The sequence below is a fragment of the Azoarcus indigens genome (assembly GCF_004361735.1).
GTDB classification, from domain to species: Bacteria; Pseudomonadota; Gammaproteobacteria; order Burkholderiales; family Rhodocyclaceae; genus Azoarcus; species Azoarcus indigens.
The window spans coordinates 54185-100091 of record NZ_SNVV01000020.1 but is presented as its reverse complement, the minus strand read 5'-3'; the positions used below and the strand labels follow the sequence as shown (position 1 = coordinate 100091).

The following is a 45907-nucleotide window of genomic DNA, read 5'->3' as shown; positions in this document are numbered from 1 at the left end:
GGGTGACGCCGGAGCGGGTGCTGCCGGTGGCCGAAGCGAAGGCGGCGCTGGCGCTGGCGGCCGATACCTTGTCGGCCTGCGGGGTGGGCGCGCGGGGGCAGTGAGGCGGGCGATGCTCCGGCACGTCTGGGTGCCGCCGATAGCCGTGTGCGCCGGCCGCGGAATCTGCTCCTGCGGCATGGAACCGGCCCGGAGAGGGGATTTCCCGGTCCAGCTGGCGTGATATCCATGGACCGTGCCGTGCGCCCGGCGCTGGCGTCCGCGCCTTCCCGCACCCACAATCCAGCCTACATACAGGCCCAGGGAGGCACCCATGTATCCGGCTCTTACCGCGTTCTACGGCGCGCTGCTCGGCATCCTCTTCGTCGCGCTCTCCCTGTGGGTGTCCATGGCGCGGGCCAGGCACCGGGTGCATCACGGCGACGGCGGCCATGACGACTTGCAGCGTCGCATCCGCAGCCAGGCCAACTTCGCCGAGTACGTGCCGCTGGCCCTGTTGTTGATCGGTATGGCCGAAGTCGGCGGCATCCCGCCTGCCTGGATCAACGCCCTGTTGCTGGCGCTGCTGCTCGCCCGCATCGCCCACCCCTTCGGCATGACGGCTCGCGAAGGCTCGCCCCGCCAGTACGGACTGCGCGGGCTGGGCATGCTGGTGACCTGGGCGGTGATCCTCATCGCCGCGGTGCTGCTGCTGTTGCGTTGAACCGTTCAACGAGCGCGACCATGAACAGCGCGGCCATGAACCCCTTCCCCCTGCGCGGCATCCTGCTCGCGGCCGGTTACGGCCGGCGTTTCGACCCCGCCGGCGGGCGGGACAAGCTGCTGCAGCCGTTGGCCGACGGCCGGCCGGTGCTGTGGCATAGCGCGCGGGCCTTGTGCGAGGCCCTGCCTGGCAGCCTGGCGGTGCTGCGGCCGGGGCAGGCCGAGCGGGCGCGCTGGTTGCGCGAGGCCGGCTGCGAGGTGGTGGAGAGCGCCGCGGCCGAGGCCGGCATGGGCGCGGCGCTGGCGGCGGGCGTGGCTGCGTCCGCCGGGGCGGGCGGCTGGCTGATCGCGCTGGCGGACATGCCCTGGCTGCCGGCGGCGGCGATACGCGCGGTGGCCACGGCGGTGGATGGACCTGAGGTGGTGGCGGCCGCGGCCCACGGCGGCCGGCGTGGCCATCCGGTGGGATTTGGTGCTGCTTGGAGGGCGGGCTTGATGGCTTGCGCTGGTGATGCCGGCGCCCGCGAGCTGCTGCGCGGGACAGCGCTGCGCTTGCTCGAATGGACTGATGACAGCGTGTTGCGGGATGTGGATGTGCTGGCGGATCTGAAGGGCGAGGCGCAGGGAGGAGGAAGGTCGCGCGAAACTGGAATGTAGCCGCCCCTTTGGGGCCCCTCTCCCCGGCCCTCTCCCACGAGGGGAGAGGGAGCAAGGCAACTCACGCGGCGGGCAAAGCGGTGGGTGTCGCGATAAGCGCCCGAGCACCCGCCTGCCAGCCTCCAGTCCCAGAGCCCAACAGTCCCACGGTCCAACAGTCCCACTGCAGTGTGATCAGCCTCTGCTCCGAGACGAACTGGCGCTATTCCGCCGCTCACCTACCGTTTCTTCCAGTGCCTGCCGCAACCTTCTCACCGCCTCATCCATCTGTCCTTCCGGCGTTCCCCCATAGCCTAGTAGGAGGCCGCGACAGTCCAGTGGCGCTTGTGCGTAACGGCTGAGTGCTTGAACGCCCAGGCCCAACTGGCGGGCGTGGCGGGCGAGGGCGAGGTCGTCGGTGCTTTCCGGCAGGCGCAGCACCAGGTGCAGGCCGGCCTGGCCGCCATCCAGCGTGAGGGCGCCGAAGCCGTCGCCGAGGTGGCGGGCCAGCGCCTCGCGCAGTGCGGCCTGGCGGCGTTCGCCGCGGCGGCGGCTGCGGCGCAGGTGGGCGCTGTAGTGGCCGCGGCGGAGGAAGTCCGCCAGGGCGGCCTGTTCCATCGCCTGGCCTGGGCGGGTGGTCTGGCTGGCGGCGCGAGTGAAGGCTTCCGCCAGCACGGGCGGTACCACCAGGTAGCCGATGCGCAGGCCGGGGTAGAGCGTTTTGCTGAAGGTGCCGGCGTGGATCGCCGGCGCGCCGGGGCGCAGGCCGAACAGCGCCGGCAGGGCGGGGCCGCCGCGGCGGAATTCGCTGTCGTAATCGTCCTCGATGATCCAGCCGCCGGCGGCCTGCACGCCGTCCAGCAGTGCCAGCCGGCGGCGCAGCGACAGTTCCTGGCCGCTGGGGTATTGGTGGGTGGGGGTGACCAGCACCAGGCGCGGCGGGTGGCGGCGGAAATCGGCTGCGTCGAAGGCCATGCCTTCGGCGTCCACTGTCATCGGCCGCAGGCGCAGGCCGGCGAGGCTGAGGGCGGTGGCGGCGGGGGGATAGCCGGGGTTTTCCACCCAGGCGCAGTCGCCAGCATCCGCCAGCAGGCGGGCGCACAGCTCCAGCGCGGCATGCACACCGGCGGTGACGATGACCTGCTCCGGCGCCACCGCGAAGCCGCGCAGGCCGGCGAGGTGGTCGGCCAGCGCTTCGCGCAGCACCGGTTCGCCGCCGCCGGCGCTGTAGCCGAGCTGGCGCGGCGTGGCCTGGCGCCAGGCCCGTTCCAGGCAGGCGCGCCAGGCGCGGAAGGGGAAGTCGGCCAGATCCTGCATGCCGGGCGCCAGCGGCCAGGTGGAGGTGGCGCTGCGTTCGTCTTGATCCGGCCGCAGCACTGCTCGGGCGCGTTGCGACAGACGCGGTGCTTGCGCGGGGAGCGGGGGGCTGGCCGGCGCCGGCAGGGCCGCGACCCGGCTGCCGTGGCGGTCCGCCTGCAGGCAGCCTTCCGCCGCCAGCTGTTCGTAGGCGTGGAGCACGGTGTTGCGGGCGATGCCCAGTTCGGCCGCCAGCGCGCGGCTGGCCGGCAGGCGGCTGCCGGCGCTGAGCCGGCCTTCGGCGATGGCGGCGCGCAGGCGGCGGTAGAGCAGGTGCTGGCGCGGCACGCCGGCGGGCAGCGGGGGCGCCAGCAGCCAGGCGAAATCCATGGTGGCTCCATCTGGAGGCTGTCTGGTGGTGCTAGGGATGGTGCCACGGCGCGGGCAGCATGGGGCCTTTCCCCCGACTGGAGCCCGCGATGTCTACGCCTTCCGAACCTTCTTCCACTGCCTCATCCGCCCGCAGCCGGGTGCGCCGGCGGCCGGAGCGCGCCCATTACGATGCGGATACCGTCGCTGCCATCCTGGACAGCGCGCTGGTCTGCCACATCGCCTTCCAGTGGGAAGGCTCGGTGCATGCGCTGGGCACCGCCCACTGGCGCGAGGGCGATCATCTCTACATCCACGGCGCGCGCGCCTCGCGCATGCTGAAGGCGCTTGCCGCCGGCCAGGCCTGCGTCACCGTCACCCAGGTGGATGGCCTGGTGTTCGGCCGTACGCCGCTGCACCACTCGATGAACTACCGCTCGCTGGTGGCCTACGGCCAGTTCGAACCGGTGGAGGACGAGGCGGAGAAGGCGGCGCGGCTGCAGGCCTTCATCGAGCGCCTGGCGCCCGGCCGCTGGGCCACGCTGCGGCCGATGAACGACAAGGAACTGGCCGCTACCGCGGTGCTGCGCCTGCCGCTGGACGAAGTCTCGGCCAAGATCCGCGACCATGGCGTGATCGACGAGGCCTCCGACCTGGGCTGGCCAGTGTGGGCCGGCGTGGTGCCGCTGGCTTTGCGGCGGGGGGCGCCCGTCGCGGACGGGCAGAGCAGGGTGGCGGAAGCGCCGGCCAGACTGGGCGCAATCGTGCCGCCGGTGTGACGCATGCGGGTTCGCTGCGCTGCGGCATTCGCTTACACTCGCCCGGCATGAAAAGAACGGGACAGAGCACGTGACGCAGCCGCATGAGGACGTAGCCCGCTACCGGGCCAATCTGCAGGACGAGATCGACAGCGCCGCCCTTTACCGGGCCATGGCGGAGGAAGAGCGCTCCCCGGAGATCGCAGAGCTGTACCTGCGCCTGGCCCAGGTGGAGGAAAGCCACGCCGCCTTCTGGCGCCGGCGCATCGGCAAGCTGGTGGGCGTGGAACCGGCGCCCAGGCCGAGCTGGCGGGCGCGGGTGATGATCTGGGCCACCCAGCGCCTGGGAGTGAACGCGGTGCTGCCGACGGTGATGAACCAGGAGGCCACCAACCGCACCATGTACGACAGCCAGCGCGAGGCCCAGGGCACCGCCCTGCCGGCACAGGAGCGCTCCCACGCGCGGCTGCTGGCGCACCTGGCCAGCCGCTCCCGCCACGGCTGGAACGGCGCCCGCTACGCCCAGCTCGAAGGCCGCCACGGCGCCGGCGGCGGCAACACCCTGCGGGCGGTGGTGCTGGGTGTGAACGACGGGCTGGTGTCCACGCTGAGTCTGGTGATGGGTGTGGCCGGCGCCGCCTTTTCCTCCTCCACCGTGCTGATGACCGCCGCCGCCGGCGCGCTGGCCGGTGCCTGCTCGATGGCGATGGGCGAGTGGATCTCGGTGCAGAGCTCGCGCGAGCTGTACCAGCGCCAGATCGAGGCCGAGCGCGACGAGCTTGAGCATGTGCCGGCGGAGGAGAAGGAGGAACTGGTGCTGATCTACCAGGCCAAGGGCTTCTCGCCGGAAGAGGCGCGCACCATCGCCTCGCGGGTGATCAGCGACAAGGATTCCGCCCTGGACACGCTGGTGCGGGAGGAATTGGGCATCAACCCGGACGACCTCGGCGGTTCCGCCTGGGCGGCGGCCGGCTCATCCTTCCTCGTCTTCCTTCTCGGCGCCCTGGTCCCGGCGGCGCCGCTGCTGTTGCTGGAGGGTGAGCAGGCCATCATCGCCAGCGCAACCGCCAGCGGCGTCGGGCTGTTCGCCATCGGCGCTGCCATCACCGTATTCACCGGCGGCGGCGCTTTCCGCAGTGGCCTGCGGCAACTGGCGATAGGCGCGGCCGCCGCGGCAGTGACCTACGGCGCGGGGATGCTGTTCGGGGTGGCGATCCACTGAGGCATTGATGTGGCCGCCGGGGCTGCCCTCTCATCCCTTGAGCAAGGAGGAGGGGCGCTTGGCGAGGAGCGTTAAAGCGGGCTCAAGTGTGCTGTTTCCAGGGGGAGGGGCACTCCACAGGGCGGCTACGTTCACACGGTCCGCGCGAGCTACCCCAGCTCCCCCGGCCTCTCTCCCGCAAGGGGCGAGGGGAGAAAACCGGCTGCGATCGTGCTTGCTTGCATCGAGGGGATGGTTTCCAGGGTGCTGGCTGACGCGCTCCCATGATCGCGCGGCGGAGGAACGCCCTCTTCCCCTCGCGGGAGGGCAGGGGAGAGGGGGCGCCCCGGAAGGGGCGGCCGCGTCCAAATCCCGTGCCGCGGGTCCGCTCTCCTCCACGTCCCGCCCTCGTAGCCTGCCGGCGGCAGGGCATCCCGGGGCGCGAAGCGATGCCTCGCTTTTTCCACCCACGACCCGCGAGGGGAGAAGCCGGACGCGGCTTGCCTTCCCCTCAGGCGCGGAAGCGCCCCACCAGGTCGTGCATGTCGGACGACACCCGTTTCATCTCCACCGCGGCTGCCCGCGCTTCGCTCATTGCGGCGGTGTTCTCCTCGCTCATGGTGGCGATGCTCTCGACCTGGCGTGCCAGCTGTTCGCTGGCGCTGCTCTGCTCCTGCAGTGCCAACGCGATGTCGCCGGACACCTCCACCACCCGCTGGGAGCTTGCCCGGATGGCGGTGACGGCGTCGCCGGCAAGGTCGGCTTCGGTGCTGGCCTTCCCCACCTCGGCCACCATGCGGTGCATGTCGTCCACCGTGTCGCGCGTTTGCAACTGGATGGCCTGGATCTTGGCGCCGATTTCTCCCGTCGCCTGGGCGGTGCGTTCGGCCAGCTTGCGGACTTCGTCGGCGACCACTGCGAAGCCGCGCCCCTGCTCGCCGGCGCGGGCGGCTTCGATGGCGGCGTTCAGTGCCAGCAGGTTGGTCTGATCGGCAATGTCCTTGATCACCCCTGCGATGTGGCTGATCTGCTCGGTATGGCGGCCCAGTTCCTCCACCCGTTCCGAAGTCGCCCGTACCTGGCCGGCCATGGACAGCATGCCGCCCACGGTACGGGAGATGACCGCGCCGCCATTCTCCGCCTGCGCCTGGGAGCCATGCGCCAGTTCCCGGGCGGTGGTGGAGGATTCGGTGACGTGGGTGATGCTTACCGCCAGCTCTTCCACCGAAGCCGCCATCGATGAGGTGTACTCGTTCTGCTGCGCAACCGAGGCGTTGAGCTGGGTGAAGGAGTGGGAGAGGCCATCGGAAGCCTGGGAAACATGGTCGCCGGCGGCCTTCATGCGCTGTACCACCGCCTGGAATTCCTCCATCAGCTCGTTGACGCTGGCCGCGAGCTGACTCATCTCGTCCTGCCCGGAGAGGGGGATGCGGCCGGTGAGGTCCAGCGTGCGCTTGATGGCGGCGGTGGTGTCCTGCACCACCGCGATCTGGCGCCCGATCTGGCGCCGCGCCAGCGTGACCAGCACGGCAACCACCAGCAGGCACAGCCCGCCGAAGGCCATCAGCACCCGCCAGGCGGTGGCGTAAGCGGCCTGGGCGTCGGCGATCTGGGTGTGCACCCGTGCGGTCTCCAACTGCTCCAGTTGGGAGACGAGCTTGTTCATGGCCTCGGTGCTGGCGCGGTCGCGGCCGCGCAGCTGGCGGTCCAGCCGCTTGCCGGCTTCGCCGTCGGCCGGGTTGAAGCCCTCCAGCGCGCCGCGGTAAGCCTCTCCCAACTCGCGGTGGGCGGCCAGCACCGTGTCCAGGTCCGCCACGAGGGCGCGGTAGGCGGGGTCCGCATGGCTGGCGAAGGCGCCGCGGGCGGTGTTCAGGCCGGTCTGCACCCGGGCTTCCTCGTCAATGAATGACTGGCGGTAGCGGTCGAAATCCTCGCGTGCGTTGCCGCGCAGCAGGATGTTCTTCCACTCCTGCACCTGGGTCTTGAAGGCGAGGCTGGCTTGCTGGATGCGGATCAGCTCTTCCTGGCCGTGCCGGCTGTCCTCCAGGCTGCGCTCCAGTGTGTCGTTGAGGCGCGCTAGCTGGATCACACCGAAGGCGGTGGAGAACAGGATGCCACCGACGGCAAGCAGGCCGAGCAGCAGCAGGCGGGTGCGGATGGTGAGGGAGCTCATGGAGATGTCCTGTCGGATGTGAGGCGGCGGCACAGTCTTTTTATAGGCCGGGCGGCGGGTTCCGCTGCGGATGCGGGGCTGGCGGGTGAAAAGGGACGACGCGTGGCGCAATCGTTGCCATTCGTTGCAAGGGGCGCGGAGGGCAGGCGCGCGCGTGCGCTGCAGCAGAAGTCTGCCCGCGTGGCAGGGGTGGGAGATAAGGAAAAATTCCGCAACGTTCTCGCCGCCGGCGGACCGAACTGCCCGGACTAGGCTGCGCTGTTGCCGCTGACTAAGCATCGGCCCGAAACCCCGAGGAGCGCCCGTGAACCGCGTCGAACCCCTGGACTACGGCAGGTTTCTTGCCGCCATCACCGTGCTGGCCTACCACTATCTGGTGAACGGCATCCACAACGGCAAGATCGACTCGCTGGCGCCCGAGCCGGCCCTGGTCGCGTTCGCCAAGTACGGCTACCTCGGTGTCGAGTTCTTCTTCATGATCAGCGGCTACGTGATCTTCTTCTCCGCCCGCGGGAAGCGGGCGAGCGAGTTCGTGGTGTCGCGCGCACTGCGGCTGTATCCGGCCTTCTGGGTGGCGATGCTGTGCACCGCGGCGGTGGCGGTCTTCCTCGGCGATGGCCGCATGGATGTCACGCCGGCCCAGGTGCTGGTGAATCTCACCATGTTCTCCCGCGCGCTGGGCGTGCCCTTCGTCGACGGGGTGTACTGGACGCTGCAGTTCGAGCTCGCCTTCTACCTGGCGGTGCTGGTACTGCTGCTGGCCGGCCTGCAGGACAGGCTGGAGCCCATCTTCCTGCTGTGGCCCTTCGCCATGGCGGTGGCGCTGGCGCTGGGCCTGAGCGAGCTGCCCTACCTTGGCGGCCACTTCCCCTTCTTCGCCGCCGGCGCGGTGCTGGCGATCCAGAAAACGCGGCCGACCCGCTACTCGGTCGCCGCCCTGCTGCTGTGCGGCGCGCTGTGCGTGCTGTTCGCGGTGCGCAACCTGCCCGCCGGGCTAGTGGCGGACGGGGTGAGCTACTCCCGGGCGCTCATCGCCGCCATCGTCTGCGCCCAGTTCGCCTTCTTCCTCTTCCTCAATTCCCGCCTCGGCAGCCGCCTGCGCCTGCCGGGCTCGCGCCTGGCCGGCGGCCTCACCTACCCGCTCTACCTGGTGCATGCCCATATCGGCTACATGCTGCTGTCGCGCTTCGCCACCGAGGAGAACAAGGCGCTGGTGTATCCGGCGGTGATCGTAGTGGTGCTGGCGCTGGCCTGCGCCATCCACCTCGGCGTCGAACGCCGCGGCGCCGCTTTCTGGCGCGGGGCGATCGACGCCAGCCTGGGCAGCGCCACCCGCTGGCTGGAACGCCGGCTGGCGGGCGTGCCGAGGCTGATGGCGCGGTTGCGCCGGCCGGCCTGAGTGCCGGGTCTCGGCGACGCCGTGCGCCTGTAGCGCCCGCCGGTGGATGCGTTCGTGGGTGGGACCCGGGGGCGCGGGGAAGGGCGGTGCCGGTCCGCCTCCGTGGTGGCGGTTTGCACCATTACTCTTTCCGGCGACGGGGTGTGCCGCTACCTATACTCCCGCTGGAGTGCATTGCCGGTGCAGCGCGGCCTCCCCACGCCCATCTCTGCGGAACCGGCTCCCTGCGAGCCCGACTAAAAGGGGTGTTGCGTTTGCCGTGGGCGATGCGCCCGCGTTTCCGCCGCTGCGGCGGCTCAATACGGAGGTCATCTCATGAGCACTCGTCCCCTCAAGGTCGTTACCCTGGTCGGCAGCTTGCGCAAGGGTTCCTACAACCGCATGGTCGCGCAGTCGCTGGCGGAGTTGGCGCCGGCCGGCTTGAGCGTGGAACTGCTGGCGTCGGTGGGCGACATTCCCCATTACGACGCCGATGTGCAGGCGGAAGGTTTCCCCGGTGCGGTGGTGGCGATGGGCGATGCGATACGGGCGGCGGACGGGGTGATCATCGTGACGCCGGAGTACAACTACTCGGTGCCCGGCGTGCTGAAGAACGTCATCGACTGGCTGTCGCGGCTGGACAAGCAGCCCTTTGCCGGCAAGCCGGTGGCGATACAGAGCGCCTCCATGGGCGTGTTCGGCGGCGCACGGGCGCAGTATCACCTGCGCCAGATCCTGGTGTTCCTCGACGCCATCGTGCTCAACCGGCCGGAGGTGATGGTGGGGGCGGCGCAGACCAAGGTGAACGAGGATACCGCCACGCTGGGCGACGCCGGCACCCGGGATTTCATCGCCGGCCAGCTGAAGGCTTTCGAGGCCTTCATCCGCAAGCACGGCAGCGACGGCGCCTAAGCAGGCGCTTGCGGGACGCGGTGGCGCCCCGCGGCGTCGTTGAAGCGACTGGGGGAGAGGGCGTTCGCGCGGGGCCGCCTCGACCGGCCACTCGGACGGGCAGGCTTGCCGGTCCCAGGGCGAAGTTGCCCGTAATTGAGTGCCGGCTTAATAGAATGGCGCCCACAAAGGTTTTCCGGGAGGCGCGGGCGCGCTCATGAGTCGCTGGTACGAATGGCTGAACATGCTGGTGGGCCTGCTGGTCATCGTCAATCCGCTGCTGGCGGTGTCGGCCTTCTCGACGTTGAGCGGCGACGACGATCCGGCCCGCCGGCGCAATACCGGCCGTCATGCGGCAATCACGGTCGCGGTGGTGCTGACGGTGTCGGCGCTGGCCGGGGAGGCGGTGCTGGGCTTTTTCGGCATCCGCCTGCCGGAGTTCCAGGTTGGCGGGGGCATCCTGATCCTGCTGATGGCGCTGTCCATGCTCAACGCCCGCCCCGGCCCTGCCCGGCATACCGCGGAGGAGGCGGACGAGGCGCAGGAGAAGGCGCAGATCGGCGTGGTGCCGCTGGGCATCCCTTTGCTGGCCGGGCCGGGGGCCATCAGTACCGCCATCATCTATGCGCACCAGGCGCGCGGCTGGGTGGATGTGGCGGTGCTGCTGATCGCGGTCTGGCTGGTGGCGGCGCTGGTGTGGCTGTCCATGCGGCTGGGAGACGAGCTGGTGCGGCGCATGGGGGTGCTAGGCCTCAATATCGCCACCCGCATCATGGGGCTGCTGCTGGCGGCGATCGCGGTGGGTTTCGTCACCCAGGGGCTGCGCACCCTGTTGCCCGGGCTGGCTTGAGCCTTTACGGACCTGCGGATTGCATGCTGCGGTCCGCGTCGCGTAATCGGTGGCGGCGCTGCCGCCGGATTTTTTCATCGAGCAGGCGGTGAGGGTGCCGCCGCATCATGGGAGAGGACGATGACGGGAAGACATTGGATGAAGGCCATAGTGGCGGCCGCCAGCCTGCTGGTCCTGACGCCGGCGGTACTGGCGCAGGAGAGCCAGCCCATCAAGCTGGTGTGCGGCGGCATCGGGGTGGATGAATCGGCGAAGATGCGGGCGGAGATCAGCTCGCATTCTCTGACCATCCTCTATTCCACCCCGGACGGCAGCTATCTCACCGGCGTGCATACCCGGGTGGACGATCCGCTGAAGGATCGCAGTGCGGAATCCGACTGCGGCCCGGTGGGCCAGGTGGATGTGAGCGAGTCGGGGCGCTACCGGGTGACCGCCACCTTCGCCGGCCAGACCCGCAGCCAGTGGTTCGATCTCAAGCCGGGCGGTGGCGCGCGCACGGTGATGAGCTGGCGGGAGTGATCCCGGGCTGGTTTGCCGGGCGCTTCTTGACGCCCTGGGTGCCGCGCGGTGTTGCAGGAGGCCCGCCGCCTCAACCCGCCGGCACGATGATGGCGACCCGCCTGTTCTGCGCCCGGCCTTCGGCGCTGGCGTTGTCGGCGACCGGGTGGGCGCTGCCCAGGCCGCGCCGCACGATGTTGTCGTAGGGGATGCCGTATTCGGCGATGGCCTTTGCCACCGCGTCGGCACGCCGTTGGGACAGCGCCTGGTTGTGGCGCTCGCTGCCGGTGTTGTCCGCATGGCCTTCCACCCGCAGGTTGTCGATGTCCACCGAGCGCAGGGTTTCGGTGAGTTGCTGCAGCGCCTTGTGGGCGCGCTCGCTCAGCTGGTCGTCGTTGGAATCGAACAGGATGGGGCCGTCCAGGTTCAGGCCCCAGCCCTCGTCGGTGAGGGTGAAGCCGGCACGCAACAGCGCGGCGATCTGGCGCTGCTCCAGGCCGGCGGCCGGCGCGGTCGGCGGCGTCTGGCAGCCGAGCAATAGGGTGGTGGCGGCCAGTAGCATGGCGGCCATCAGGCGTCGAAGCGGCGTTTGCAGGGCGGAGGTGAGGGGGCGTGTCATGCGGTTTCTCACGAATTGGCGCGGTTTGCTGCCTCGGTGGGGGCGATCCGGTAGTGGCCGCGGCCGTTGCGCTTGGCCAGGTACATGGCGTGGTCGGCGGCGCGCAGCAGGGTCTCGCCGCTGCCGGCATGCTGCGGATAGGCGGCGATGCCGATGCTGAGGCCGGGCAGGACTTCCACCCCCGGCCGCAGCGCCACCGGCGTCGCCACCGTGGCGAGGATCTTCTCCGCCACCCGGCTGGCATCCTCCAGCCCGCGCAGCGGTGTCAGCAGTACCGCGAACTCGTCGCCGCCCAGCCGCGCCACCAGGTCGCTGTCGCGCACCGCGGTGCGCAGCCGCCGGGCGATTTCCATCAGCAGGCTGTCGCCGGCAGCGTGGCCGTGGCCGTCGTTGATTTCCTTGAAGCGGTCGCTGTCCAGGTAGAGCACGCCCACCTGGCTGCCGTTGCGCCTAGCCTCGGCCACTGCCTGCTCCAGCCGTTCGCCGAAGTAGGCGCGGTTGGCAAGGCCGGTGAGGCTGTCATGCAGCGCCAGGTGGGAGAGTGAGGCGTTGGCTTCTTCCAGGCTGGCCTGGCGGGCTACCAGCTCGGCGTTGCGGGCCTGGATCTCGTCGAACAGGGCGTTGAAGTCCTTGCCCAGCTCGTCGAACTCGGCAACTTCGAAGTGCGGCAGGCGGCGGGCGAAGTCCTTGTTCATGCGTGCGGCATGGGCGAGAGAGGAGAGCGCGTCCAGCTCGGCCACCAGCTTCTGCTCCAGCCGCCGCGCCAGATCGCGGGCGGTGAACAGGGCCAGTGCGAGGCCGACCAGCCCGGCGGCCACCGCTTTCAGGAAGAAGCCGGCGAACACGCCGCCGCTGCCGCGCAGCGCCACCTGGCCGAGCACCTTCTGCTCCTGCGCGATCTCGGCGGTGATGCGCTCCGGCACCGCCAGACGGCCGATGAGCGCGCTGAAGTTTTCCAGCGCGGCGCCTTGCTGCTCGTACCGGGCCAGTTCGCTGCCGTCCGGCAGCAGGATGCGGGCCTCCACCAGGTGCTCGCGCTGGCCGATCTGCTGCAGGATCTCGCGGGCGGTGGCGGCGTCGGCGAACATCACCGCCGCTTCGCTGGAGTAGGCGATGGTGCGCGCCACCAGCGCCAGGTTGGCGGTGTGCTGGGCGCGCAGGGTGAAGAAGGCTGCCGCCGCCAGCGCCAGCGCGGCGATCAGCAGCGCCAGCAGGGCGGAGCCGAAATAGGTGCGGCGCAAAGCCTGGAACAGGGTGCCGCGGGGTGTGCTGGGGGGATTCATGAGCCCGCCCCGCGCAGTTGGCGCGACAGCCGCAGCACCTGCGGATTGACGCGCAGGCCGGAGCGGGAGATGGCGTCGAGGTTGGCGGAGAAGCGCACTCCCGCAGCCGGGCTGGCGGCGTTGTCCTGGTCCAGGCAGAACATGCCGCCAGCGGAGCAGAAGCTGGCGCCTTCGCCGATGGTGAGCACGGGCGCGCCGGTGAGCTGGCCCAGCAGCCGGGTGCGCGCGGCCGGCGCCACCTCGCCGACGTAGAGCAGGTCGCAGGCGGCCGGATTGTCGCCGGGCTCCAGCTGGCGTACCACGCTGAGCCGCTCCGCCCCTATCCAGTCGGCGGTGCGGCGGATGGCTTCGGCATGGGCGCTATGGCCGGCGATGCAGACCTGCAGCACTTCCGGCTGCACCGGCCAGCGGGTATAGCTGACGATCCCCCACACGGTGGCGCCCACCGAGGCCTGGCTTTCGGCCAGCAGCATGCGCTCATCCGCGCTGCTGTCCGCAGCCTGCGCCAGCGCGCCGGCGAACAGACACAGGGCGGCGACGAGGATGCCGCGGCGGGCGGGGACGCGGCCCGGAAAGGAGGAAGGGGAAGATCGGGACATCGCTGGACAGGCCCGGCAAGGCCGGCTGGCTGCGCTCCGCGCGGGGTGGGAGAGCCGGCTGGCGATGTGCGCTGGCCCGCGCTTGAGCGCGCGTTTTCATTGGTTTCGGGGCTTGAGTCTAGCCCGCGGGCCGGATGGTGGTGCGGGAATATGTCACGTGCAGGGCCAGCCGAAACCGCTGGCATGCGGCCGCCGGCAAGGTTAGCGCGGCGCCGGCCCAGGCGCTAAACTCCCGCCCTTCAGCCCACATCCCAGGCATTTGCAGGCTTCCCATGCCCACGACCCGCATCCTTACTGGCATCACCACCTCCGGCACGCCCCACCTCGGCAACTACGCCGGCGCCCTGCGCCCGGCCATTGCCGCCAGCCAGCGCGCCGACGCCGAGAGCTTCTACTTCCTCGCCGACTACCATGCGCTGATCAAGACCGGTGGCGACCCAGCGCGGGTGCACCGTTCAACGCTGGAGATCGCCGCCACCTGGCTGGCCGCCGGCCTGGATACCGAGCGGGTGTGGTTCTACCGCCAGTCCGACATCCCCGAGATCCCGGAGCTCACCTGGCTGCTCACCTGCGTCGCCAGCAAGGGCCTGCTCAACCGCGCCCACGCCTACAAGGCGGCGGTGGACAAGAACCTGGCCGAGGGCGAGGACCCGGACGCCGGCGTCAACATGGGCCTCTTCATGTACCCGGTGCTGATGGCCGCCGACATCCTGATGTTCAAGGCGCACTCGGTGCCGGTGGGGCGCGACCAGATCCAGCATATCGAGATGGCGCGCGACATCGCCGCCCGCTTCAACCACCTCTACGGCGAGCATTTCGTGCTGCCGGAAGCGGCGATAGACGAATCGGTGGCCACGCTGCCCGGCCTGGACGGCCGCAAGATGAGCAAGAGCTACGACAACACGATTCCGCTGTTCTCGTCCTCCGCCGAGCTGAAGAAGCTGATCGCCTCCATCGTCACCGACTCGCGCGCGCCCGGCGAGCCCAAGGACCCCGAAGGCTCGGCGTTGTTCGAGCTCTACCAGGCCTTCTCCACGCCGGAGCAGACCGAGGCCATGCGCGCCGCCTTCGCCGGCGGTATCGCCTGGGGCGAAGCCAAGCAGGCGCTGTTCGAGCAGATCGACACCGCGGTGGCGCCGATGCGCGAGCGCTATCAGGCGCTGATCGCCCAGCCGGAGCTGATCGAAGCCAGGCTGAAGGAAGGGGCGGCCAAGGCGCGCAGCATCGCCACCCCCTTCCTTGCCGAACTGCGCCGCGCGGTCGGCCTGCGCAACCTCGGCAGCGCCATCGAACAGCGCGGCGGCGAAAAGGCCAAGGCGGCCGCCCAGCCGCAGTTCAAGCAGTACCGCGAGGGCGATGGCCGTTTCTACTTCAAGCTGGTCGCTGCTGACGGCAGCCTGCTGCTGCAGAGCGTGGGCTTCGCTTCGCCCAAGGAAGCCGGCCAGACCATCGCCCGGCTGAAGCAGGGCGCTGCGCCCAGCGAAGCCGCCGACGGCCTGCTGCTGGATGGGCGGCCGCTGGGCGTGCTGGCCGGCGGCGCCACCCTGGCCGCGGTGCAGGACGCGCTGGCCCGGCTCGCCGGCTGAGCTGTCCGAAGCCTGCCGGATTCGCATGAGCGCCGACGCCCGCCTGTTCGCCCCTGCCACCGCGCGCAACCGCGAGTTCATCCTCGCGGTGCTGCGGCGCCACCTGCCGGCCGCCGGCACGGTGCTGGAGATAGGCAGCGGCAGCGGCGAGCACGCGGTGTTCTTCGCCGCCGAGCTGCCCGGCCTGCGCTGGCAGCCCAGCGAGACGGAGGCCGGCGCGCTGGCCTCCATCCGCGGCTGGATCGCGCATGCCGGCGTCGCCAACGTCGCCGATCCCCTGCTGTTCGACGCCACCGCCGCGCAGTGGCCGCTGGCCGCGGCGGATGCGGTGGTGGCCATCAACGTCATCCATTACTCGCCCTGGGCAACCACGCCGGCGCTGCTGGATGGCGTCGCCCGCCTGCTGCCGCCCGGCGGTGTGCTCTATTTCTACGGCCCCTACCGCCGCAACGGCGCGCACACCGCGCCCAGCAACGAAGCCTTCGACGGCTGGCTGAAGGAGCGCGACCCGCGCTTCGGCGTGCGCGACCTGGAGGCGGTGGTCGCCGAGGCTGCCGCCCGTGGCCTGACGCTGGCCGAGGTGGCGGAGATGCCGGCGAACAACCTCAGCGTGGTGTTCCGCCGCGCTTGAGTTTGATGCGGCGGGCTTGCCGCCGCCGCTGGGCGGCGTCCGCAGCGTCGATCCCGCCTGGCGCCCTGCGCCTTTTCCCCTGGTTTTCCTGCTTGCTGGTGAGGGGCGCACAGCGCAGCTTGAGCAGCGCGGCGGCGCCCAGCATGGCCAGTGCCAGCAGCACGCACAGGCCGAGCGCGGCTCTGGCGCCCCAATGCTCGATGATGAGCGCGAACAGCAGCGGCGCCGCGGCGGCGACGAAGAAGCCGGGCGCCAGCAGGCGGCCGACCAGGGAGCCGTAGGTGGCCGGATCGAACAGCACCAGCGGCAGCGTGCCACGGGTGATGGTGAGCAGGCCGTTGCCGGCGCCGTAGAGGAAAGCGAAGGCCACCGCCGCCGTCAGCCACTGGCCGCTCGCCAGCGCGGCGAGGAAGCACGCCGGCAGCAGCGCGCTGGCGAACAGGTTGAGGCTGGGCGGCGGCAGCCGGCGGCCGAACAGCACTTCCGCCAGCCGCGCCAGCGATTGGCCGACGCCGCGCAGCGCGCCTATCGCCACCGCCACCGGCGCGGCGACGCCGAGGGCGACCAGCAAGGTGATCATGTGCGCCGACATCGCCGCGGCGAGAAAGCCGGTCACCGTGATGATGGCAGCGTAGAGCACTGCCGCCAGCCGGGCATGCCCGACCGGCGTGCGGAAGCCGGTCGCCGCGCCCTGGCTCGCCGGCTCTGGCGCATGGCGGCCGCGGGGCAGCGCCAGGTGCAGCGGGATGGCGGCCAGGGCGATGGCGGCGTAGGCCAGCATGGCGCCGCGCCAGCCGTAGCGCTCCGCCAGCGCGTGGCCCACCGGCCAGAACACGGTAGAGGCGAGGCCGCCCAGCAGGGTGATCTGCGCCATCGGCCGGCGCGCAGCCGGGCCGCCGACGCGGGCGAGGGCCGCGAAGGCGGCGTCGTACAAGGTGCAGCGCATCGCCAGTCCGAGCACCAGCCAGGCGACGTAGTAGGCAGGCACGTTGTCGGCCAGCGCCAGGCCGAGGCAGCCGGCGGCACCCAGCACCATGCCCCAGGCCAGCACCGGCCGGCCGCCATGCTCCTCGATCAGCCGGCCGACACGGGCGGAGCTCAGCCCCATCGCTACCAGCGCGGCGGAGAAGCCGCCGTGCACCAGCGCCAGGCTCCAGCCGAGATCGGCGGCCATCAGCTCGCCAAAGCCGCCGATGAGGTAGTAGAACAGCCCCCAACTGACGAGCTGGCCGAGGCCGAGGCAGAACAGCGGCAGGCGGCCGATCACGCCTGCGCCTGCCCGCCGCCCGCCTCGCCCTTGCCCAGGGTGCGCTGCATCTGCACTGTATCCACCCAGCGGCCGAACTTGTAACCCACCGCCTGCAGCGTGCCGGCGTGGCGGAAGCCGAGGCGGGTGTGCAGGGCGATGGAGCCGGCGTTGGCGCTGTCGCCTATCACCGCCACCATCTGGTGCCAGGGGCCACGCTCGCAGCGGGCGATCAGCTCGCCGAGCAGCGCCCGGCCGATGCCGCGGCCCACCGCCTGTTGCGCGATGTAGATGGAGTCTTCCAGCGTGTAGCGGTAGGCGGCACGCGGGCGGTAGGGCGCGGCGTAGCAGTAGCCGAGGATGCTGCCGGCTTCCTCCGCTACCAGCCAGGGCAGGCCCTGGTCCAGCACCGCGGCGCGGCGCCCGGCCATGGCCGCGGCGTCCGGCGGCGCTTCCTCGAAGGTGGCGGCGCTGTTGAGGACGTAGTGGCCGTAGAGGGCGGCGATCTGCGGCAGGTCGGCGTCCTGCGCGTCGCGCAGGGTATAGGCGGCAGGGGCGGGCATCGGAGTCTCTTCTGGGAGCAGGCGCAGGATGCGGATGGTGCCCGCTCGGGAGCCGTGGGAAAAGTCCTGCATTGCCAGCGGGCGGGCTCGGCCTGCGGCAAGGCGGCCTGTTGCAGGATGGGGGAGGCGGCTGGGCGCGGCTGATTCGCTCCGGCGGGGGCGCCGGAGACATCGGGCCGTCGTCAATGCGCCAGCGGGCGTGGCAGTGCAGGGCGGTTCCGCCGGCGCTGCCGCGCGGCGCTTGCCTCAGCCCGCGGTTTCCGCCGCCGCCCGCTTGAGCGGCAGCCGCACCCGTACCGAGCTGCCACCGTCCGGGCCGTCCTCGATGGTGATGGTGCCGCCGTGGCTGCGGGCGATCTCGCGGGCAATCGGCAGGCCCAGGCCGCTGCCGGAGGGTTGCGTGCCGGCCACGCGGTGGAAGCGCTCGAATACCCGCTCACGCTCGGTGGGCGGGATGCCCGGGCCGCTGTCGGCCACTTCGATCAGCACCGCTTCCTCCTCGCTGTGGCAATGCAGGGTGACCTGGCCGCCGGCCGGGGTGTACTTGAGGGCGTTGTCCACCAGGTTGGCAATCAGCTCGCGCAGCAGCGTGGGGTCGCCGATCAGAGTGGCGGGCTCGCGCTGCACGCCGAAGTCGATGTTGCGGGAGTCGGCCAGGCGCAGCCAGTCCTCCAGCATGTCGTCTATCAGCTCGGCGAGGTTCACCGGCGGCGCGTCGGCCAGCAGGCGGTCGCCGGATTCGGCGCGGGCCAAGGCAAGCAGCTGGTTGGCGAGGCGGGTGACGCGCGCCACCGAGTGGCGCAGCCGGGCCAGCGCGGCGGCGTCGGCATGGCCGTCGCCCATCAGCTCCAGCTGCACCTGCAGGCTGGCGAGCGGGGTGCGGAGCTGGTGGGCGGCATCCTGCAGGAAGTGGCGCTGGGAGGCGTTGGCCTCGCGCAGGCGGCCGAGCAGGGCGTTGAGGGCGCGTACCACTTCGCGGATTTCCACCGGCACGCCGGCGAGGTTGACCGGCGCCAGATCGGTGCCGGAACGGCCGGCCAGCTCGTGCTCCAGCCGGCGCAGCGGCGCCAGCCCGGAGGGGATGCCGAAGCGCACCGCCAGCGCGGCGGCGATCAGGATGAGGGTGGCGGCGGCGGCAAAGCCGAACAGCAGGCGCTCCATCGCCTGGCGGCGCTTGCCCAGGGTTTCGGCGACGGTGACGTAGAAGCCCTGGCCGCCGCTGTAGTGGTGCAGGCTGACACCGCGCACCGGCAGGCCCTGGTACTCGCTGTCGTAGAACAGCGGCGGCTCCTCGCGCCGCGGCTCCAGCGTGCCGGGAGGCGGCGCGCCCAGCAACACGGCGGGGGCGCGCTGGCGTTCGGCGTCCGCCAGGCCGAGGTCGCGGTCGCCGGCCAGCAGTTCGCCGCGGCTGTCGCGCACGCGGAAGAAGATGCGGTCCACCGTGTCGGTGCGCAGCACCGTCTCCGCTTCCGGCGACAGCGACAGCACCGGCCCGGTCTCGTCGTCGCTCAGGTGGGTGGCGAGACCGTGGGCGAGGTTGAGCAGGTTCTGGTCGTAGGTGTTGTTGATGACGTCCTGGGCGACGAAGTAGCTCAGGCCGCCGGCGGCGAACAGGGGGATGAGCGTGGGCCAGGCCAGCGCCCGCAGGATGTTGCGGGCGAGACTAGCCTGCATTGGGACGCGGCGGGTTGGCCAGTTCCAGGCGGTAGCCGAAGCCGCGCACGGTGCGGATCAGCAGGCCGGCGGGCTCCAGCCGGGGGCGCAGGCGGGAGATGTAGACCTCCACCGCGTTGCCGCTGCCTTCCGCCTGCAGTTTCTCCTTGGGCACGGTACGGCCGTCGGCGGTGGCCAGGGCTTCCAGCAGCTCCCATTCGCGCGCGGTGAGGGCCAGCGGCTGGCCCTCCAGTTCGGCGAGGCGGCCTTCGGTGTCCAGCGTCAGCGGGCCGAAGGCGATGCGCTGGGTCTCGGTATGGCCGCCACGGCGCAGCACCGCGCGCATGCGGGCGGTGAGTTCGGCGAGCTGGAAGGGCTTGGCGAGGTAGTCGTCGGCGCCCAGGTCCAGGCCGTAGATGCGGTCGTCCAGGGCATCGCGGGCGGTGATGATGATCACCGGCAGCGCCTGCTTGCGATTGCGGATGCGGCGTACCACCTCGTAGCCGCCCAGGCCCGGCAGGCCGACGTCCACCAGGGCGAAGTCGAAGTTCTCCTGCTGCAGCCGGCGATCCGCCGCCATGCCATCGTTCTCCACTTCGATGATGTCGCCCTGTCCCTGCAGGAAGGCACAGATGCCTTCGGCCAGTTCGGCGTCGTCCTCGACCAGTAGCACGCGCATTTGCTTTTCCATCCTTCGTTGCGTTCCTTTCGGGCGCGCCTGGCGCGCGCAGGCGACATCCTATACCGGTCGCGATTCTGCCGCCGTGCCGTGCTATCTGCCCACATTGGGTAGCGGTATGCTTGGGCTTGTCGGCCGCCGGCCGATATTCGTTCCAGAGCCCCGGCCAGAGCCGACTGGATCGGCCTTTTGGCATAGATTGTCGAAGGCGGGGGAAACCGGAAAAGCGCTACAGAGGGGAGCAAGAATGCAGTATCGGGATTATTCGGTCGGACGGCAGATCCTGTTGCCGGCGGTAGCGCTGCTCGTGGTGGTGTTCGCGGCGATGATAGGGCTGACCTCCCTGCTCACCGAGCGCGCTTCGCTGGCCCAGTCCAGGTTGGAGCTGGAAAACGAAATGAAGCTGATCACCGGCGCGCTCGACAGCGAATTCGAGAGCGTGAAGACGCGCGGCATGCGGCAGGTGAATTTCTTCAGCCAGTTCCTCGGTGGCGAATTCACGGTGAGCGACAGCCGGGTGGCGACCGGCGAGGTGGAGCTGCCGGCCATCACCCTGAACGGCGCCGTCATCAATGGCGACCACGCCATGCTGGAACGTTTCCGCCGCCTCACCGGCGATGATTCGGCCGTCCTGCTGCTGGTCGAAGGCAAGGTCTACCGCGCGGCCACGCTGCTGAAGAAGGACGGCCGCTACCTGGATGGCGTGCCGCTGCCGGACGACGACCCGGTGGCGAAGGCGCTGCGCAGCGGCGAAACCTACCAGGGGCTGGTGGTGCGCAACGGCGAGTATTTCTTCAGCAACGTGCTGCCGCTCAAGGACGGCGCCGGCAGGGTGTTCGGCGGCCTGTCGGTGCGCATCGGCCTGGGCGACGAGATGGAGCGCATCCGCAAGCTCTACGGCAGCGTCGTCGCCGGCAAGACCGGCTATGTGGTGATCGCCCGGCCCAGCGGCAACCCGGACACCATAGGCGAGTTCATCGTTCATCCGAAATTCCAGGGCAAGGTCATCGGTGAGGTGGTGCCTGCCGGCGAGGCGCGCCGCTCTGCCGAGGAGAACATGCGTTTCGAAGGCGGCACCCGGCACTTCCTGTGGCCGGACGGCAACACGCTGCGCGAGCGGCTGGCGGTGGTCGGCTGGTCCAGGCCGTGGAATTTCCAGGTGACGGTGGGCAGCTGGACCGACGAGTTCCTGCAGGAGAGCGTGCGCCTGCGCTGGATCCTGGCCGGGGTGAGCGTGGGCGGCCTGCTGGTGATCGCGCTGGTGCTGGCCTGGCTGGTGGCGCGCCGGCTGCGGCCGCTGGGCGGGGTGGTGAGCGCGGTGGTGGAGCTGGGGCGCGGCAACCTGCAGGTGAGCGTGCCGGATGCCGACGGCCGCAGCGCCAACGAGCTGCGCCAGCTGGGCGCGGCGCTGAATACCACGGTGGCACAGATGCGCGAGCTGGTGGGCGAGGTGTCGCGGGCGGCGGAAGAGGTGGGCGGCTCCGCCCGCCGGCTGGACGAAGGCTCCGTCGGCCTGCTGGAGAGCGCCGGCAGCCAGTCGCAGGCGGCCTCCGGCATGGCGGCCTCGGTGGAGCAGCTGTCGGTGAGCATCAGCCAGGTGGCGGACAACGCCCGCGAGGCTTCGGCCATGAGCGAGGAAGCGCTGGCGAGCAGCCACGACGGCCACCAGGTGGTGGGCCGCACCGCCTCGGAGATGGAGATCATCGCCGAGGACGTGCGCCAGACGGCGGATGCGGTGCTGGCGCTGGGCGAGCAGTCCAAGCAGATCTCGGCGGTGGTGGGCGTGATCCGCGAGATCGCCGAGCAGACCAATCTGCTGGCCCTGAACGCCGCCATCGAGGCCGCCCGCGCCGGCGAACAGGGGCGCGGCTTCGCGGTGGTGGCGGACGAAGTGCGCAAGCTGGCCGAGCGTACCGCGGTGTCTACCGAGGAGATCGGCCGCACCATCGCCGCCATCGTCGCCGACACTCAGGGCGCGGCCACCCGCATGGAGTCGGTGCGCGACCGCGTCGGCAAGGGCGTGGAACTGGCACGCCAGGCCGGCAGCGCGTTGGAGACCATCGACGAGCGTACTGGCCGCGCGGTCAGCGTGGTGCAGAGCATTGCCGACGGCACGCGCGAGCAGAGCGCCGCCAGCCAGGAGATCGCCCGCGCGGTGGAGCGCATCGCCCAGATGGCGGAGGAAACCAATGCCATCGCCGAGAACAACTCGGCCGACGTGCGCCAGCTGCAGCAGCTGGCAGGCCAGTTGCGCGAAGCACTGACCCGCTTCCGCCACTGACGGGCGAACAGGAGAAGGAGCTGCCATGAAAATCCAGACCCGCCTGACGACGCTGCTCGCGGTGCTGACGCTGGCCGGCTGTGCCGCGCCGGCCGATCCCGGCGCGATGGCGGTGCGGCTGACGCCGGCTGCCGACGCCAAACGCAGCAGCCAGGGCGTACGCATCAGCGTGCTCGGCGGGCGGCAGACCTCGCAGCTGGGGCCCTCCAGCATCGCGGACGAGGATTTCGCTGCCGCGCTCGGCCGTTCCTTGCTGGACGCCGGCGTGTTCCGGCGGCTGGAGCAGGGCGAAGCCAGCGGCTACGGCCTGCGGGCGGTCATCGTGAACCTGGAGCAGCCCTGGTTCGCGCTGCGGACCAAGGTGGAGATGGAGGTGAGTTATAGCCTCACCGACCAGGTGAGCGGCGCCGAAGTGTGGAAGCAGACCATACGCAGCAGCTACACCACGACGCCGCTGGATACGCTGGACGGCATGGCGCGGCTGCGGCTGGCCAACGAGGGGGCGGCCAGGCGCAATATCGCCGCCGCGCTGGTGGCGCTGGAGCGGGTGCCCTTGTACTAGGGCGCGAGGAGCGCCGGCGGGGCCGTCCTCGCCGGCCGGCGTCCGCCGCGGGCATCGACGAAAAAGCGCATCCCCGATCATGCCGGGGATGCGCTTTTGTCTTTTCGGGCGCGCGGCAGGCTGGCGGTCAAAGCGCGGCTGCGCTTGCCGTCGGGTCCGTTCCGCCGCCTTGCCGCGGCGGGGGGCCGCAGCCCGCGCTCGCCCGCGCGCCGGCGGCCGGCGCTGCGGTGCCCCTTCAGGCCGCGGTGCGCAGCGCGGCGGCGCTCGCGCTCGAGTCGCCCGCCGCCACCGGTGCCGCCAGCGCTTCTGGCGCAATGGTGGCGGCCACGCTGGCATCCACTGCGTCGAGGAAGTCCTGCCCCCAGCGGTGGATGTCGTTGTGCTGGACGATGGCGAACAGGCCGCGCAGCCGTGCCTCCGCCTCGGCAGCGTTCATGGCGATGCCGCTGTACAGCTTGGCCTCCAGGTCGGCGAGGTCATGCGGATTGGTGAGCAGCGCGCCATGCAGCTCGGCGGCGGCGCCGGCGAATTCGGACAGCACCAGCACGCCGCGGCCGTTGGTGAGGCCCTGGGTGGCGACGTACTCCTTGGCCACCAGGTTGAGGCCGTCGCGCAACGGGGTGATCCACATCACGTCGGCCATCGCATACCAGGCCACCACCTCCTCGAAGGGCAGGGCGCGGAAGAAGAACTGCACCGGTGTCCAGCCGACGCGGGAGAAGCGGCCGTTGATGCGGCCCACCGCTTGTTCGATGTTCACCTGCAGCTCGTCGTAGATGCGCATTTCCTTGGCCGCCGGCACGCACACCGTCACCAGCTGCACCCGGCCCTGCAGCTCCGGGTGATCGTCCATCAGCTTCTCGAAGGCCAGCAGCTTCTCCAGCGTGCCCTTGGTGTAGTCCAGCCGCTCCACTGACAGGATGACGCGCACGCCGGCCAGCTCGGCGCGCATCTGTGCCATGCGGCCGGTGGTTTCCGGGTTGTCCAGCACCTGCTGAACGCGGCCGACGTCCAGCCCCACCGGATGGGCGCCCAGGCCGATGCGCCGGCCGTGCACCTCGATGGCGGTGCTCACCTCGTCCAGCCCCACCGCGCAGCCATAGGTGAGGTAGCGCGGCGCGCAGGCCTTGGTTTCCAGCACCTTGAGCGGTGCCACGCCGCGGGCGACGTCCACGAAGTTCTCCGCCTGGCGCGGAATGTGGAAGCCGATGTAGTCGCACTGCAGCAGGCTGCCGATGATCTCGCGCCGCCACGGCAGCACATTGAACACGTCGGCGGAGGGGAAATAGGTGTGGTGGAAGAAGGCGATCTTGAGGTCTGGCCGCAGCTCGCGCAGGTAGGCCGGCACCATCCACAGGTTGTAGTCGTGCAGCCACACCACCGCGCCTTCGGCCGCCTCCATCGCGGTGCGCTCGGCGAACAGGCGGTTCACCTTGAGGAACACCGCCCAGTCTTCCTCGCGGAAGCGGGCGCGCTCCCAGAAGGTGTGCAGCGTCGGCCAGAAGGCTTCCTTGGAGAAGCGCTTGTAGAAGATGTCCACATCCTCGCGCTGCAGCGGCACCCGGGCGCAGACCAGCTCGGGGTAGCGCTCGCGGTCCACCTCGGTGTGGGTTTCGAAGGGCACCGCGTGCTTCGGGTCCTGGATCGCCCAGGCCACCCAGGAGCCGCGCTTGCCGTCGCCGAAGAAGCTCAGCAGCGTCGGGATGATGCCGTTGGGCGAGCTGGGCCGGCGGCGCGCCAGGTGGCCGTTCTCCCAGGCTTCCTCGTAGGGCAGGCGGTGATAGACCATCACCAGGTCGGCCTTGCCCGGCTCGTCCATCGCCCGCAGCTCTGCGTCTATGCCCTGCGGGCCGAGGAAGCCGAAGTGGCCGATGGCTTCCAGGATGCCGCCGCAGCCGGTATGCACCGAGTGCAGCACGCGGGCGCGGTCGCGGGTGGCGTCCAGCAGCGCCGGTTCGGACTCGCCGACGCAGACGCCGATGAAGCCCTGCTCGTACATCGAGAGGTCGTTGAGGGTGTCGCCGGCCACCAGCACGTCGTCCGGGTCCAGGCCCAGGTGTTCCACCAGCGCCCGCAGCGTGCTGCCCTTGTTCACCCCGGCGGGCAGGATGTCCAGGTAGCGGCCGGCGGAGTAGAGCACTTCGCAGCCCAGGCCGGCGGCAGCCGCGTGGATTTCGGGGTCGATGGCGTCGGCATCGCAGAAGTAGGAGCAGCGGCGCTGCTGCGGCACCTCCTGACGCTCCAGCCGCGGGAACTGCGCCATCGCCTCGGCGATGACCTGCTCACCTGGCCAGCGGGCGTCTATGCCGGCCTGCAGCGGCTGCACCGCGGCCTGGCTGCGGCCGTCGACCACGGTGCCGCCGACGTCGCAGACGATGTAGTCCGGAATGGGGATGGTGGGGTCCGAGAGAATCGGCAGCACCCCTTCCAGCCCGCGGCCGGTGACGAATACCAGCTTGATCTCCGGGTGGGCGGTGATGAGTTGATAGAGGCGCTGGCGGTTTTCCGGGTGTCCGGCGAGGAAGGTGCCGTCGAGATCGGTTGCAAGCAGCATGGCGGTTCTCTCCTTTCGGTGAAGCCGACGCGAGGGCCGACATGAGTCAGGGGTAGGTGGGTGGAAAAAGGGCGGGCGGCCTCAGGTGGCGGCGCCGCGCGGGGCGGCGTTCGGCTCCTCGGCCGGGGTCATCATCTCCAGTGCGGTTGGCGAGGTGCGCACCATGGGCATGCAGTGCGCGGGTTCTTCGACGATCACGTCCGTGGTGCGGCGCGCCTGCATCAGCGCGTAGGCAGCCAGCGGAGTGAGCATGCAGGTGAAATAGACCGGCAGCGCCGCCGGCCCCAGCCAGCCCATCAGCAAGCCGGCCAGCGTCGGGCCGATGGCCGCGCCCACGCCGTGCAGCAGCAACAGGCCGGCGCTGCCGGAGAGGATGTCCTCGTGCGAGAGGTGATCCACCAGGTGGGCGACCACGATGGGGTAGATGGAGAAGGCGGCGCCGCCGAACAGGAAGGCGCCCACCAGCACCGCCTTGCCGGCCAGCCCCAGCAGCGCCATCAGCACGCCGGCGCCGGCTGCGGCGGCGGCCACCCAGCCCAGCGCCAGGCGGCGGTCGGTGCTGTCGGAGAAGCGGCCTATCGGCCATTGCAGCGCGGCGCCGCCGAGAATGGCGAAGGTCATGAACAGCGCGATGCCGCTGTCGTCCAGGCCGATGCGGCCGCCGTACACCGCGCTCATGCCCCAGAAGGCGCCCATCGCCAGGCCGGAGAGCAGCGCGCCGGCACAGGCCACCGGCGCCGCCGCCCACAGCTGGCGAACCTGCAGCCGCGGCGTGTGCGGCAGCTGCGGCGGCGCCTGGCGGGTGGCGGTCACCGGCATCATCGCCAGGCAGACGAAGATGGCCGCCACCGCGAACAGGGTGAATTCGCTGGGCGGGGCGATGTGCAGCAGTTGCTGCGCCAGCGCCAGCGCGCCCAGGTTCACCGCCATGTAGACGGCGAAGATCTGCCCGCGCCGCTCCGGCGGCGCCTGCCCGTTCAGCCAGCTCTCGATCACGGTGTAAAGCCCGACCAGGCTGATGCCCATCGCCACCCGCAGCACGATCCAGAAGGCCGCGTTGACGATCAGCGCATGCAGCAGCATGAAGCTCGCGGCGGCGGCGGCGAAGAAGGCGAAGGCGCGCACATGGCCCAGGCGGCGTATCACCGGCGGCGCCACATAGGTGCCAAGGAAGAAGCCGAGGAAGTAACCGGAGCCGATCAGCCCCAGCGTGATGTCGGAGAAGCCTTCCTGCGTGCCGCGCAGCGCGAGCACGGTGTTGAGCAGGCCGGTGCCCAGCAGCAGCAGGGCAATGCCGACGAGCAGGGAGCCTATGGGCAGCAACAGGGGCAGCATGGGCGGTTCGCTCCTTCCGGCGCCGCCGCCGGTGAGGGCGCGTCGCCGTAACTGGGCTGCCGGCACTGGCGATGCGGAGGAGGCCGGCAGCACTGCCGCGGCCGGAGGAAGGGGCGGCCGCGGCACGTATGCCGCCGGCGCCAGGGTCGCCGCCGGTGCGGGGACAAGGGAAGAAGGCCAGCGGCTCTCAACAATATTTGTGCAAATATTGTAACCCAAGGAGGCGGCCTCCCGGGAATTTTCTGCTGCGATGCACAATTTGCCTTCCCGGCGAAGCCGCTCTATCTTCCGCTCTCTTTGGTGTTCCGCCTCCCCGGTTGTTCCCGTGTCTTCGCCGCAGCCCAAGCTCCGTTCCCTGGCCGACCGCGCCCGCCAGGTCGCCCTTTTCGAGGTCGGCGGCCTGCTGCTGATCACCCCGCCCTTCACCTGGGCCAGCGGCGTGCCGCTGATGGAATCCCTCGGCCTGCTGGCCGCCATCGCGCTGATCGCGGCGCTGTGGAATGCCGCCTACAACACCGGCTTCGACTGGGTGGAAGGCCGCCTCACCGGCCGCAGCGCCGACCGCCGGCCGTTCGTGCTGCGCTGTTGCCACGCCGTTGGCTTCGAGGGCGGCCTGCTGCTGATGAGCCTGCCGGTGATCATGCACTGGACCGGCATGGGCTGGCTGGAAGCGCTGCTGGCCGACCTCGGCCTCGCCAGCGCCTACGTGCTCTACGCCTTCGCCTTCAACTACCTCTACGACCGCTGCTTCCCCATCGCGCCGCCGGCTGCGCAGGACGGGCTGGCCTCGTGATCCGCAACGCCGACCTGCAGCCGCTCAACACCTTCGGCCTGCCCGGCCGCGCGGCTTTCCTGATCGAGGTGGAAGATGGCGACAAACTGCCGCAGGAACTCGCCAGCGCTGAACTGCGCGATCTGCCACGGCTGGTGCTGGGCGGCGGCAGCAACCTGGTACTGGATGGCGACTTCCCCGGCGTGGTGCTCAAGCTCGCGCTGCGCGGCCGCCGGCTGATCGCCGAGGAGGGCGATGCCCGCATCGTAGAGGCCGGCGCCGGCGAGAACTGGCACGACTTCGTGCGCTGGACGCTGCAACAGGGCTGGGGCGGGCTGGAGAACCTGTCGCTGATTCCCGGCACCGTCGGCGCCGCGCCCATCCAGAATATCGGCGCCTACGGGCTGGAGATGGCGGAGCGTTTCGATTCGCTGGACGCGCTGGACCTGCACGGCGGCCCGCCGCGCCGTTTCGAGCGCGCAGACTGCCGCTTCGGTTACCGCGACAGCGTGTTCAAGCAGCAGCCCGGCCGCTGGCTGGTCACCCGCGTGCGCTTCCGCCTGCCGCGCCACTGGCAGCCGCTGGCGCGCTATGCCGACGTCGCCGCCGAGCTGGGGGCGCGAGGCCTGACGCAGCCGACGCCGCTGCAGGTGTCGGACGCGGTGGTCGCCATCCGCCAGCGCAAGCTGCCCGACCCGGCGCAGATCGGCAACGCCGGCAGCTTCTTCAAGAACCCGGTGGTGGATGAGGCCGCCTGGCGCCGCCTTGCCGAGGCGCACCCGGGGCTGCCCCATTACCCGCAGCCGGATGGCAGCCACAAGCTGGCCGCCGGCTGGCTGATCGAACAGGCCGGCTGGAAGGGGCGCGACCTGGGCCCGGTCGGCTGCTTCGAGCGCCAGGCGCTGGTGCTGGTCAACCGCGGCGGCGCCACTGGCGCCGACGTGCGCCGGCTGGCCGCCGCCATCCAGGCCGACGTGCTGCGCTTGTTCGGCGTCGCGCTGGAGGCGGAGCCGGTGTTCGTCTGAGCCGCTTCCCGGGCGACGCTGCGCGCCAGCAGCCGGTGCCGCGCGACGCACTCGGCTGCAGACTGAATAAGCGCGTCTGGTCGCTGGCGCGCCGAACGCGCCGCAGGCGGCGCTTCGCCTGCTGCTTTCACTGAATCCGCCGGAGTTAACGCCATGCCCCATCCCGCCTTGATCGCCTTCGCCGACCCCGCCCCAGCCGCGGCCGAAGACCGCCCTGCGCCCGAGCGCGCCATCGGCACGCCGCCGCGCCGGCTCACCGCCGAGCGCTATGCCGCCGACGCGGGCGCCCTCTCCATCGGCGACTGGGCCTGCGAACCGGGCGCCTGGCGCATCCGCTTCCACCCCGGCCGCCATGAGTTCTTCCAGGTGCTGGAAGGCCGCATCCGCATCACCGACGAGCAAGGCGTGGCGCGGGAGTTCGGGCCGGGCGAGGCCTGCGTGATACCGGCCGGCTTCACCGGCGTGTTCGAAGTGCTGGAGGCAGTGAAGAAGCGCTATGTGATGATCGACCGTGCGGCGTGACGCCGGTCACGCCGAGGGCGAATCAGCGGTGCTAGCCTTGTGGCGGATAACAACGCCGTCATGAACAGGGCCGCATGTGCGGCCCGGAGTTAAGCCTCATGCTCCCCATTGCCGCCCGGATTCGCGCGGCCGCTGCACTGCCGCTCGCCGCGGCATTCCTGCTCGCAGCCCTCGCCGTTCCCGCCCAGGCCGCCGCGCCGGCCCCGGCCGCCGCGCCGGCCCCGGCCGCCGCGTCCCCATCGGCACCGCCGGCCTCGTCCGACAAGGCCAGCACCATCCTCGCCCGCGCCGCGGGCGACCCCGCCCAGGCCAGGGTGCTGGCGGAGGAGGGCGGCAAGGCCGCCTTCTTCTGTGCCAACTGCCATGGCGACGGCGGCATCAGTCGCTACCCGGAAGTGCCCAACCTGGCGGCGCAGAACCCGGCCTACCTGCTGGGCCAGATCGAAGCCTTCCTCAGCGGCCGGCGCAAGGATGAATTCATGCAGGGTCTGATGAAGGTGCTGAGCGAGCGCGACAAGGCCGCCATCGCCAGCTACTACGCCGCCGCCCGCCCCCTGCCGTCCGGCCCGCCGGGCACCGCCAGGGGCGCGGAGCTGTTCGCCCAGCTGTGCGCCACCTGCCACCAGCCGGATGCGCGCGGCGCCGAAACCTTCCCTCGCCTCGCCGGCCAGCAGCCGGAGTACATCCGCCGCAGCCTGCGTCGTTACCTCACCCAGTCCGGCGAGCGCATCTACGCGCCGATGACGGCGGCGGTCACCCGCCTCGGGGCGCAGAACATCGACACCATGGCCGACTACCTGGCCGGGCTGAAGTAGCGCGCTCCACGCGGCTTGCAGCAAGGCCTCGCGCGGGTGGGTGGGCCGCTTCGCGCATTCCTCCTGTCCTCACGGGATGGCGGGCGGGGCAGGGCGGAGGCCTAGGGTGCGAGCGGGCAGGAGGCTTGCTCGGATGGCATATCACCCTGCGCCCGACTCGCCCCTCTCTCCGCCCATGTTCCTCTTCTCATGCCGCAGCGATTGGCCGATGGACCTGATCGAGTTCATCCTCTCCGCCGTTGGCCGGCTGGTGCTGCGCTCGGTTCCATCCGGGCCAATAGGCGAGTGGGGCATCGGCGAATGGCTGTGGCTTGCGGGTTTGTGCCTCATCTCGTGGGCCTTGATCGAGCTGATCCGCCGAACCGTCCGGCAGCGCTGAATCGCCACCGAACCCCACCGCCGCACAGGCACCTCAGAAACTGGCGCCGGAGGCCTTTTCCCGGTAGGTGCCCTTCACTGCCGCAGGGGCAGCTCAGAAAGAAGACATCGGCCCCCAGGCCTCGGGTGGCTTCTTCACTGCCGCACAGGCAGTGAAGACGGCACCATCGCCACCACCGGCAACGTGTTTTTTTCTGAGCTGCCTGTGCGGCAGTGAAGGACAGCGTCAGCAGGATCGCCGCAATCTGCTCTTTCTGAGCTGCCTGTGCGGCAGCTCAGAAAGCGTCCTGAGTTGCGCCTGGCACAGCCGGCAAGCTCACTGCCGACCAGGCAGCTCAGAAACAAGGCGGAGCAGCCGATACCGCGCCGCATCCGCTCACTGCCGAACAGGCAGCTCAGAAATTAATCAAGATCGACGGGATCTCCAGCGCCGGCTCACTGCCGAACAGGCAGCCCAACTACACGCGCCACAAGAGGCCTCTGAGAGGCCACTTTCCTTCCTTGACGTCCGCTTGCCGCTCACAGCGTGCGCGGCATTTCATCCCGGCCGCTATGCCCGATATCGCCCCAGCCGTTCCGACACCCGTTCCGCGCAGGCGCTGACTTTGCGGGCGGTGGGGCCGTCCCAGTCGGGGTCGCAGGCGTTGGCGGGGCCCATGGCGGTGATGGCGAGGGCGAGGGCGCCGGTGCTGTCGAACACCGGGGCGGAGAAGGCGTTGATGCCGGGGATGGGGGTGCCGACGACGCGCGACAGGCCGTGCTGGCGGACTTCGGCCAGCACTTCGTCCACATGGCGGCGCGACAGGCGCAGCGCTGGCTGGGGGTTGGTGGCGTAGCGGGCGAGTTCTTCGTCGAGGATGGGGCGGGTGACGCGGTCCGGCATGAAGGCGGCGAAGACGCGGCCGGTGGCGGACAGCAGCAGCGGCGTCATCACCGTGCCGGGGCGCAGGTTTACGTGGATCTGCTTGCTGCATTCCTCGATGCGCACCATGGTCGGGCCGTGGTTGCCCCAGACGGCGATGGCGATGTTGAGGTCCAGCTCGTCGGCGAGGTGGGCGATCTCTGGCGTGGCGGCCTTGATCGGGTCCAGCTCGTGCAGCGCGGTGAGGCCCATGTGCAGGGCGAAGGGGCCGAGGCCGTAGCGGCCGGTGACCGGGTCCTGGTCCACCAGGCCGAGCTTGCCGAAGCTGACGAGGTAGGGGTGGGCCTTGGCCGGCGGCATGCCGGCTTCGCGGGCGAGGTCCTTGAGCATCATCGGCCCGCCGGCGCGCACCAGCGCCTGCAGCAGGGTGCCGCCGACTTCTATGGATTGAATGCCGCGGCGGTCGTCACCGCGGCGGTCGTCACCGCGCCGTTCCGCGCCCGGGCTGTCGCCGCCGTTTTCCCGGTCTTCGGCCTTGCGTTCCACTTCCAAGATGGTCCCTCTCCCCTGTTGGGCGGGCAATGGTAGCAGTTCGCCCGCGCCTGGCAGGAAGCTTGGCAAATCGAGGGATGTTTGGCAATAACGAACGTATTGACCATAGACGAACCTTGCCCTAGCATGAGCCGCATCCCCAAATAAAAGAGAGGAGACTGGCGAATGAATACCAAGGCATTTGCGTCCCAGGCGGACCTGGAAGAGAAGAAGATCAGCTGGGAGAAGTTGTCCGACAATGCCTACGCCTACACGGCGGAAGGCGACCCGAATACCGGCGTGATCATCGGCGACGACTCGGTGATGATCATCGATGCCACCGCCACCCCGGTGATGGCGCAGGGCGTGATCGCCAAGGTGCGCGAGATCACCGACAAGCCGATCAAGTACGTGGTACTCACCCATTACCACGCGGTGCGGGTGCTGGGCGCCTCCGGCTACAAGAGCGAAGGGCTGGAGCAGATCATCGCCAGCCAGGACACCTACGACCTCATCGTCGAGCGTGGCCAGCAGGACATGGATTCCGAGATCGGCCGCTTCCCGCGCTTGTTCAATGCGGTGGAGAGCGTGCCCGGGCTGACCTGGCCCACCATCACCTTCCAGAAGGAAATGACCCTGTGGATGGGCAAGCTGGAGGTGAAGATCCTGCAGGTGGGCCGCGGCCACACCAAGGGCGACACCATCGTCTGGATTCCCTCGCAGAAGATCTGCTTCTCCGGCGACCTGGTGGAGTACGAGGCCGCCTGTTACACCGGCGACGCCTACCTCGCCGACTGGCCGCAGACGCTGGACCGGCTGGCCGCGCTGGAAGCGAAGAAGCTGGTGCCCGGCCGCGGCCCGGCACTCACCGATCCCGCCCAGGTGGCCAAGGGCATCGCCTACACCAAGGCCTTCGTCTCCACCCTGTACCGCAGCGCGCAGGAGTCGGTGGCGCAGGGCTACAACCTGAAGGCGGCGATGGCGCACACCCGCAAGAACATGGACCCGGAGTTCGGCCATGTCTTCATCTACGAACACTGCCTGCCTTTCGACGTGACCCGCGCGCACGACGAGGCCAGCGGCATCCGCGACCCGCGCATCTGGACCGCCGAGCGCGACCAGGAGATGTGGCACGCGCTGCAGGCGTAAGCAGCGCCGCACCGCCGCGGGCTGGCGCCTCCAGGCGCGCCGCGGCAACCGGGCCTGCACGCCAGGCCCGGCAGTACCGGTGACACGCCCGCAGATGGCGGCGCCGGCCAGGCAAGAGACAGGAGGAGGAGACTGCCGTGCTCAGCACGTATTCGTACCCGAAGTTCGCCTATACCCGGCCGCCCGAGCTGGCCGAGGGTCGTGACGGCCATTACCCGGTGATCGTCGTCGGCGCCGGCCCGGTGGGCCTGTGCACCGCCATCGACCTCGCCCAGCAGGGCCAGCCGGTGCTGCTGATCGACAACGACGACACCGTCTCCATCGGCTCGCGCGGCGTCTGTTACGCCAAGCGCGCGCTGGAGGTGCTGGACCGCCTCGGCTGTGGCGAGGAGATGGTGCAGAAGGGCGTGTCCTGGAACGTGGGTCGCACCTTCTTCCGCGAGCAGGAGGTGTTCAACTTCAACCTCTGCCCGCAGCCGGACCACCACCGCCCCGGCATGATCAACCTGCAGCAGTACTACCTGGAGGACTACTTGGTGCGCCGCGCCCAGGCCCTGCCGCTGCTGGAGATGCGCTGGAAGAGCAGCGTCATCGCCGTCACCCCGGGCGACACCGGCGCCACGCTGCGGGTGGAAACGCCCGATGGCGCCTACACCCTGAGCACCGACTGGCTCATCGTCGCCGATGGCGCGCGCAGCCCCATCCGCCGCATGCTGGGGCTGGACATCGAGGGCAAGGTGTTCATGGACCGCTTCCTGATCGCCGACGTGGTGATGAAGGCGGAATACCCGGCGGAGCGCTGGTTCTGGTTCGACCCGCCCTTCCACCGCAACCAGTCGGTGCTGCTGCACCACCAGGCCGACAACGTCTGGCGCATCGACTTCCAGCTTGGCTGGGATGCCGACCCGGAAGAAGAGAAGAGGCCGGAAAACGTCATCCCGCGGGTGAAGGCCATGCTGGCCGCCGACGGCAATCCGGACCGCGAGTTCGAGCTGGAATGGGTCAGCGTCTACACCTTCCAGTGCCGGCGCATGAACCGCTTCAACCACGGCCGGGTGCTGTTCATCGGCGACGCCGCCCATCAAGTCTCGCCCTTCGGCGCCCGCGGCGCCAACTCCGGCATCCAGGATGTGGACAACCTCGTCTGGAAGCTCAAGCTGGTGATGGACGGCCGCGCGCCCGCCACCCTGCTGGACAGCTACACCGAGGAGCGCGGCTACGCCGCCGACGAGAACCTGCTCAACTCCACCCGCTCCACCGACTTCATCACCCCCAAGAGCGCGGTGAGCAAGACCTTCCGCAACGCGGTGCTGGAATTGGCCAAGGACTATCCCTTCGCCCGCGCGCTGGTCAATTCCGGCCGGCTGTCGGTGCCCAGCTTCCTCACCGGCTCCTCCCTCAACACGCCGGACGTGGATGCCTTCGCCGGCGACATGCTGCCCGGCGCGCCGATGGACGATGCGCCGGTAGACGGCGACCAGCCCTGGCTGCTCGGCCTGCTCGGCAACCGCTTCCAGCTCCTCTACTACACCGAGGACGCCACCACGCTGGACGCCGCCACCGTGCAGACCCTGCGCGCGCTGGCGGATGCGCCCATCCCGGTGGAAGCGCTGGTGGTCGCCCAGCGCGGCAGCGCCCCCGGCGGCCTCGCCACCACGCTGGACAGCAAGGGCCGGGTGCGTGAGCGCTACGACTTGCAGCCCGGCAGCTGCTACCTCGCCCGGCCGGACCAGCATGTGGCTGCGCGCTGGCGTCGGCTGGACCCGGCGGCGGTGCGCGCCGCCCTCTCCCGCGCCACCGGCAACGCCCCGGCGCACTGAGCCGGCGCATCACCACAAGAGGACGCAGACATGGCACTCAACACCGAACCCAATTTCCATGAGCCGGGCCAGCGCTACTTCCGCGCCTTCAGCCCCGGCGACGACTTCTACGAACTGCTGATCGAGAGCCACCGCGAGCTGGACGACGCCCGCAGCGCCGAGCTCAACGCGCGCCTCATCCTGCTGCTCGCCAACCACATCGGCGACATCAGCGTGCTGCGCGAAGCGTTGGCCATCGCCCGCAAGGGCGTCTGACAACCGCCCGACCGGGCATACGGACACACCGCCGGCCGCCCGCTCCCTGAGCGCGGCGCCGGCGGCACATGAAAGGAGACTGCCATGATCAAGCGCGTGCATCACGTCGCCTACCGCTGCAGGGATGCCAAGGAAACCGTGGAGTGGTACGCCAAGTACCTGAAGATGGACTTCATCCTCGCCATCGCCGAGGACGAAGTGCCCTCCACCAAGGAGCCGGACCCCTACATGCACATCTTCCTCGACGCCGGCAACGGCAATGTGCTGGCCTTCTTCGAGCTGCCGACCAAGGAGCCGATGGACCGGGTGGTGGACGCCGCCACGCCGAGCTGGACCCAGCACCTGGCGCTGGAAGTCGACACCATGGAAGAGATGCTGGAGACCAAGGCCAGACTGGAAGCGGACGGCATCAAGGTCATCGGCCCCACCGACCACACCATCTTCAAATCCATCTATTTCTTCGACCCCAGCGGCCACCGCCTGGAACTGGCGGTGAACACCGCCACGCCGGAGATGAACCATCGCCTGGACGAAGTGAAGTGGGAAATGCTCAACGAATGGGCGAGAACCAAGAAGGCGCCGCAGCACGCCCGCTGGATGCATGACGGCAGCCTCAACCACACGAGGGCCCCCCAATGAAGCTCGCCACCTTGAAGCAGGGCGGCCGCGACGGCACCCTGGTCGTCGTCAGCCGCGACCTCGCCTTGTGCCAGCCGGTGCCCGCCATTGCCGCCACCCTGCAGGCGGCGCTGGACGACTGGACACGCGCCGCGCCCGAGCTGCAGGCGGTGTACGACAGCCTCAACGGCGGCGGCACCGCCGCCAACCGCCACGCCATCGCCTTCGACCCGGCGCAGTGCCACTCGCCGCTGCCGCGCGCCTACCAGTGGGCGGACGGCTCCGCCTACATCAACCACGTCGAGCTGGTGCGCCGCGCCCGCGGCGCCGAGCTGCCGGAATCCTTCTACACCGACCCGCTGATGTACCAGGGCGGCTCGGACAGCTTCATCGGCCCGCGCGACGCCGTGATCGCCGAGGAAGCCTGGGGCATAGACTTCGAGGCCGAGGTGGCGGTGGTCACCGGCGACGTGCCGCTGGGCGCCAGCCCGGAAGCGGCGGCGCAGGCCATCCGGCTGGTGATGCTGGTGAACGACGTGTCGCTGCGCAACCTCATTCCCAACGAACTGGCCAAGGGCTTCGGCTTCTTCCAGTCCAAGCCCGCCAGCGCCTTCAGCCCGGTGGCCGTGACGCCGGACGAGCTCGGCGGCGACTGGCACGAAGCCAGGCTGCACCGTCCGCTGGAAGTCGCCTACAACGGCGAGCCCTTCGGCCGCCCCAACGCCGGCGTGGACATGACCTTCGACTTCGGCCAGCTCATCGCCCACGCTGCGAAAACGCGCGAGCTGGAGGCCGGCACCATCATCGGCTCCGGCACCGTCTCCAACAAACAGGGCGACCTGTGGGGCTCCTCCATCGCCAACGGCGGCGTCGGCTACTGCTGCATCGCCGAGGTGCGCATGTACGAGACCATCGCCGCCGGCAAGCCCACCACCGGTTTCATGCGTGCCGGCGACACCGTGCGCATCGAGATGAGGGATGCAGCCGGCCACAGCATCTTCGGCTACATCGAGAACAAGGTGGCGCTGCCGGCGCGCTGAGCGCTGGCGCCCGCCCCAAGGGCGGCGGGCGGTTGGGGAAGCACCTGGGTGGCTGGCGGCCCGGCGGGGCTGCCAGCCACCCAAGGACTGGGCCTCTTCCGCCGCGCCGCATGCCCCTTCCCGCCACCGGCGAGCACGCACCGTCATTCACCCCCGGCCGGTCGCGCGGGCTTGCTTGCGTGCCGGCCGCGTCGTTTCCGCAGCACCCCGCAGTCGTCTCACCCAGGCATCCCACCGCCCGACAGTAACCGATCCACGCCCTCCGCTGCCCCCATAGCCGGTAGCCGGAAACACACAAGAACGAGAGGAGATCACCATGCCACGCAAGCTCGCCACCGCCTTCATCGCCACCGCCGCCCTCGCCGCCACGCTGGCAGCGCCTGCCGCCCGCGCGCAGGAAGTGGTGCTCAAGGTCGCCCACTTCTGGCCCGCCACCGCGCTGTCGCACCAGAAGGTGCTGCTGCCTTGGTGCGACAAGATCGCCAAGGAGTCCAACAACCGGCTGAAGTGCCAGCTCTACCCGGCGATGCAGCTGGGCGGCACGCCGCCGCAACTCATCCAGCAAGCCATAGACGGCGTCGCCGATATCGTGTGGACGCTGCCCGGCTACACGCCTGGCCGTTTCCCCTCGGTGGAAGTGTTCGAGCTGCCCTTCATGAGCCGCAGCGCCGAGGCCACCAGCCGGGCGGTGTGGGACTACGTGCAGATCTATGGCCAGAAGGATTTCGGCCAGCTCAAGCCGCTGGCCTTCCACGTCCATGACAACGGCTACATCCACGGCAACAAGCCCATCGAGAAGCTGGCCGACTTCCGCGGCATGAAGATGCGGGCGCCGACGCGCCTCACCAACAAGATGCTGGCCGCCTTCGGCGCCACGCCGGTGGCGATGCCGCTGCCGCAGGTCACCGAATCCATGTCCAAGGGCGTCATCGACGGCTATGTGCTGCCCTGGGAAGTGATTCCGCCGGTGAAGCTGCACGAGCTCACCCGCTACCACGCCGAAACCGACCCGGCCGAGCCGGCGCTGTACACCGCCGTGTTCACCATCGCCATGAACAAGGCCAGGTACGAAGGCCTGCCGCCGGAACTGAAGCAGGTCATCGACGCCAACTCCGGCGCCGAGTTCTCCGCCATGCTCGGCCGCGTATGGGACGAATCCGCCGCGCCGGCACGGCAGAAGGCGGTGGACCACGGCAACCGCTTCAACACCATCCCCTCCGCCGAGCTGGCGAACTGGCGCACGGCCACCGACAAGCTCGCCGTCGACTGGGTGGCGGAGATGAAAGGCAAGGGCTACGACGGCCAGGCCATGCTGGACAGTGCCAAGGAGTTGATCCGCAAGTACGACAAGTAAGTCCCTGGCGAGCGGCAGCGGGCTGTCTGCCGCTCGCCGCTTACCTTACGGCCGACGGTGATGGGGCCGGCGAGCCACAGGGAGAAGGCGCTCGCCGGGGGTCCCGGGCCCTGGGCTTTTCCCGGCCCGGCCACCCAGCGGCAGCCCGGTTGGCCACCGCCCTCTCCGACCCCAAGCCCCAGACCAGCCCGACAACGATGAAGCTCTACACCTACTTCCGCAGCTCTGCCGCCTACCGGGTACGCATCGCCCTGGCGCTGAAAGGCCTGGATTACGAGGCGGTGCCGGTACACCTGGTACGCGGTGGCGGCGAGCAGCACCAGCCGGAATATCGCGCCCTCAACCCCGCCGGCCTGCTGCCGGCGCTGGAAGCCGGCGGCCAGGTGCTCACCCAGTCCCTCGCCATCATCGAATACCTGGACGAAACCCACCCCGAGCCGCCACTGCTACCCGGTTCCGCGCTGGACCGCGCCCGCATCCGCGCCATCGCCCAGACCATCGCCTGCGAAGTGCATCCGCTGAACAATCTGCGGGTGCTGAAGTACCTCAGCGGCACACTGGCGGTGGACGAAGCGGCGAAGAAGGCCTGGTACCACCACTGGGTGGGCAGCGGCCTGGCGACGGTGGAACGCCTGCTCGCCGGCGACCCGCGCACCGGCACCTTCTGCCATGGCGACACGCCCACCCTGGCCGACCTCTGCCTGGCGCCCCAGGTATTCAACGCCCGCCGCTTCGATTGCGACCTTTCCGCCATGCCCACGATCACGCGCATCGTTGCGGCCTGCGAGGCGCTGGAGGCCTTCATTCAGGCATCGCCGGCGCGGCAACCGGACGCGGAGTAGAACCGGCAGCGGCGACAGAGCAAGCCGGCTGCCGTATGCAACGCTGTGCCCGGCTATGTCTCGGGATGAGGCCAGGAGGGGAGGCGCAGCTTTTGGCGGCGGGCAAGGAGCGGCTCTTGGGGTATTCCGCGTCGCTCCCCTCCCAGGGGGAGAGGGAGAAAAACCACGCCCACCGGGTCGTCGGCGAAGTGGGAGGCCGAGGCTGGGCGTGAGGGCGAGGGCGAGGGCGAGGGGGCGCCCCGCAGGGGCGGCGACGCTCCAGTTCCGTGAGCCTCTCTCTCTGAACCCAGACTACCGCTCCACGCCCCGGCTGCCGGCCCCGTGGCCAGCCGGCCCCCAGGACGCTTCGGCCGGCGACGCAGTGCTTCCCTTTCCCGCCTACGCCCGCACGGAGAAATCCCGAGCCAGCCCTCGCCGGCGACCATGCGGCAAGCGACTGAAAAGTCAGCAGCGCTAGCCATGCAATAATTCAGGCATGAACCACCCCACTGCCGCGTTCGCCATCCTCATCACCAGCCTGGTCGCCATCGGCCCGCTGTCCACCGATTTTTACCTGCCCGCGCTGCCTTCCATCGCTGCCGCGCTGGGGACGGATTCCGCGGGGGCCCAGCTCACCCTCTCCGCCTACCTGATTGGCTTCGGCTTTGGCCAGCTGGTTCTCGGCCCGGTGTCGGACCGCTACGGCCGCCGGCCGGTGCTGCTGCTGTCCATGCTGGTTTATGTGGGCGCTTCCGCCGCCTGCATGCTGGCGCCGTCCATAGGCGGGCTGGTGGGCGCGCGCTTCGTGCAGGCGCTGGCAGCCTGTGCCGGGCCGGTGCTGGGGCGTGCCATCGTGCGCGATCTGTACGGACCGCAGGAGGCGGCGCGCATGCTGTCCTACATGTCGGCGGCGATGGCGCTGGCGCCCTTGCTGGCGCCGCTGTTCGGCGGCTGGCTGACGGTGGCCTTCGGCTGGCGCGCTACCTTCGCCTTCCTCACCGCCTTCTCGGCGATACAGGTGATCTTCGTCTGGCGCATGCTGACCGAGACCAACCGCCACCTGGATCCGCTGGCGCTGCGGCCGCGCAACATCATCGCCAACTATCGCTCGCTGCTGGCGGACCGCCTCTATCGCGGCGTGGTGATGGTGAACGGCTTCGGCTATGCCGGGCTGTTCGCCTTCATTTCCGGCGCCGCCTTCGTCTTCATCGACCATTACGGCTTCTCGCCGCAGGGCATGGGCCTGGCCTTCGGCTGCAACGTCACCGGCTTCATGCTGGGCACGGTGCTGTCCGGCCGCTATTCCCGCCGCCTCGGGCCGGGCCGGCTGCTGCGCCACGGCGTGGTGCTGGGCGCGGTATCCGGCGTCGCGCTGATGCTGCCGCCGCTGTTCGGCATCGACCATCCGCTGGCGCTGATGGTGCCGATGTGGTTCATCACCTGTTCGACCGGGCTGTCGCTGCCCAACGCCACCGCGATCGCGCTCTCGGCCTACCCGCACATGGCCGGCGCTGCCGCCTCGCTGATGGGTTTCCTGCAGATGGGGCTGGGGGCGGTGCTGGGCGTGGCGGTGGGGCACGGTGTGGGCGGCTCGCCGTTGCCGATGATGGTCGCGGTGGCGGGGTCGATGTGGGCGAGCGCGCTGGCCTGGCGCTTGTGGGTGCGGGGGCGGGAGATGGTGACGGAGTGAGCGGGCGGTGGTGATCTTGTATTCCAGCTGAGGCACACCCAGGATCCATGAAAAAGGCCGGCGCACCCTAAGGTGCGCCGGCCTTTTTTCCCTGTGGGATCGGGAGTGCCGCCCGCTGGCTCTCAGGCCTGGGCTTGCGCTGCCGGCTGGCCGCCGTAGCGGACGATGCCGCGCTGGCCGGGGCCGAGTTTGACCTGGTGGGTGGTGGAGCCGGCGGCGCTGCTGACTTCCACCGTATATTCGCCCGGCGGCAGGGCGCCCAGCTTGCTGCGGCCGTGCACCTGGGCGTGCAGCAGGCGTTGGCCGGTGGTGTCGAAGATGCCCACGCGCACCTGCTCGATCTCTTCCTGGCCGCCGGCGCTGGACTGCACCGGGGTCACGATCAGCGGGTAGTGGTTGTTGCGGGCGCCGATGGCCGGGGCCGGCGCGGCCAGGGTGATGCCCAGCAGGGTGGCGGCCAGCGCCAGCGCGCCGGAGCGCGAGCTTTCGCTGCCGTCGGCCTTCTTGCTGCGCTTGCGCGGCTTGGCTGGCGGGGCGACGTCGAGTGCGGTCGAGCTGGCCTGGAGGAAGGCGCCGACGACCTCGTTGTCGAGCTGGTCGGTCTTGCCGCGCGCCGATTGCGCGGCGGGAAGGGCGAGTTTGCGGATCTTCATCTCGGGTCTCGTTCTAGGCTGCGTTTTCAGGTCGGTCGATTAGATGGGGATTGGGTTGCAGAATTTCAACCCAGTTCCACCGGTACGAAGATTCGGGCGTCGTCGCGCTGCACCAGCAGGGCGATGTGCTTGCCCGCCTTGGACACCAGGGCGCGCAACTGTTCCACGCTCTCTACCGGATGGCCGTTGAGCGACAGGATGAGATCGCCGCGGCGGATGCCGGCGCGGGCCGCCGGGCCGGCGACGTCCATCACTACCAGGCCGCTCGCTTCCACCTGTCGCCGTTCGTCGGGCGACAGGGCGCGCACCGCCAGGCCGAGGCGGCCCTGGTCGGCCTTGCTGCCGGCATTGGCGACCACCGATTCGTCGGCGAACTCGCCGATCTTGATGTCCAGGTCGCGGCTCTCGCCCTTGCGCCACACTTTCAGCTTTGCGCTGGTGCCGGGGCGGATGGCGGCCACCCGCGGCGGCAGGTCGGAGGAGCTGGCGACCTTGTCGCCGTTCAGCTCCAGGATCACGTCGCCGACCTTGAGGCCAGCCTTCTCGCCGGGGCCGCCGCTTTCCACCGAACTGACCAGTGCTCCGCCGGCGTTCTTCAGGCCGAAGGATTCCGCCAGCGCCTGGTTGAGATCCTGCACCGCCACGCCAATGCGGCCGCGGGTAACCTTGCCGTGGGCGACGATCTGGTCGCGCACACCGGCGGCGACGTCGATCGGGATGGCGAAGGACACGCCCTGGTAGCCGCCGGAGCGGGAGTAGATCTGCGAGTTGATGCCCACCACTTCGCCGTTCAGGTTCAGCAACGGCCCGCCGGAGTTGCCCGGGTTGATGGCGACGTCGGTCTGCAGGAAGGGGACGTAGCCCTCGTTCGGCAGCGAGCGCGACTTGGCCGAGATGATGCCGGCGGTGACCGAGTTCTCGAAGCCGAAGGGCGAGCCGATGGCCAGCACCCAGTCGCCGACGCGGGATTTCTGCGGATCGCCCAGCGGCACGGTGGGCAGGTTCCTGCCGTCTATCTTCAGCACGGCGACGTCGGTGGGTTTGTCCACGCCCAGCACCTTGGCCTTGAACTCGCGCTTGTCGGTGAGCTTCACCGTGACTTCGTTGGCGCCTTCGACCACGTGGGCGTTGGTGAGCACGAGGCCGTCGGCGCTGACGATGAAGCCTGAGCCCTGGCTGCGGGTGGGCTGCTCGCCCTGCGGCCCGGCCTGCGGGCCGAAGCGGCGGAAGAATTCGTAGAAGGGGTCGTCCGGGCTGAGGCCGGGCATGGCGTTGGAGGTGCGCGTGGTGCCTTCGGTGCTGATGTTCACCACCGCCGGGCCGACGCGCTGGACGATGGTGTCGAAGGCGGGCAGGGCGATGGTGGCCGGCGCCGCGCGCGGCGGGGTGACCGGCTCGGCGTAGGCCTCGCTGGCGAAGGCGCCGGCGAGGGCGAGGATCAGGGCGGAAGCGGCGCTGGTGGCGCGCAGGCTGCGGTCTTGCATGCTCATCTCCTGGGTGTTGCTCGGGGGCTCGCTGTGGAGCCTTGCCAGCGGAAGCTTCCGCTGTGGGTGCCACCTTAGGAGAGGGCGACTTAAGCCAGACTTAAGAAATGGACTCCGAGGTGTTACCGGATGTGTTGCCGGCCGGCCCGGCAGCGCCGGTGAGCGTATCGGTAGGGGCAAGCGGCAGGCCGACGCGCACCCGCAGGCCGCCGGCGGGTGCCTCGTCCAGCACCAGCGTGGCCCGGTGGCTGTCGGCGATGGCCTTGACGATGGCCAGCCCCAGGCCGCTGCCGGCTTCGGTTTCGCCGGCGCGGCGATAGAAGCGGTCCAGCACGCGCTCGCGCTCCTCGGCGGGAATGCCGGGGCCGCTGTCGGCCACCTCCAGCCAGGCGCGGCCGTCGCCGGCCAGCACGCTCACATCCACCTTGCCGCCGGCCGGGGTGTAGCGGATGGCGTTGTCCACCAGGTTGCCGAGCAGGGTACGCAGGGCTTCGCGCTCGCCGCTGGCGAAGGTGCCGGCTTCCAGGGTGTCGGCGCCGAGATCTATGCCGCGGGCCTCGGCCAGCGGCTGCTGCTCGGCGATGACCAGCCCCGCCAGTTCGACCAGGTCCACTTCGGCCACGACGGCGGCATTGCCCGCTTCCGGCGACTGCCGCGCCAGCGTCAGCAGCTGCTGCACGACGCGGGTGGCGCGCTGCAGCCCCAGGCGCAGGTCGGCCAGGGCGGCGCGGCGTTCGTCCTCGCTCTCCGCCCGTTCGGTGAGCTGCAACTGCAGCTGCAGTGCGGCCAGCGGGGTGCGCAGTTCGTGGGCGGCATCGGCGACGAAGGCGCGCTGGTTGGTCATCGCCTGGTCCAGGCGGCCGAGCAGGCCGTTGAGCGCCTGCACCAGCGGTCGCGCTTCGTCCGGCACGCCTTCGGCGGCCAGCGGCGCCATGCTGTCCGGCCGGCGCGCGCCCACGGCGTGGGCGAGCCGCTCCAGCGGGCGCAGGCCGCGGCCGACGAGGTACCAGATCAGCCCGCCCATCAGCGGCAGGATGAGCAGCAGCGGGGTGAGGGTGCGCAGCGCGGCGGCGGCGGCGAGGCGGTCGCGGTGCGACATCGGCTGGGCTACCTGCACCACCCGGCTGCCCATCATCAGCGAGTAGGTGCGCCAGTCGCCCTCGGAGGTGGGCACGGTGGCGTAGCCCAGCTGGGCGCGGTCGGGCAGGGCGGTGTGCGGCCGCGAGAGGTAGAGGCGCAGGCCCTGGCCGTCCCAGATCTGGATGACCATGTCGAACAGCTGGTCATCCGGCCCCAGCGAGGGCTCGGGTTGCGGGCCGGGCAGCGGTGCGCGCAGCGACAGGGCGAGCTGGCGCAGGTGGTAGTCCATGATCTCGTCCACCTCGCCGCGGGTGGTGTGGTAGGTGGCGAGGCTGCCGAGCAGGAAGACGCCGAGGATGGCGCCGAGCAGCGACAGCAGCAGCTGGTGCCGCAGGGAACAGGACTGGATCATGCGTCCACCGGGATGAACCAGCCGACGCCGCGCAGGTTGCGTATGCGCTCGGCGCCTAGCTTGCGGCGCAGGGCGTGGATGTGCACTTCCACCGCGTTGCTCTCCACCTCCTCGCCCCAGCCGTACAGCCTTTCCTCCAGCTGGGCGCGCGACAGCGGCTTGCCGGGCTGGGCGAGCAGGGCCTGCAGCAGGGCGAACTCGCGGGCGGAGAGTTTCACCGGCTCGCCATCCACGCTCACCGCATGGCTGGCGGGGTCGACCACCAGCCCGGCCTGGCGCAGCAGCGGCGTGGCGCGGCTGCCGCCCCGCCGCAGCAGGGCGCGCACGCGGGCGGAGAGTTCGTCCAGATCGAAGGGTTTGACGAGGTAGTCGTCGGCGCCGGCATCCAGGCCGCGGACGCGCTCGGCGACGGTGTCGCGGGCGGTAAGCACCAGCACCGGCAGCGGGCTGCCACCGTGGCGCAGCTCGTTGAGCACGGCGATGCCGTCCTTGCCCGGCAGGCCGAGGTCCAGCAGCACCAGTTCGTAGGGCGCTTCGCCGCCAGGGGCGGCGGCGATGGCGGCGACGGCGGAAGTGCCGTCGCGCACCCAGTCCACCGCGTAGCCTTCCTGGCGCAGGCCGCGTTGCACGCCCGCGCCTATCATCGGATCGTCTTCGACGAGCAGCAGGCGCATCTCTATCCATCTGCACAGGGCCCGCGAGGCGGGCGGGCCACGATTCTAGCCCGGATCGGGCTTGGGCCCGGGCTGGTGGGGCGAATGGCCGCCCTCGTCAGTGGCGCGCGGCGGTGTCGACAGCATGAGCGCCGCTGGCGTCCAGCCTCTCCAACGGCAGGCTGAGGCGGGCTTCCAGGCCGCCGCCCTCGCGTGGCAGCAGCGCCAGGCTGCCCCCATGCAGGCGGGCGACGCGATCGACGATGGCCAGCCCCAGGCCGGCGCCCGGCGGGCCACCGCGGGCAGCCGAGCCGCGGGCGAAGGGGCGCATCAGCGCTTCGGCCTCGGCGGGCGGAATGCCGGGGCCGCGGTCCAGTACCGCGATATGCAGTTCCCCGCCTTCGCATCCGGCGCGCAGCACGAAGTCCGGCGCGCCGTGATGCAGCGCGTTGCCGAGGAGATTGCCCAGCAGGCGCAGCATCGCCTGCCGGCGCAGCATCAGCGTCGGCAGGCCGGGCTGGATCTCCAGCCGGAAGGCCTCGCCGCCGGCTGCGGCCAGGGCCGAGTGCAGCAGTTCTGCGATATCGGTGCGGCGCGGCGGCTCGCCGTCGTCGCTGCGGGCGAAGTCGAGGAACTGGTCGATGATGGCGTCGATCTGCCGGCAATGGCGCGCCATGTCGGCGGCCAGGCCGGGCGCTTCGGTGTCGCCGCTCAGCTCCACTGCCAGCCTCAGCTTGGCCAGCGGTGTGCGCAGGTCATGGGAGACGCCGGCCAGCATCAGCACCCGCTCGCGCTCGGCTTCGGCCAGCGCGGCGTTCATCTGGTTGAAGGCGCGGCCCACGCTGCGGATTTCCTCCGGCCCTTCCTCCGCCAGCGGTGGCGGGCGGTGGCCCTGGCCCAGGCTGCGGGCGGCGGCGACCAGTGCGCGCAGCGGGCGGTCCAGCCGGCGCTGGATGAGGAAGGCGCCGAGCACGGCGAGGGCGCCGCCCAGCGTCCACGCCAGCAGCGCGGCGCCGGGGATGGTCTGGCGGCGGAAGGGGCCACGGCTGGCGAGCCAGTAGTCCTCGCCGTCCAGCTTCAGCCGCAGGTAGAGCGTGCCGCCGCTGTCTTCCCGCCACAGCGCTTCAATGCCGTGCAGCGCCAGCTGGCTGGAGACCTGGCGCAGCATCAGCCGTTCCAGTGGCCGGCCGGGGCCGGCAGTGGCTTTGCCCTGGTGCTCGGTGCCGGCGTTGAAGGCGGTGACGAAGCGCTGGCGCGATTCCCCATCCAGCGCCTGCAGCGCGCCGGCAACGGCGGCGGCGTTCTCCGCCAGCGCGGCGGCGTAGCGCTCGGTGCGCGGTTGCTGGACGAAGAAGTAGAACACCAGCGCGCCCAGGATCTGACCGACGATGATGAGGGCGGCCAGCAGCAGCGCGTTGCGGCCGAACAGGCGGTAGGGGCGGCGGGCAGGGGGGGTCATGGGGTGCCAGGGGTGGCGAGGGCGGCGGTGGACCGGACGGAGGCCGCGCAAGGGCGCGGCGCGGAACGTGGGGCGACGCCGCTGCAACTGGCGAGGCCCCGCCTCATTCCATGCATCGCCCGCGGCTTCACTTTGGCTCGGCGGCGAGCATGTAGCCCTTGCCGCGCACAG

Annotated in this window: 43 protein-coding genes (1 of these 43 only partly in view); 25 read left to right on the top strand and 18 right to left on the bottom strand. The window is 70.3% G+C overall.

Annotated features, from left to right (window positions below; all coding sequences use genetic code 11):
* Window positions 1-313: 313 nt before the first annotated feature.
* Window positions 314-703, top strand: coding sequence for an MAPEG family protein (locus C7389_RS19185; protein ID WP_133594260.1), 390 nt, complete (start codon window positions 314-316; stop codon window positions 701-703).
* Window positions 704-723: 20 nt separating this feature from the next.
* Complete coding sequence (locus C7389_RS19180) at window positions 724-1359, top strand: nucleotidyltransferase family protein (RefSeq protein WP_246034898.1); 636 nt, start codon at window positions 724-726, stop codon at window positions 1357-1359.
* 174 nt (window positions 1360-1533) lie between these two features.
* Here C7389_RS19180 and pdxR read toward each other — a convergent pair whose 3' ends face one another.
* Window positions 1534-3024: a MocR-like pyridoxine biosynthesis transcription factor PdxR gene (gene pdxR, locus C7389_RS19175; protein ID WP_133594259.1), complete on the bottom strand. Its 1491-nt coding sequence runs from the start codon at window positions 3022-3024 to the stop codon at window positions 1534-1536.
* Window positions 3025-3113: 89 nt separating this feature from the next.
* Here pdxR and C7389_RS19170 point away from each other — a divergent pair, with 89 nt between their 5' ends.
* Together C7389_RS19170 and C7389_RS19165 are read left to right on the top strand one after the other, a co-directional pair.
* A complete protein-coding gene (locus C7389_RS19170; protein WP_133594258.1) occupies window positions 3114-3782 on the top strand; it encodes a pyridoxamine 5'-phosphate oxidase family protein in 669 nt (222 codons plus the stop codon).
* Window positions 3783-3852: 70 nt separating this feature from the next.
* The gene (locus tag C7389_RS19165) at window positions 3853-4983 is read left to right on the top strand and encodes a VIT1/CCC1 transporter family protein (protein WP_133594257.1); all 1131 of its coding nucleotides are present in this window, start codon (window positions 3853-3855) and stop codon (window positions 4981-4983) included.
* 490 nt (window positions 4984-5473) lie between these two features.
* Here the strand turns inward: C7389_RS19165 and C7389_RS19160 are convergent, their stop codons facing one another.
* On the bottom strand, window positions 5474-7135 hold the full coding sequence (locus C7389_RS19160) for a methyl-accepting chemotaxis protein (RefSeq protein WP_162851790.1): 1662 nt from the start codon (window positions 7133-7135) through the stop codon (window positions 5474-5476).
* 304 nt (window positions 7136-7439) lie between these two features.
* On the opposite strand from C7389_RS19160, the gene C7389_RS19155 reads away from it, so the two are divergent.
* The 4 genes from C7389_RS19155 (at window position 7440) to C7389_RS19140 (ending at window position 10773) form a co-directional block, all read left to right on the top strand.
* Window positions 7440-8534, top strand: a complete 1095-nt coding sequence (locus C7389_RS19155) for an acyltransferase family protein (protein ID WP_162851789.1) — start codon at window positions 7440-7442, stop codon at window positions 8532-8534.
* Window positions 8535-8849: 315 nt separating this feature from the next.
* The gene (locus C7389_RS19150) at window positions 8850-9425 is read left to right on the top strand and encodes an NADPH-dependent FMN reductase (protein ID WP_133594254.1); all 576 of its coding nucleotides are present in this window, start codon (window positions 8850-8852) and stop codon (window positions 9423-9425) included.
* Between the two features lie 196 nt (window positions 9426-9621).
* On the top strand, window positions 9622-10254 hold the full coding sequence (locus tag C7389_RS19145) for a MarC family protein (RefSeq protein ID WP_133594253.1): 633 nt from the start codon (window positions 9622-9624) through the stop codon (window positions 10252-10254).
* A 120-nt stretch (window positions 10255-10374) separates the two neighbouring features.
* A complete protein-coding gene (locus tag C7389_RS19140; RefSeq protein WP_246034897.1) occupies window positions 10375-10773 on the top strand; it encodes a hypothetical protein in 399 nt (132 codons plus the stop codon).
* Between the two features lie 70 nt (window positions 10774-10843).
* Here the strand turns inward: C7389_RS19140 and yfiB are convergent, their stop codons facing one another.
* From yfiB to yfiR, 3 genes are read right to left on the bottom strand one after another with little or no spacing between them, the layout of a single operon-like run.
* Window positions 10844-11371, bottom strand: a complete 528-nt coding sequence (yfiB, locus tag C7389_RS19135) for an outer membrane lipoprotein YfiB (RefSeq protein ID WP_211168479.1) — start codon at window positions 11369-11371, stop codon at window positions 10844-10846.
* Between the two features lie 8 nt (window positions 11372-11379).
* Entirely contained in the window at window positions 11380-12654 is a 1275-nt protein-coding gene (gene dgcN / locus C7389_RS19130; protein ID WP_133594252.1) for a diguanylate cyclase DgcN/YfiN, read from the bottom strand.
* On the bottom strand, window positions 12651-13253 hold the full coding sequence (yfiR, locus tag C7389_RS19125; RefSeq protein ID WP_133594251.1) for a regulatory sequestration protein YfiR: 603 nt from the start codon (window positions 13251-13253) through the stop codon (window positions 12651-12653). Before yfiR ends, dgcN begins: the two co-directional genes overlap by 4 nt.
* 272 nt (window positions 13254-13525) lie before the next feature.
* Between yfiR and C7389_RS19120 the strand changes: the two genes are divergently transcribed.
* Together C7389_RS19120 and C7389_RS19115 are read left to right on the top strand one after the other, a co-directional pair.
* On the top strand, window positions 13526-14839 hold the full coding sequence (locus tag C7389_RS19120; protein ID WP_133594250.1) for a tryptophan--tRNA ligase: 1314 nt from the start codon (window positions 13526-13528) through the stop codon (window positions 14837-14839).
* 25 nt (window positions 14840-14864) lie between these two features.
* A complete protein-coding gene (locus C7389_RS19115) occupies window positions 14865-15470 on the top strand; it encodes a DUF938 domain-containing protein (protein ID WP_133594249.1) in 606 nt (201 codons plus the stop codon).
* Here C7389_RS19115 and C7389_RS19110 read toward each other — a convergent pair.
* The 4 genes from C7389_RS19110 to C7389_RS19095 form a co-directional block, all read right to left on the bottom strand.
* Complete coding sequence (locus C7389_RS19110) at window positions 15445-16737, bottom strand: MFS transporter (RefSeq protein WP_133594248.1); 1293 nt, start codon at window positions 16735-16737, stop codon at window positions 15445-15447. The two genes, C7389_RS19115 and C7389_RS19110, sit on opposite strands and share 26 nt — an antisense overlap.
* A complete protein-coding gene (locus tag C7389_RS19105; protein WP_133594247.1) occupies window positions 16734-17279 on the bottom strand; it encodes a GNAT family N-acetyltransferase in 546 nt (181 codons plus the stop codon). The genes C7389_RS19110 and C7389_RS19105 overlap by 4 nt, the downstream gene beginning before the upstream one ends.
* Before the next feature lie 246 nt (window positions 17280-17525).
* Window positions 17526-18953: a sensor histidine kinase gene (locus tag C7389_RS19100; RefSeq protein WP_133594246.1), complete on the bottom strand. Its 1428-nt coding sequence runs from the start codon at window positions 18951-18953 to the stop codon at window positions 17526-17528.
* The gene (locus C7389_RS19095; protein WP_133594245.1) at window positions 18943-19611 is read right to left on the bottom strand and encodes a response regulator transcription factor; all 669 of its coding nucleotides are present in this window, start codon (window positions 19609-19611) and stop codon (window positions 18943-18945) included. The genes C7389_RS19100 and C7389_RS19095 overlap by 11 nt, the downstream gene beginning before the upstream one ends.
* A 247-nt stretch (window positions 19612-19858) precedes the next feature.
* Between C7389_RS19095 and C7389_RS19090 the strand changes: the two genes are divergently transcribed.
* Both C7389_RS19090 and C7389_RS19085 read left to right on the top strand, forming a co-directional pair.
* Complete coding sequence (locus tag C7389_RS19090; protein WP_162851788.1) at window positions 19859-21892, top strand: methyl-accepting chemotaxis protein; 2034 nt, start codon at window positions 19859-19861, stop codon at window positions 21890-21892.
* Window positions 21893-21917: 25 nt separating this feature from the next.
* Window positions 21918-22454, top strand: coding sequence for a hypothetical protein (locus tag C7389_RS19085; RefSeq protein ID WP_133594243.1), 537 nt, complete (start codon window positions 21918-21920; stop codon window positions 22452-22454).
* Between the two features lie 235 nt (window positions 22455-22689).
* Here the strand turns inward: C7389_RS19085 and ggpS are convergent, their stop codons facing one another.
* Complete coding sequence (ggpS, locus tag C7389_RS19080) at window positions 22690-25008, bottom strand: glucosylglycerol-phosphate synthase (RefSeq protein ID WP_133594242.1); 2319 nt, start codon at window positions 25006-25008, stop codon at window positions 22690-22692.
* Window positions 25009-25089: 81 nt separating this feature from the next.
* On the bottom strand, window positions 25090-26343 hold the full coding sequence (locus tag C7389_RS19075; protein ID WP_133594241.1) for an MFS transporter: 1254 nt from the start codon (window positions 26341-26343) through the stop codon (window positions 25090-25092).
* A 325-nt stretch (window positions 26344-26668) separates the two neighbouring features.
* Here C7389_RS19075 and C7389_RS19070 point away from each other — a divergent pair, with 325 nt between their 5' ends.
* From C7389_RS19070 to C7389_RS24945, 5 genes are all read left to right on the top strand, one after another.
* Entirely contained in the window at window positions 26669-27136 is a 468-nt protein-coding gene (locus C7389_RS19070) for a PACE efflux transporter (RefSeq protein ID WP_133594240.1), read from the top strand.
* Window positions 27133-28140, top strand: coding sequence for a UDP-N-acetylmuramate dehydrogenase (gene murB, locus C7389_RS19065; RefSeq protein WP_246034896.1), 1008 nt, complete (start codon window positions 27133-27135; stop codon window positions 28138-28140). The genes C7389_RS19070 and murB overlap by 4 nt, the downstream gene beginning before the upstream one ends.
* Window positions 28141-28293: 153 nt before the next feature.
* Window positions 28294-28662: a cupin domain-containing protein gene (locus C7389_RS19060; RefSeq protein WP_133594239.1), complete on the top strand. Its 369-nt coding sequence runs from the start codon at window positions 28294-28296 to the stop codon at window positions 28660-28662.
* 98 nt (window positions 28663-28760) lie between these two features.
* The gene (locus C7389_RS19055; RefSeq protein ID WP_133594238.1) at window positions 28761-29477 is read left to right on the top strand and encodes a c-type cytochrome; all 717 of its coding nucleotides are present in this window, start codon (window positions 28761-28763) and stop codon (window positions 29475-29477) included.
* Between the two features lie 208 nt (window positions 29478-29685).
* Entirely contained in the window at window positions 29686-29856 is a 171-nt protein-coding gene (locus tag C7389_RS24945) for a hypothetical protein (protein ID WP_162851786.1), read from the top strand.
* A gap of 549 nt (window positions 29857-30405) precedes the next feature.
* Here the strand turns inward: C7389_RS24945 and C7389_RS19050 are convergent.
* Window positions 30406-31170: an IclR family transcriptional regulator gene (locus C7389_RS19050; protein WP_246034901.1), complete on the bottom strand. Its 765-nt coding sequence runs from the start codon at window positions 31168-31170 to the stop codon at window positions 30406-30408.
* A 264-nt stretch (window positions 31171-31434) separates the two neighbouring features.
* Between C7389_RS19050 and C7389_RS19045 the strand changes: the two genes are divergently transcribed.
* From C7389_RS19045 to C7389_RS19010, 8 genes are all read left to right on the top strand, one after another.
* On the top strand, window positions 31435-32397 hold the full coding sequence (locus C7389_RS19045) for an MBL fold metallo-hydrolase (RefSeq protein ID WP_133594237.1): 963 nt from the start codon (window positions 31435-31437) through the stop codon (window positions 32395-32397).
* 137 nt (window positions 32398-32534) lie between these two features.
* Entirely contained in the window at window positions 32535-34217 is a 1683-nt protein-coding gene (locus C7389_RS19040; protein ID WP_133594236.1) for an FAD-dependent oxidoreductase, read from the top strand.
* 30 nt (window positions 34218-34247) lie between these two features.
* Window positions 34248-34472 carry a DUF2783 domain-containing protein gene (locus C7389_RS19035; RefSeq protein WP_133594235.1) on the top strand — a complete coding sequence of 75 codons (225 nt, stop codon included), beginning with the start codon at window positions 34248-34250 and terminating at the stop codon, window positions 34470-34472.
* A gap of 84 nt (window positions 34473-34556) precedes the next feature.
* Complete coding sequence (locus C7389_RS19030) at window positions 34557-35111, top strand: VOC family protein (protein WP_133594234.1); 555 nt, start codon at window positions 34557-34559, stop codon at window positions 35109-35111.
* Entirely contained in the window at window positions 35108-36130 is a 1023-nt protein-coding gene (locus C7389_RS19025; RefSeq protein ID WP_133594233.1) for a fumarylacetoacetate hydrolase family protein, read from the top strand. Before C7389_RS19030 ends, C7389_RS19025 begins: the two co-directional genes overlap by 4 nt.
* A gap of 316 nt (window positions 36131-36446) precedes the next feature.
* Entirely contained in the window at window positions 36447-37484 is a 1038-nt protein-coding gene (locus C7389_RS19020; RefSeq protein ID WP_133594232.1) for a TRAP transporter substrate-binding protein, read from the top strand.
* Between the two features lie 197 nt (window positions 37485-37681).
* Window positions 37682-38326: a maleylacetoacetate isomerase gene (maiA, locus tag C7389_RS19015; RefSeq protein WP_133594265.1), complete on the top strand. Its 645-nt coding sequence runs from the start codon at window positions 37682-37684 to the stop codon at window positions 38324-38326.
* A 475-nt stretch (window positions 38327-38801) separates the two neighbouring features.
* Window positions 38802-39995, top strand: coding sequence for a multidrug effflux MFS transporter (locus C7389_RS19010; protein WP_133594231.1), 1194 nt, complete (start codon window positions 38802-38804; stop codon window positions 39993-39995).
* 122 nt (window positions 39996-40117) lie between these two features.
* Here C7389_RS19010 and C7389_RS19005 read toward each other — a convergent pair whose 3' ends face one another.
* The 6 genes from C7389_RS19005 to C7389_RS18980 form a co-directional block, all read right to left on the bottom strand.
* Window positions 40118-40648 (bottom strand): hypothetical protein, encoded by a 531-nt coding sequence (locus C7389_RS19005; protein ID WP_133594230.1) that lies wholly within the window; start codon window positions 40646-40648, stop codon window positions 40118-40120.
* 65 nt (window positions 40649-40713) lie between these two features.
* The gene (locus tag C7389_RS19000) at window positions 40714-42132 is read right to left on the bottom strand and encodes a DegQ family serine endoprotease (protein WP_133594229.1); all 1419 of its coding nucleotides are present in this window, start codon (window positions 42130-42132) and stop codon (window positions 40714-40716) included.
* 100 nt (window positions 42133-42232) lie between these two features.
* Window positions 42233-43624 carry an ATP-binding protein gene (locus tag C7389_RS18995; protein WP_162851785.1) on the bottom strand — a complete coding sequence of 464 codons (1392 nt, stop codon included), beginning with the start codon at window positions 43622-43624 and terminating at the stop codon, window positions 42233-42235.
* Window positions 43621-44298: a response regulator gene (locus tag C7389_RS18990; protein WP_133594228.1), complete on the bottom strand. Its 678-nt coding sequence runs from the start codon at window positions 44296-44298 to the stop codon at window positions 43621-43623. The genes C7389_RS18995 and C7389_RS18990 overlap by 4 nt, the downstream gene beginning before the upstream one ends.
* A gap of 97 nt (window positions 44299-44395) precedes the next feature.
* Window positions 44396-45736 carry an ATP-binding protein gene (locus tag C7389_RS18985; RefSeq protein WP_133594227.1) on the bottom strand — a complete coding sequence of 447 codons (1341 nt, stop codon included), beginning with the start codon at window positions 45734-45736 and terminating at the stop codon, window positions 44396-44398.
* A gap of 127 nt (window positions 45737-45863) precedes the next feature.
* A protein-coding gene (locus tag C7389_RS18980; RefSeq protein ID WP_133594226.1) for a response regulator crosses the window boundary here: on the bottom strand, window positions 45864-45907 show its 3' end. The gene runs 703 nt beyond the window's last position; 44 of the gene's 747 nt are visible here — the last part of the coding sequence; its start codon lies off the right edge, out of view; it ends in the stop codon at window positions 45864-45866.

What these genes read in the sequence shown, in the direction of transcription:
- C7389_RS24945 (WP_162851786.1), top strand. Translation starts at nt 29,686, where the DNA reads ATGGACCTGATCGAGTTCATCCTCTCCGCCGTTGGCCGGCTGGTGCTG.
- dgcN (WP_133594252.1), bottom strand. Translation starts at nt 12,654, where the DNA reads ATGAATCCCCCCAGCACACCCCGCGGCACCCTGTTCCAGGCTTTGCGC.
- yfiR (WP_133594251.1), bottom strand. Translation starts at nt 13,253, where the DNA reads ATGTCCCGATCTTCCCCTTCCTCCTTTCCGGGCCGCGTCCCCGCCCGC.
- C7389_RS19060 (WP_133594239.1), top strand. Translation starts at nt 28,294, where the DNA reads ATGCCCCATCCCGCCTTGATCGCCTTCGCCGACCCCGCCCCAGCCGCG.
- C7389_RS19000 (WP_133594229.1), bottom strand. Translation starts at nt 42,132, where the DNA reads ATGCAAGACCGCAGCCTGCGCGCCACCAGCGCCGCTTCCGCCCTGATC.
- C7389_RS19160 (WP_162851790.1), bottom strand. Translation starts at nt 7,135, where the DNA reads ATGAGCTCCCTCACCATCCGCACCCGCCTGCTGCTGCTCGGCCTGCTT.
- C7389_RS19075 (WP_133594241.1), bottom strand. Translation starts at nt 26,343, where the DNA reads ATGCTGCCCCTGTTGCTGCCCATAGGCTCCCTGCTCGTCGGCATTGCC.
- C7389_RS19045 (WP_133594237.1), top strand. Translation starts at nt 31,435, where the DNA reads ATGAATACCAAGGCATTTGCGTCCCAGGCGGACCTGGAAGAGAAGAAG.
- C7389_RS19180 (WP_246034898.1), top strand. Translation starts at nt 724, where the DNA reads ATGAACAGCGCGGCCATGAACCCCTTCCCCCTGCGCGGCATCCTGCTC.
- C7389_RS19150 (WP_133594254.1), top strand. Translation starts at nt 8,850, where the DNA reads ATGAGCACTCGTCCCCTCAAGGTCGTTACCCTGGTCGGCAGCTTGCGC.
- C7389_RS19115 (WP_133594249.1), top strand. Translation starts at nt 14,865, where the DNA reads ATGAGCGCCGACGCCCGCCTGTTCGCCCCTGCCACCGCGCGCAACCGC.
- C7389_RS19170 (WP_133594258.1), top strand. Translation starts at nt 3,114, where the DNA reads ATGTCTACGCCTTCCGAACCTTCTTCCACTGCCTCATCCGCCCGCAGC.
- C7389_RS19095 (WP_133594245.1), bottom strand. Translation starts at nt 19,611, where the DNA reads ATGCGCGTGCTACTGGTCGAGGACGACGCCGAACTGGCCGAAGGCATC.
- C7389_RS19120 (WP_133594250.1), top strand. Translation starts at nt 13,526, where the DNA reads ATGCCCACGACCCGCATCCTTACTGGCATCACCACCTCCGGCACGCCC.
- C7389_RS19145 (WP_133594253.1), top strand. Translation starts at nt 9,622, where the DNA reads ATGAGTCGCTGGTACGAATGGCTGAACATGCTGGTGGGCCTGCTGGTC.
- C7389_RS19105 (WP_133594247.1), bottom strand. Translation starts at nt 17,279, where the DNA reads ATGCCCGCCCCTGCCGCCTATACCCTGCGCGACGCGCAGGACGCCGAC.
- yfiB (WP_211168479.1), bottom strand. Translation starts at nt 11,371, where the DNA reads ATGACACGCCCCCTCACCTCCGCCCTGCAAACGCCGCTTCGACGCCTG.
- pdxR (WP_133594259.1), bottom strand. Translation starts at nt 3,024, where the DNA reads ATGGATTTCGCCTGGCTGCTGGCGCCCCCGCTGCCCGCCGGCGTGCCG.
- C7389_RS19100 (WP_133594246.1), bottom strand. Translation starts at nt 18,953, where the DNA reads ATGCAGGCTAGTCTCGCCCGCAACATCCTGCGGGCGCTGGCCTGGCCC.
- C7389_RS19005 (WP_133594230.1), bottom strand. Translation starts at nt 40,648, where the DNA reads ATGAAGATCCGCAAACTCGCCCTTCCCGCCGCGCAATCGGCGCGCGGC.
- C7389_RS19090 (WP_162851788.1), top strand. Translation starts at nt 19,859, where the DNA reads ATGCAGTATCGGGATTATTCGGTCGGACGGCAGATCCTGTTGCCGGCG.
- C7389_RS19035 (WP_133594235.1), top strand. Translation starts at nt 34,248, where the DNA reads ATGGCACTCAACACCGAACCCAATTTCCATGAGCCGGGCCAGCGCTAC.
- C7389_RS18995 (WP_162851785.1), bottom strand. Translation starts at nt 43,624, where the DNA reads ATGATCCAGTCCTGTTCCCTGCGGCACCAGCTGCTGCTGTCGCTGCTC.
- C7389_RS19055 (WP_133594238.1), top strand. Translation starts at nt 28,761, where the DNA reads ATGCTCCCCATTGCCGCCCGGATTCGCGCGGCCGCTGCACTGCCGCTC.
- C7389_RS19030 (WP_133594234.1), top strand. Translation starts at nt 34,557, where the DNA reads ATGATCAAGCGCGTGCATCACGTCGCCTACCGCTGCAGGGATGCCAAG.
- ggpS (WP_133594242.1), bottom strand. Translation starts at nt 25,008, where the DNA reads ATGCTGCTTGCAACCGATCTCGACGGCACCTTCCTCGCCGGACACCCG.
- C7389_RS18985 (WP_133594227.1), bottom strand. Translation starts at nt 45,736, where the DNA reads ATGACCCCCCCTGCCCGCCGCCCCTACCGCCTGTTCGGCCGCAACGCG.
- C7389_RS19140 (WP_246034897.1), top strand. Translation starts at nt 10,375, where the DNA reads ATGACGGGAAGACATTGGATGAAGGCCATAGTGGCGGCCGCCAGCCTG.
- C7389_RS19020 (WP_133594232.1), top strand. Translation starts at nt 36,447, where the DNA reads ATGCCACGCAAGCTCGCCACCGCCTTCATCGCCACCGCCGCCCTCGCC.
- C7389_RS18990 (WP_133594228.1), bottom strand. Translation starts at nt 44,298, where the DNA reads ATGCGCCTGCTGCTCGTCGAAGACGATCCGATGATAGGCGCGGGCGTG.
- maiA (WP_133594265.1), top strand. Translation starts at nt 37,682, where the DNA reads ATGAAGCTCTACACCTACTTCCGCAGCTCTGCCGCCTACCGGGTACGC.
- C7389_RS19010 (WP_133594231.1), top strand. Translation starts at nt 38,802, where the DNA reads ATGAACCACCCCACTGCCGCGTTCGCCATCCTCATCACCAGCCTGGTC.
- C7389_RS19085 (WP_133594243.1), top strand. Translation starts at nt 21,918, where the DNA reads ATGAAAATCCAGACCCGCCTGACGACGCTGCTCGCGGTGCTGACGCTG.
- C7389_RS19025 (WP_133594233.1), top strand. Translation starts at nt 35,108, where the DNA reads ATGAAGCTCGCCACCTTGAAGCAGGGCGGCCGCGACGGCACCCTGGTC.
- C7389_RS19185 (WP_133594260.1), top strand. Translation starts at nt 314, where the DNA reads ATGTATCCGGCTCTTACCGCGTTCTACGGCGCGCTGCTCGGCATCCTC.